At 64.5% G+C, this 57,671-nt stretch carries 54 protein-coding genes (1 of these 54 only partly in view); 18 read left to right on the forward strand and 36 right to left on the reverse strand.

The features are described 5' to 3' along the window. Positions 1–46 precede the first annotated feature (46 nt). The gene (polA, locus tag B3H65_RS00835) at positions 47–2,863 is read right to left on the reverse strand and encodes a DNA polymerase I (RefSeq protein ID WP_286683748.1); all 2,817 of its coding nucleotides are present in this window, start codon (positions 2,861–2,863) and stop codon (positions 47–49) included. 197 nt (positions 2,864–3,060) lie between these two features. Between polA and B3H65_RS00840 the strand changes: the two genes are divergently transcribed. After that, on the forward strand, positions 3,061–4,452 hold the full coding sequence (locus B3H65_RS00840) for an aminopeptidase (protein WP_286683749.1): 1,392 nt from the start codon (positions 3,061–3,063) through the stop codon (positions 4,450–4,452). 156 nt (positions 4,453–4,608) lie between these two features. On the opposite strand, the gene B3H65_RS00845 is transcribed toward B3H65_RS00840, so the two are convergent. Next, positions 4,609–5,583: a PfkB family carbohydrate kinase gene (locus B3H65_RS00845; RefSeq protein ID WP_286683799.1), complete on the reverse strand. Its 975-nt coding sequence runs from the start codon at positions 5,581–5,583 to the stop codon at positions 4,609–4,611. Positions 5,584–5,709: 126 nt separating this feature from the next. Between B3H65_RS00845 and B3H65_RS00850 the strand changes: the two genes are divergently transcribed. Further along, positions 5,710–6,579, forward strand: coding sequence for a YaaA family protein (locus B3H65_RS00850; protein WP_286683750.1), 870 nt, complete (start codon positions 5,710–5,712; stop codon positions 6,577–6,579). 113 nt (positions 6,580–6,692) lie between these two features. On the opposite strand, the gene B3H65_RS00855 is transcribed toward B3H65_RS00850, so the two are convergent. Next, entirely contained in the window at positions 6,693–7,619 is a 927-nt protein-coding gene (locus B3H65_RS00855) for a TIGR02452 family protein (RefSeq protein WP_286683751.1), read from the reverse strand. A gap of 188 nt (positions 7,620–7,807) precedes the next feature. Between B3H65_RS00855 and B3H65_RS00860 the strand changes: the two genes are divergently transcribed. Together B3H65_RS00860 and pckA are read left to right on the forward strand one after the other, a co-directional pair. Next, positions 7,808–8,617 (forward strand): biotin--[acetyl-CoA-carboxylase] ligase, encoded by an 810-nt coding sequence (locus tag B3H65_RS00860; RefSeq protein WP_286683752.1) that lies wholly within the window; start codon positions 7,808–7,810, stop codon positions 8,615–8,617. 250 nt (positions 8,618–8,867) lie between these two features. Next, positions 8,868–10,451, forward strand: coding sequence for a phosphoenolpyruvate carboxykinase (ATP) (pckA, locus tag B3H65_RS00865; RefSeq protein WP_009141659.1), 1,584 nt, complete (start codon positions 8,868–8,870; stop codon positions 10,449–10,451). 174 nt (positions 10,452–10,625) lie between these two features. Here the strand turns inward: pckA and B3H65_RS00870 are convergent, their stop codons facing one another. The 6 genes from B3H65_RS00870 to B3H65_RS00895 all read right to left on the reverse strand — a co-directional run bounded on the left by B3H65_RS00870 (position 10,626) and on the right by B3H65_RS00895 (position 15,142). Continuing rightward, a complete protein-coding gene (locus B3H65_RS00870) occupies positions 10,626–12,017 on the reverse strand; it encodes an oxaloacetate decarboxylase subunit alpha (RefSeq protein WP_286683753.1) in 1,392 nt (463 codons plus the stop codon). A 58-nt stretch (positions 12,018–12,075) separates the two neighbouring features. Continuing rightward, positions 12,076–12,219, reverse strand: coding sequence for an OadG-related small transporter subunit (locus B3H65_RS00875; protein WP_009141657.1), 144 nt, complete (start codon positions 12,217–12,219; stop codon positions 12,076–12,078). A 12-nt stretch (positions 12,220–12,231) separates the two neighbouring features. Continuing rightward, on the reverse strand, positions 12,232–13,347 hold the full coding sequence (locus tag B3H65_RS00880; protein WP_009141656.1) for a sodium ion-translocating decarboxylase subunit beta: 1,116 nt from the start codon (positions 13,345–13,347) through the stop codon (positions 12,232–12,234). Positions 13,348–13,388: 41 nt separating this feature from the next. Next, complete coding sequence (locus B3H65_RS00885) at positions 13,389–13,802, reverse strand: biotin/lipoyl-containing protein (protein WP_286683754.1); 414 nt, start codon at positions 13,800–13,802, stop codon at positions 13,389–13,391. Then, positions 13,792–14,124 (reverse strand): hypothetical protein, encoded by a 333-nt coding sequence (locus B3H65_RS00890; protein WP_286683755.1) that lies wholly within the window; start codon positions 14,122–14,124, stop codon positions 13,792–13,794. Before B3H65_RS00890 ends, B3H65_RS00885 begins: the two co-directional genes overlap by 11 nt. Before the next feature lie 325 nt (positions 14,125–14,449). Continuing rightward, positions 14,450–15,142, reverse strand: coding sequence for a TIGR00730 family Rossman fold protein (locus tag B3H65_RS00895; protein WP_414630708.1), 693 nt, complete (start codon positions 15,140–15,142; stop codon positions 14,450–14,452). 283 nt (positions 15,143–15,425) lie between these two features. On the opposite strand from B3H65_RS00895, the gene B3H65_RS00900 reads away from it, so the two are divergent. After that, entirely contained in the window at positions 15,426–15,836 is a 411-nt protein-coding gene (locus B3H65_RS00900; RefSeq protein ID WP_009141652.1) for a peptide deformylase, read from the forward strand. A gap of 45 nt (positions 15,837–15,881) precedes the next feature. Here the strand turns inward: B3H65_RS00900 and B3H65_RS00905 are convergent, their stop codons facing one another. The 3 genes from B3H65_RS00905 to B3H65_RS00915 all read right to left on the reverse strand — a co-directional run bounded on the left by B3H65_RS00905 (position 15,882) and on the right by B3H65_RS00915 (position 18,731). Continuing rightward, complete coding sequence (locus tag B3H65_RS00905) at positions 15,882–16,688, reverse strand: AIM24 family protein (RefSeq protein WP_286683757.1); 807 nt, start codon at positions 16,686–16,688, stop codon at positions 15,882–15,884. Between the two features lie 117 nt (positions 16,689–16,805). After that, the gene (locus B3H65_RS00910) at positions 16,806–17,597 is read right to left on the reverse strand and encodes an ADP-ribosylglycohydrolase family protein (RefSeq protein WP_286683758.1); all 792 of its coding nucleotides are present in this window, start codon (positions 17,595–17,597) and stop codon (positions 16,806–16,808) included. Positions 17,598–17,717: 120 nt separating this feature from the next. Continuing rightward, positions 17,718–18,731, reverse strand: a complete 1,014-nt coding sequence (locus B3H65_RS00915; protein ID WP_286683759.1) for a macro domain-containing protein — start codon at positions 18,729–18,731, stop codon at positions 17,718–17,720. A 170-nt stretch (positions 18,732–18,901) separates the two neighbouring features. Here B3H65_RS00915 and B3H65_RS00920 point away from each other — a divergent pair, with 170 nt between their 5' ends. Together B3H65_RS00920 and B3H65_RS00925 are read left to right on the forward strand one after the other, a co-directional pair. Beyond that, positions 18,902–19,726, forward strand: coding sequence for a tetratricopeptide repeat protein (locus tag B3H65_RS00920; RefSeq protein WP_286683760.1), 825 nt, complete (start codon positions 18,902–18,904; stop codon positions 19,724–19,726). Between the two features lie 265 nt (positions 19,727–19,991). Then, entirely contained in the window at positions 19,992–20,984 is a 993-nt protein-coding gene (locus B3H65_RS00925; protein WP_286683761.1) for a calcium/sodium antiporter, read from the forward strand. A 117-nt stretch (positions 20,985–21,101) separates the two neighbouring features. Here B3H65_RS00925 and tgt read toward each other — a convergent pair whose 3' ends face one another. Next, positions 21,102–22,241, reverse strand: a complete 1,140-nt coding sequence (gene tgt, locus B3H65_RS00930) for a tRNA guanosine(34) transglycosylase Tgt (protein WP_286683762.1) — start codon at positions 22,239–22,241, stop codon at positions 21,102–21,104. Positions 22,242–22,439: 198 nt separating this feature from the next. On the opposite strand from tgt, the gene B3H65_RS00935 reads away from it, so the two are divergent. Together B3H65_RS00935 and B3H65_RS00940 are read left to right on the forward strand one after the other, a co-directional pair. After that, positions 22,440–24,203, forward strand: a complete 1,764-nt coding sequence (locus B3H65_RS00935; RefSeq protein WP_286683763.1) for a hypothetical protein — start codon at positions 22,440–22,442, stop codon at positions 24,201–24,203. A 114-nt stretch (positions 24,204–24,317) separates the two neighbouring features. After that, entirely contained in the window at positions 24,318–25,643 is a 1,326-nt protein-coding gene (locus B3H65_RS00940) for a coproporphyrinogen III oxidase family protein (protein ID WP_286683764.1), read from the forward strand. Positions 25,644–25,796: 153 nt separating this feature from the next. Here B3H65_RS00940 and queA read toward each other — a convergent pair whose 3' ends face one another. The 3 genes from queA to B3H65_RS00955 form a co-directional block, all read right to left on the reverse strand. After that, positions 25,797–26,975 (reverse strand): tRNA preQ1(34) S-adenosylmethionine ribosyltransferase-isomerase QueA, encoded by a 1,179-nt coding sequence (gene queA / locus B3H65_RS00945; protein ID WP_286683765.1) that lies wholly within the window; start codon positions 26,973–26,975, stop codon positions 25,797–25,799. Positions 26,976–27,135: 160 nt separating this feature from the next. Beyond that, positions 27,136–27,723: an epoxyqueuosine reductase QueH gene (locus B3H65_RS00950; protein ID WP_181973401.1), complete on the reverse strand. Its 588-nt coding sequence runs from the start codon at positions 27,721–27,723 to the stop codon at positions 27,136–27,138. Positions 27,724–27,725: 2 nt separating this feature from the next. Continuing rightward, positions 27,726–28,403 (reverse strand): DUF3267 domain-containing protein, encoded by a 678-nt coding sequence (locus tag B3H65_RS00955; protein ID WP_286683766.1) that lies wholly within the window; start codon positions 28,401–28,403, stop codon positions 27,726–27,728. Positions 28,404–28,522: 119 nt separating this feature from the next. Here B3H65_RS00955 and B3H65_RS00960 point away from each other — a divergent pair, with 119 nt between their 5' ends. Genes B3H65_RS00960 through B3H65_RS00975 form a run of 4 tightly spaced genes read left to right on the forward strand, consistent with a single transcriptional unit; the run spans position 28,523 to position 32,739 of the window. Next, positions 28,523–30,679 (forward strand): methionine--tRNA ligase, encoded by a 2,157-nt coding sequence (locus B3H65_RS00960; RefSeq protein WP_286683767.1) that lies wholly within the window; start codon positions 28,523–28,525, stop codon positions 30,677–30,679. Positions 30,680–30,736: 57 nt separating this feature from the next. Beyond that, the gene (locus B3H65_RS00965) at positions 30,737–31,276 is read left to right on the forward strand and encodes a GNAT family N-acetyltransferase (RefSeq protein WP_286683768.1); all 540 of its coding nucleotides are present in this window, start codon (positions 30,737–30,739) and stop codon (positions 31,274–31,276) included. A gap of 2 nt (positions 31,277–31,278) precedes the next feature. Further along, positions 31,279–32,121 carry a methyltransferase domain-containing protein gene (locus tag B3H65_RS00970; RefSeq protein WP_286683769.1) on the forward strand — a complete coding sequence of 281 codons (843 nt, stop codon included), beginning with the start codon at positions 31,279–31,281 and terminating at the stop codon, positions 32,119–32,121. A 9-nt stretch (positions 32,122–32,130) separates the two neighbouring features. Beyond that, positions 32,131–32,739 carry a histidine phosphatase family protein gene (locus tag B3H65_RS00975; RefSeq protein ID WP_286683770.1) on the forward strand — a complete coding sequence of 203 codons (609 nt, stop codon included), beginning with the start codon at positions 32,131–32,133 and terminating at the stop codon, positions 32,737–32,739. Here B3H65_RS00975 and cobK read toward each other — a convergent pair. From cobK to cobM, 17 genes are all read right to left on the reverse strand, one after another. Next, complete coding sequence (gene cobK, locus B3H65_RS00980) at positions 32,708–33,505, reverse strand: precorrin-6A reductase (protein WP_286683771.1); 798 nt, start codon at positions 33,503–33,505, stop codon at positions 32,708–32,710. The genes B3H65_RS00975 and cobK overlap by 32 nt on opposite strands. Positions 33,506–33,520: 15 nt before the next feature. Continuing rightward, entirely contained in the window at positions 33,521–34,156 is a 636-nt protein-coding gene (locus B3H65_RS00985) for a precorrin-8X methylmutase (RefSeq protein WP_286683772.1), read from the reverse strand. 103 nt (positions 34,157–34,259) lie between these two features. Then, positions 34,260–35,735 (reverse strand): cobyric acid synthase, encoded by a 1,476-nt coding sequence (locus tag B3H65_RS00990; protein ID WP_286683773.1) that lies wholly within the window; start codon positions 35,733–35,735, stop codon positions 34,260–34,262. Continuing rightward, the gene (locus tag B3H65_RS00995) at positions 35,725–36,843 is read right to left on the reverse strand and encodes a pyridoxal phosphate-dependent aminotransferase (RefSeq protein WP_286683774.1); all 1,119 of its coding nucleotides are present in this window, start codon (positions 36,841–36,843) and stop codon (positions 35,725–35,727) included. Before B3H65_RS00995 ends, B3H65_RS00990 begins: the two co-directional genes overlap by 11 nt. 45 nt (positions 36,844–36,888) lie before the next feature. Then, positions 36,889–37,857, reverse strand: a complete 969-nt coding sequence (gene cbiB, locus B3H65_RS01000) for an adenosylcobinamide-phosphate synthase CbiB (protein ID WP_286683775.1) — start codon at positions 37,855–37,857, stop codon at positions 36,889–36,891. After that, the gene (locus tag B3H65_RS01005) at positions 37,842–38,447 is read right to left on the reverse strand and encodes a histidine phosphatase family protein (protein WP_286683776.1); all 606 of its coding nucleotides are present in this window, start codon (positions 38,445–38,447) and stop codon (positions 37,842–37,844) included. The genes cbiB and B3H65_RS01005 overlap by 16 nt, the downstream gene beginning before the upstream one ends. Beyond that, complete coding sequence (locus tag B3H65_RS01010) at positions 38,444–38,797, reverse strand: bifunctional adenosylcobinamide kinase/adenosylcobinamide-phosphate guanylyltransferase (RefSeq protein ID WP_286683777.1); 354 nt, start codon at positions 38,795–38,797, stop codon at positions 38,444–38,446. Before B3H65_RS01010 ends, B3H65_RS01005 begins: the two co-directional genes overlap by 4 nt. Beyond that, the gene (locus tag B3H65_RS01015) at positions 38,794–39,579 is read right to left on the reverse strand and encodes an adenosylcobinamide-GDP ribazoletransferase (protein WP_286683778.1); all 786 of its coding nucleotides are present in this window, start codon (positions 39,577–39,579) and stop codon (positions 38,794–38,796) included. The genes B3H65_RS01010 and B3H65_RS01015 overlap by 4 nt, the downstream gene beginning before the upstream one ends. Further along, a complete protein-coding gene (locus tag B3H65_RS01020) occupies positions 39,576–40,136 on the reverse strand; it encodes a bifunctional adenosylcobinamide kinase/adenosylcobinamide-phosphate guanylyltransferase (protein ID WP_286683779.1) in 561 nt (186 codons plus the stop codon). Before B3H65_RS01020 ends, B3H65_RS01015 begins: the two co-directional genes overlap by 4 nt. A gap of 3 nt (positions 40,137–40,139) precedes the next feature. After that, complete coding sequence (locus tag B3H65_RS01025) at positions 40,140–41,306, reverse strand: nicotinate-nucleotide--dimethylbenzimidazole phosphoribosyltransferase (RefSeq protein ID WP_259298282.1); 1,167 nt, start codon at positions 41,304–41,306, stop codon at positions 40,140–40,142. Further along, positions 41,303–42,700, reverse strand: coding sequence for a cobyrinate a,c-diamide synthase (locus B3H65_RS01030; RefSeq protein WP_286683780.1), 1,398 nt, complete (start codon positions 42,698–42,700; stop codon positions 41,303–41,305). Before B3H65_RS01030 ends, B3H65_RS01025 begins: the two co-directional genes overlap by 4 nt. After that, a complete protein-coding gene (gene cbiT, locus B3H65_RS01035) occupies positions 42,697–44,010 on the reverse strand; it encodes a precorrin-6Y C5,15-methyltransferase (decarboxylating) subunit CbiT (protein WP_286683781.1) in 1,314 nt (437 codons plus the stop codon). The genes B3H65_RS01030 and cbiT overlap by 4 nt, the downstream gene beginning before the upstream one ends. Then, a complete protein-coding gene (gene cobJ / locus B3H65_RS01040; RefSeq protein ID WP_270481352.1) occupies positions 44,007–44,741 on the reverse strand; it encodes a precorrin-3B C(17)-methyltransferase in 735 nt (244 codons plus the stop codon). Before cobJ ends, cbiT begins: the two co-directional genes overlap by 4 nt. A gap of 12 nt (positions 44,742–44,753) precedes the next feature. Continuing rightward, positions 44,754–45,803, reverse strand: a complete 1,050-nt coding sequence (locus B3H65_RS01045; protein ID WP_286683782.1) for a cobalt-precorrin 5A hydrolase — start codon at positions 45,801–45,803, stop codon at positions 44,754–44,756. Beyond that, the gene (gene cobI, locus B3H65_RS01050; protein WP_286683783.1) at positions 45,800–46,501 is read right to left on the reverse strand and encodes a precorrin-2 C(20)-methyltransferase; all 702 of its coding nucleotides are present in this window, start codon (positions 46,499–46,501) and stop codon (positions 45,800–45,802) included. The genes B3H65_RS01045 and cobI overlap by 4 nt, the downstream gene beginning before the upstream one ends. After that, complete coding sequence (cbiD, locus tag B3H65_RS01055) at positions 46,494–47,636, reverse strand: cobalt-precorrin-5B (C(1))-methyltransferase CbiD (protein WP_286683784.1); 1,143 nt, start codon at positions 47,634–47,636, stop codon at positions 46,494–46,496. The genes cobI and cbiD overlap by 8 nt, the downstream gene beginning before the upstream one ends. 2 nt (positions 47,637–47,638) lie before the next feature. Further along, a complete protein-coding gene (gene cobM, locus B3H65_RS01060) occupies positions 47,639–48,403 on the reverse strand; it encodes a precorrin-4 C(11)-methyltransferase (protein WP_278563583.1) in 765 nt (254 codons plus the stop codon). Between the two features lie 459 nt (positions 48,404–48,862). Between cobM and B3H65_RS01065 the strand changes: the two genes are divergently transcribed. From B3H65_RS01065 to B3H65_RS01085, 5 genes are all read left to right on the forward strand, one after another. Further along, complete coding sequence (locus B3H65_RS01065; protein WP_286683785.1) at positions 48,863–49,783, forward strand: sirohydrochlorin cobaltochelatase; 921 nt, start codon at positions 48,863–48,865, stop codon at positions 49,781–49,783. Between the two features lie 53 nt (positions 49,784–49,836). Next, complete coding sequence (locus B3H65_RS01070) at positions 49,837–50,379, forward strand: hypothetical protein (protein WP_286683786.1); 543 nt, start codon at positions 49,837–49,839, stop codon at positions 50,377–50,379. A 92-nt stretch (positions 50,380–50,471) separates the two neighbouring features. Continuing rightward, positions 50,472–52,028, forward strand: a complete 1,557-nt coding sequence (locus tag B3H65_RS01075; RefSeq protein ID WP_286683787.1) for an ABC transporter substrate-binding protein — start codon at positions 50,472–50,474, stop codon at positions 52,026–52,028. Continuing rightward, the gene (locus tag B3H65_RS01080; protein WP_286683788.1) at positions 52,028–53,062 is read left to right on the forward strand and encodes a FecCD family ABC transporter permease; all 1,035 of its coding nucleotides are present in this window, start codon (positions 52,028–52,030) and stop codon (positions 53,060–53,062) included. The genes B3H65_RS01075 and B3H65_RS01080 overlap by 1 nt, the downstream gene beginning before the upstream one ends. 1 nt (position 53,063) lies before the next feature. Then, on the forward strand, positions 53,064–54,254 hold the full coding sequence (locus B3H65_RS01085) for an ABC transporter ATP-binding protein (RefSeq protein ID WP_286683789.1): 1,191 nt from the start codon (positions 53,064–53,066) through the stop codon (positions 54,252–54,254). Here the strand turns inward: B3H65_RS01085 and B3H65_RS01090 are convergent. From B3H65_RS01090 to B3H65_RS01100, 3 genes are all read right to left on the reverse strand, one after another. Next, positions 54,244–56,019, reverse strand: a complete 1,776-nt coding sequence (locus tag B3H65_RS01090) for an ABC1 kinase family protein (protein ID WP_286683790.1) — start codon at positions 56,017–56,019, stop codon at positions 54,244–54,246. The genes B3H65_RS01085 and B3H65_RS01090 overlap by 11 nt on opposite strands. A 6-nt stretch (positions 56,020–56,025) precedes the next feature. After that, positions 56,026–56,469 carry a hypothetical protein gene (locus B3H65_RS01095; protein WP_286683791.1) on the reverse strand — a complete coding sequence of 148 codons (444 nt, stop codon included), beginning with the start codon at positions 56,467–56,469 and terminating at the stop codon, positions 56,026–56,028. Positions 56,470–56,598: 129 nt separating this feature from the next. Next, positions 56,599–57,671, reverse strand: the 3' portion of a protein-coding gene (locus B3H65_RS01100; RefSeq protein WP_286683792.1) for a C69 family dipeptidase. 577 nt of this gene lie beyond the right edge of the window; the window shows 1,073 of its 1,650 coding nt (coding positions 578–1,650); its start codon lies off the right edge, out of view — the gene reads right to left on this strand; it ends in the stop codon at positions 56,599–56,601.

Below are 57,671 nucleotides of genomic sequence, written 5' to 3' on the forward strand. Positions count from 1 at the left end.
CTCCAGGGGAAGGGGACCTCCCGCCCCACGTATTACTTACCGGGTGCTACTTGGCGTCCGCCCAGGTCTCGCCCGTAGAGGCCTCGGCAATCAGCGGCACGCGCAGCTTCACCACGTTCTCCATCTCGTCGCGAACCAAAGCGGTGAGCTTCTCGACCTCGTCCAGAGGGCATTCAAAATCAAGTTCGTCATGCACCTGCAGGACCATGCGGCTGACCATGCCCTCATCGCGCAAGCGCGCGGCCACGCGAATCATCGCGATCTTGATGATGTCCGCAGCAGATCCCTGCATAGGGTGGTTCATAGCGGTGCGCTCGCCAAAACCGCGCTGCACGGGATTCTTCATCTTGAGCTCGGGGATGGGGCGGCGACGGCCGAACATGGTCACGGCATAACCGGTCGCCTTGGCGTCGGCGATGGTCTGGTCAAGATAGGCGCGCACGCCGGGGTACGCGTCGAAGTAGCGATCGATCATCTCGCGTGCCTCGCCCATGGGAATATCGAGCGTCTGCGACAGGCCGTACGCCTGCTGGCCGTAGACGATACCGAAGTTGACCGCCTTGGCACGGCTTCGCAGCGCAGGAGTCACCTGGTCCACCGGCACGCCAAAGACGCGCGCGGCGGTCTCGGCGTGGAAGTCCTCGCCCTCGTTGAAAGCCGCCACCAGATGCTCGTCACCGGAAAGGTGCGCCAGCAGCCGCAGCTCGATCTGCGAGTAGTCAACCGCCAGCAGCACGGAGCCCTCGCCCGCGGAGAACGCCGTCTTCACCGTGCGCCCCAACTCGGAACGGGTAGGAATGTTCTGCAGGTTGGGGCTGGACGAGGACAGGCGGCCCGTCGCGGTGATGGTTTGGTTGTAGGTGGTGTGCACGCGGCCGTCTAAACGGCGCAGCGGGCCAAGGGCATCCAAGTAGGTGGACTTGATCTTGGTCTTCTCGCGGTACTCCAACACCAGGCGGACAAACTCGTTGTCGCGGGCGAACTCGTCCAAAACCTTGGCGTTGGTGGAGTAGTAACCGCGCTGCGTCTTCTTGAGGCCCTTGGTGGGCAGGCCCATCACGTCGAACAGGATGTGCGAGAGCTGCATGGGGCTGGAGATGTTGAAGGTCTCGTCGCCGGCGAGCTCGCGAATGCGCGCGACCAGAGCGTCGATCTGCCCGCCAAGCTGGTCGGACAAGGCCTTCAGGCGATCGGGATCCACCAGCATGCCGGCGCGCTCCATGCCAGCGAGCACCGGAACAAGCGGCATCTCTATCTGGGTGAAGACGTCGATGTCGCTATCGCGCTCCATCGCCGCTTGCAGCGCCTCGCGCGCCGCGACCGACACCGCCGCATCGCGCGCGGCAGCCGTAGGCGCGTCCTCGGCGGCACCGTCCTCCCCGCGCGCGGCGGGCAGGCCGGAGGAAAGGTAGGTATCCGCCAGATAGGCTGCGTCGAACTCGGAGCGGATGGAGTCGAGCAGGTAGGCGGCGACCGTGGTATCGAAGACGCGATCGGAGTCCACGTCCAGCGGATCCATCAGCTCCGGCTCCGTCGAGTCGATGGGCGACAGCTGGTGGATGAGCGCCTTGACGTCCGGCGAGCAGACAAGGGCGCGCGTGAACAGGTGGACGAGCACGCCGTTGATAAGGCCGCGCGACGCGTCAACACCATTCTTGTCGGCAGCGTCGACGCAGACAGCGCACGCACCCGCGGTCTGCGGCTCCTCGAAACAGACCATGCCGGAGGCGGTGGCCACCCACAGCGCGCGCGTCATGCCAAAGAGCGCGTCCTCATCCTTGTCATCGTCCAAGGTAACGCCGAGCCACTCGCCCGCCTCGATGGCGCGGGCGACCTCCTCCAGAGCCTCGGAAACGCCCTCGCCCGTCTCTGCGTGCGCGACCGCGACCACGCGGGGCATCTCGAACGCCGGGGCAGCGTCCGCCGCCGCGCCAGCGTCCTCGCCAAGCAGCGCCAGGAAGCGGTTCTGCATGGCCATGATGCCCAGCTCGCCCAGACCCTCGCCCACGGACTGCGCGTCGTAGGCGGGAAACGCGAGCGTATCGAAATCCATCTCGATGGGGGCGTCCGTGCGGATACGCGCCACCTCGCGCGAGAGCAGGGCGTCTTCGATGTGGGCGCGCAGGTTCTCGCCCATCTTGCCCTTGACCTCGTCCGCATGGGCGATGACCTCGTCCAAACTGCCGTACTGGGCGATCAGCGCGCTCGCCTTTTTAGGACCGATGCCCGGCACGCCGGGAATATTGTCCGAACTATCGCCCTTGAGGCCGTAGAAGTCCGGCACCAGCTGGGGCGTGATGCCATGGTAGAGGTCGTCCACGCTCTCCGGCGTCATAATCGCGATGTCAGAGAGGCCCTTACGGGTGGAGACCACGTTGATGTGATCGGTGACCAGCTGGTACATATCGCGGTCACCGGTGATGAGCAGCATGTCGCAACCGGCGGCCTCGCCGCGGCGCGCGAGCGTGCCCAAGATGTCGTCGCCTTCCCAGCCCTCGGCCTCCACAATGGGCACGCGGATGGCCTCGAGCAGCTTCTTGACCATGGGGAACTGCTGGCGCAAGTCGTTGTCCATGGGCGGGCGCTGCGCCTTGTACTGCGGCAGCATCTCCATGCGCACGGCGGGACGGCCCTTGTCGAACGCGCAGATCACGCCGTCCGGGTCAAAGGCGTCGACCATCTTGAGGAACATGTTGAGAAAGCCGAAGACGGCGTTGGTGGGGCGCCCGTCCGGAGCATTCATGGTAGGCGGCACGGCATGGAACGCGCGGTGCATCAGCGAGTTGCCGTCGATGACGGCCACCACGCGGCGGCGGGGCGCGGATGCGGTGGACGAGGAGACATCGGTCGAAACGTCGGTCATAAGACCCTCCTTTGTATCTTTCTGCTGTGCACCAGTCTACGCGAGCGGCACCCTTGGCGCCATATCCCACAGCGCCCTCCCCTACTCTTCCGCAAGCGAAGCGAATACGCCCGCCGCGATAGAAGGCACAAAGGCTCCGCGTCCACGTGATACCATGGCATGCGGTAACACAACCTGCGTAGAACGAAAGGAACGTCATGGAACGACCCAACGCATGGAAGAAATATGACGAGGCGGCGCTTGCCGAGCTCGACGATCTCTGCGAGCGCTACCGCGCCTTCATCAGCGACAACAAGACCGAGCGCGAGTGCGTGACCTCATCCATCAAGCTGGCCGAGGCCGCCGGCTACACCAACCTGGCCGATGCCGTCGAGCAGGGCCGCGAGCTCAAGGCGGGCGACAAGGTCTACGCCGTCAGCCACAACAAGACCCTTATGCTTGTCAACCTGGGCAGCCGCCCCATGGAGCAGGGCATGAACATCCTGGGCGCCCACATCGACTCCCCGCGCCTGGACCTCAAGCAGAACCCGCTCTACGAGGCCGGCGACATGGCCTACCTGGACACCCATTACTACGGCGGCGTCAAGGCCTACCACTGGGTCGCCACCCCGCTGGCGCTTCACGGCGTCATCTGCAAGAAGGACGGCACCACCGTCGACGTCGTGGTGGGCGAGGATGCGGCCGATCCCGTCTTTTGCATCTCCGACCTCCTGATCCACCTGGCGAGCGACCAGATGGAGAAGCCCGCCGGCAAGGCGGTCGAGCATGAGAACCTCGATGTCATCGTCGCCGGCCGCCCCGTGGTGATCGATGGGGACGAAGAGGCCAAGGAGCCCGTCAAGCAGATGTTCCTCAACCTCATCAAGGAGAAGTACGACGTCGAGGAGGAGGACTTCCTCTCCGCCGAGATAGAGGTCGTGCCCGCCGGCCCCGCCCGCGACATGGGCCTGGACCGTTCCATGATTCTGGGCCACGGCCAGGACGACCGCGTCTGCGCCTACACCTCCCTGCTCGCCCAGCTCGACGTGCCCCAGGTCGAGACCACCAGCGTCACCCTGCTGGTCGACAAGGAGGAGATCGGCTCCGTGGGCGCCTCCGGCATGACCAGCCGCTTCTTCGAGAACACCGTCGCCGAGATCATGGCGCTGGCCGGCGAGGACTCCCCGCTGGCGCTTCGCCGCGCGCTCGCCAACTCCCGCATGCTCAGCTCCGACGTCTCCGCCGGCTTCGACCACCTTTACGCCGACCGCTTCGAGAAGAAGAACGCCGCCATCATGGGTCACGGCCTGTGTTTCAACAAGTACACCGGCGCACGCGGCAAGAGCGGCTCCAACGATGCCGACGCCGAGTACTTCGCGCTGATCCGCGACATCATGGACGAGGCGGGCGTCGACTACCAGACCTGCGAGCTCGGTCGCATCGGTGCGGGCGGCGGCGGCACCATCGCCTATATCCTGGCCGAGTACGGCATGGACGTCATCGACTCCGGCGTGGCGGTCATCTCCATGCACGCGCTTTGGGAGGCCACCAACAAGGCGGACATCTTCGAGGCCTACAAGGGCTATAAGGCCTTTATCGCCCGCGCCTAGCGCCGCGCAAGCACCGCGGGGACGGCCCCGCCCGGAGTCGCCCGCCGCAACGAATACGGCCCGACCCCTGCACCGGCAACGCATCCGGTCAGCGGGTCGGGCCGTTTTATCTTTGAACGAGTTCTTCTGGAAAAATAGCCGCCAAGTGCGGCGCGCTTAATACCCGGCAGCCTCCACCACGCGCTCGCGCGGCAGATGCGCGCCGGACGCGCCCACCACCGCAGATGCCACGCGGTTCGCGCGCATCAGGGCGCCCTCGATCGACTCGCCGCGGTGCCGCGCGCTCATCAGCGCGCCAATATGAGAATCGCCCGCGCCGATGGTGTCCACCACCGTCGCCGCCACGCCCGGCACCACGCCGCGGCGCTCACCGGTATCGAAATAGCAGCCGTCCGGCCCCATGGTAGCGAAAACGGTGTTGCCCACGCGCTTCTGCAGTACGGCGACCGCCCGCACCACCGCCTGGTCGACGCCGGGCGCGTCCCCGTCCGCCGCGCCGCCGTGCGCCGCGCCGCCACGCGCGAACGCATCCGCCTCACCCGTAAGGCGCGCGGCAGCTACGCACGCCTCGTCCGCATTCATATGCAACTGGGGGTGCAAATCGTAGATGCACTCCACCAGGTCCATGGGCAGCGATTCGGGACGAGGCCCCGGAGTAAAGTACAGCTGCTTGCCCGCGCATGCTCGCTCCAAGAACTCGACCACCACCGGACCGGTGGGGTCCTCGATCTCAAGGCCGCACGAATACACCGCGTCGACCTCGTCCATATCAAGCGCATCGAACCACGCGGACTCATAGTGATAATCCGCCCCGTGGTACGCGATGAACGTGCGCTCGCCGCCGGGCTCCACAAAGCAATAGCAGCAGCCGTTTTCCATCTGCGGGTTCTCTACCAGCACGGGCACGCCCTCCGCGGCAAGGCCCTTGCGTACAAAGTCGCCAAACGCGCCCGTGCCAACGGGGCTAAACAGCAGCGCGGGCTCGCCCAGGGCGTGCGCCACAGAAAACGCGTTGAACGCGCATCCGCCCAGCATGGTCTTCTGCCCGTAGACAATAACATCTTGCGCGGTCCGCGGCAGACGGTCCACGTTGATCACCACGTCCGCGCAGGTGACCCCTACAAACAGCATCTTTCCCACGGTGCCTCCTCGCACGTGCCGCCCGCCGACGGCGAAATCCAATCACGGTCTGCATGGTACCATCCAAAGGCACTGCCCAGCCATTACGCAAATCTCGTGCGAAACGGATACAAGCCCATGCTGCAAGTCATCATCTCCCCTGCCAAGCAGATGCGCGTCTGCGCAAGCGCCTTCGCCGCGCAAGGCATCCCGCCCTACCCCCAGCGCACCGCCACGCTGCACCAGCGCCTTTTGCAAATCGAGCATCAAGACGGCAAGGACGCGCTCCAGGCGCTTTGGTCGGTCAGCGACAGGCTGCTGCAGCAAAACCTCGACCGCCTGCACGCATTCGAACCCCTTATGGACGCCGGCGACCTCAACAACCCCGAACTCGCCCGCCTGGTCTCGCCCGCCGCATTCTCCTACGTGGGCATTCAATACCAAAGCATGGCGCCAGAGGTCCTGGACCAAGAGTCGCTCGCATGGCTGCAAAGCCACCTGTGGATTCTCTCCGGCCTGTACGGGTGCGTGCGACCCTTTGACGCCGTGCAGCCCTATCGCCTTGAAATGGGCGCCAAGCTGGCCGCAGACGGCGCCAAGAACCTCTACGCCTTCTGGGGAGATGCGCTGGCCCGGGCCGTCTGCGGTTATATGGACGATGAAACCCCGCCGCAAACCGGCGCGGCGGCGCACGCGGGCACATGCGTGATCAACCTTGCCAGCGTGGAGTACGCAAAGGCGGTGCTTCCCCATCTGAACCAGAGCTCGCGCTGCATCACCTGCATCTTTGGCGAGGACCTGCGGGCAGGCAAGCCCGTGCAGCGCTCCACCGCCAGCAAGACCGCCCGCGGCTCCATGGTCCGCTGGATGGCGGAGAACCGCATAGAGAACCCGGCGGATCTAACCCGTTTCAACGTGGGCTATGCCTTCTCGCCCCAGCTCTCGTCCAACTACTCGCCCACAGCAAACGCGGGCGGCAACCAAACGCTGGTATTCATGAAGAGCTAAGCCAACGAACCCATGAGTCCGCGCCCGCCATGAATATAAAGGGCCCCGCCTTCCCCATCTACATCTCTGGGAAGGCGGGGGCCCATGCTTGGCATCTTTGTCTCTAGGGCTCCTTACAGATACTTGCGCCAGTCGTCCTCGTCCTCTTCCACCACGGGCTTTACCTCCACCACGGGCGTTGCGTACGCCTGGGGGTTCTTGTCCGGGAACATTGCGAACGCATGGGCGAACTTGGGCAGGTTCTCGTCAAAACGGCCCTTGGGCACGGCAAAGACCACCTGCTTTGCCACGTGCGCGCCAAGGCTGAGCTCTTCGCGGAACATCTCCGCCACCACGCTTGCATCCCAGCCAAACACGCCGCAACCAAAGGCGCCCAAAACCAGCTTCTCATGGCCCAGCTCGTCGGCAAGGGAAAGGGCGAAGCGGATGCGCTCGCGCATGGCGCGCTCCAAGGTCTCCTTGTCCACGTTATACTCCTCGCGGGCGCGGCGGGCGTTGGGAGCCGCCACCACCAGCACGTCGGCATATGCGTGCACGCGGTCGCGGCCAAAGCGCACGGCGGGCACCACCAGGGCACGGTTCTTGTACAGGTTGCAGTTGATGTTGCGGCGACGGTTCTCAACGTACCAATCCTCTTTGCGCTTAAGCACGTTGTAGAGATAAGACTCCATGCACAGCGACTCCTCCTGCGCCACGGAACCGCGGATATAGCCGCCGCCCGGCGACGTAAAGGATGCAAAGTCCAGCACCGCCATATCGCAGAACTGGGCGCGGCCGCGGCCGTTCTCCAAAATTGCGGTCACGGCGTCTTGGTCTATAACGGCGACGGACGGCACGCAGCCCTCCACCTCCACCTTGGGCGAGCCGTCTACCGTGCGCAGCCCGGCGAATGACCGCTCGATATCCTTGGCGTACGCGTCCTCCATATCCTTGGTGTGCAGCTCGTTCTTGCGGGCGCGCTCCGCCTTGCGATTGTCGCGCTCACCGGAACGGCCCGCGCGCGGGCGGCCCGTATCAGAACGATTGTTACCAAATGCCATGGGATAGCCTCCTTCATGCCTTTACTCGCGCGGACCTACGCCGTAAGCGCGCATATCCGCCACTGCAGTCCATGGTACCCGTGAACGCCGTGCGGGATGCCAACGTTTTAACCAGATGCATGCATGCGCGCCCCGGGCGTACAATGCCAAAAAGAGGCACTCGCCACCCCAACACGTTAGGAGCGCATATGGATCGAACCCGCGAGCACGCGGACAAGGATCTTGTTGTCCTAGAAAGCGTTGGCTCGACCAATGAGGAGCTCATGTCCCGGGCGCGCGCAGGGGCCCCGCACGGCATGGCTATCAGGGCGCGCACGCAAACCGCGGGTCGCGGGCGGCGATCGCACAACTGGGCGTCCCCAGACGGCGGGCTATACCTCTCCATCCTCTTGAGGCCCGCCCTTGCGCCGACGCAGCTTCCCGGCATTCCCGTAGCGTGCGGCCTGGGCGTGGTCCGCGCGCTTGAATCTTTGGGCTGCGCCGACCTCGCCCTTAAATGGCCCAACGACGTCATCACGCCCGCGGGCAAGCTGGGCGGCATCCTGGTCGAGGCCGTGCAGACGACCCAGGGTATTGCCGCCGTATGCGGTTGCGGCATCAACTTCTCCCTACCAGACGCCGGCGCCCGGACCAAGGGAGCCCTACCCATCACGTGCCTGGCTGACGCGCTGTCACCCTGCTGCACCATGCCGGACATCGACCACGCCGCCAAGACCATCCGCTTGCACGTGCTTGAAACCTATGAGTCTTGGGCACGCGTCGTTGCACGCGAAGGCAAGGGAGCCCCTCCCCTTTTTGGCATTGTCGAGGATTACAACCGTCTAGTCGCATACAGCAACGAGAAGGTCAAGATCCTTTCCCCCCAGCACGAACTTCTTGGCACGGGAACGCTTAACGGCATCGACCCCTGGGGCCGCGCGATAGTGGTGGACCAAGACGGCAAGACGCTCGCGCTTGACTCCACCCATGTGTCGCTTAGGCCTCTGGCCTGCGATTAAGCACATCATTTGCCCCGCACGACCCAGGATCGCGCCAAAGGATCGGACTGCGAAGCGAGCCAAAAAATCAGCAATCGACTGGTCTGCACGTTTGCAGGCCAGTCGATTTTTTTACAGATGTCTCGTAAACCGTTGCCCGTTTCAGCCCATCACTTTGACCGATTTTTTCGTCCCGCGTATCTGCGAAGAGGGCATAGTGGTAGCCATGCGTTTGAGTATCACTGGACAAGACAACCAAGGAGTGAGTGAAATGATCAGGACGATACTTAAAGATCTTGGAATCAACTCTGAGAAGGTCAACGTCGATTGGTCCCCGGCAAAGCTTACCGAGTACGCAGTCAAGGCAGGCGAGGGCGTTCTCACCAACACCGGCTCTTTGATGTGCGAGACCGGCAAGTACACCGGCCGCAGCCCCCAGAACCGCTACATCGTCGACGCCCCCAAGGCGCACGAGAACGTGAACTGGAACAGCCCCCAGAACCGCCCCATCGACGTCGAGACCTACGAGCGCCTCTATAACAACGTCGCCGCCTACCTCTCTGATCGCGAGGTCTTTGTTGTCCGCGCCTTTGCCGGCGCCGACCGCGCCTACGCCCGAAAAGTCCTTGTTGTTTGCGAGCGCGCCAGCCAGGCGCTTTTTATTAGCCAGCTGTTAGTTCGTCCCACCAAGGACGAGCTGAGCAACTTCGGCCGTCCGGACATCACGGTCTTCGCGGCCCCCGGCTACTCCACCAGCAAGGAAGTCGACGGCGTGGACGGCGACGCTGCGGTCATGCTCAACTTCGACACCAAGGGCATCATCGTCGCCGGCACCGGGTATTCCGGCGAGATCAAGAAGGGCGTCTTCACGACCATGAGCTATCTGCTCCCCGTCGAGGACGGCGTTCTCTCCATGCATTGCTCGGCCAACGTCGACCCCGCCACTGGCAAGACCGCCGTGCTCTTCGGCCTGTCCGGCACCGGCAAAACCACCCTGTCCGCCGACCCCAACCGTCGCCTGATCGGTGACGACGAGCACGGATGGAGCCCCCGCGGCATCTTCAACATCGAGGGCGGCTGCTACGCCAAGTGCATCGACCTCACCCGTGAGCGCGAGCCCGAGATCTTCGATGCCATCAAGTTTGGGTGCGTTACCGAGAACCTGGTTCTCGATCCGGAGACCAGCGAGCCCGATTACTCCGACGGCTCCATCACCGAGAACACCCGCGCCGGCTACCCGCTGACCCATATCCCCAGCGCCGTCGAGCCCAGCGTGGGCGAGACCCCCAGCGTCATCTTGTTCCTCACCGCAGACGCCTACGGCGTGCTGCCCCCCATCTCGCGCCTGGACCGCACCGAGGCCATGTTCCACTTCCTGACCGGCTACACCTCCAAGGTCGCCGGCACCGAGGTCGGCATCGTCGAGCCCCAACCCACGTTCTCCGCGCTGTTCGGCGAGCCCTTCATGCCGCTGGACCACATGGTTTACGCCTATCTGCTGGGCGAGAAGATCGCCAAGCACAACACCCGCGTCTACCTGGTCAACACCGGCTGGACCGGCGGCCCCTACGGTGTGGGCCACCGCATCGCCCTCTCCCACACCCGCGCCCTGGTGCGCGCTGCCATGGACGGCTCGCTTGATTACGCCGGCTATCGCCATGACGACGTCTTCGATGTCGACGTTCCGCGCGAGTGCCTGGGCGTACCGTCCGACCTGCTGGAGCCCCGCAAGACCTGGGAGGATCCCGAGGCCTACGACGAGGCTGCCGCCAAGCTCGCCAAGCTCTTCAAGGAGAACTTCGAGAAGCGCTACCCCGGCACCTCGCTCGAGGACCTTACCACGCTGAAGCGCTAGCGCTATCAAGCACGCCCCACAAGCCCCCCTTCAGCCCGCTTGCCGTCCGTGCAGGCGGGCTCTTTTCATGGCCCGGCGTTAGCTCCGGCGGCACAAAGACGCCCGCCCACCGCACGGGCATGCGATGGACGGGCGTTTACAAGAAAACCAATATAACTGCCGGCTGCCAAGATCCTAGCAGTCGATGGAGACGCTTACCTCCTGGACGGGGACGTCGTAGAACGGGTCCTCGCGGCGGCCGAGGAAGTCGCGCGCCTGCTCGGGGAACAGGGCGTAGGAAAGCACGTCCTCCTCGCTGCGGGCGTACTGCGAGATCTCCTCGCGCAGCTTGGGCATCTGAGGCTCGATCAAGTCGGCGGGACGGCAGGCGATAACCTCGTCGTCGCCGATGATCTTCTCGCGGATCTCCTTGGAGATGCTCACCGGCGGGCGTCCGTACATACCGTGGACGTAGTCGCGGATCTCTGACGGCACGATCTTATAGCGCTCGCCGGAAATGACGTTCATCATCGCCTGGGTACCCACCATCTGCGACAGCGGGGTGACCAGCGGCGGATATCCCATATCGGCGCGCACGCGGGGGACCTCCGCCAAAACCTCGCCGTAACGGTCCTCGATATGCATCTCCTTCAGCTGGTTGAGCAGGTTGGAGAGCATGCCGCCGGGAACCTTGTAGAGCAGGGCCTTGGGGTCGACGCCCAGCACCTTGGGATTAAGGACGCCGGATGCCAGGAAGCCGTCGCGCACGGGCAGCAGCGCCTTGGCGACCTCCTCCATGGGGCCCAAGTCAAGGCCCGTGTCATAGCCCAGGCCCTCAAGCGCGATTGCCATGGACTCGGAGCACGGCTGGCTGGTGCCTTCGGCAAGCGGGGACATACAGGTGTCGATGATGTCGGCGCCCGCTTCGACGGCCTTGAGGAGCGTCATCTGGGCGATGCCGGCCGTACCGTGCGTATGCAGCTCGAGCGGCAGGCTGGTAGCGTTCTTAATCTCTGAAACAAGCTCGTAGGCGACGTCCGGCGTGAGGACGCCCGCCATGTCCTTGATGCAGATGGAGTCCGCACCGGCGCGCTCCATCTCGTTCACCAGGGATACGAAATAGCGGATGGTGTGGACCTCGCTGGTGGTGTAGCAAATCGCAGCCTGCACCTCGCCGCCGGCCTCCTTGGCAGCGCGAATCGAGGTGGTAAGGTTTCGCGTGTCGTTGAGCGCGTCGAAGATGCGCAGGACATCGATGCCGTTCTCAACAGACTTCTTCACAAAGGACTCGACGATATCGTCCGCATAATTGTGATAGCCCAGAAGGTTCTGGCCGCGCAGCAGCATCTGCAACTTGGTGTTCTTCACATGGGAGCGAATGGTGCGCAGGCGCTCCCAGGGATCCTCGTTCAAAAAGCGCAGGCACGAATCGAACGTCGCGCCGCCCCAAACCTCAAGCGACTCGTAACCGCAGCTATCGAGGGTTTCCAAAATGGGAACCATATCCTCGATGGGCATGCGCGTCGCGATCTGGCTCTGCTGGCCGTCGCGCAGGATGGTCTCCATAAAGCGAATCTTATGTGCCATGGGATGAGTCGCACCTCCTATCTATATAGAGTATCGAACGTAAACGAACGGAATAGCCTTAAGCGTCCTTTTTGGGCGGGAACATCTTGGAAAGAGCCATGGACACCAGGTAGATGATGAGCATGACAACAAAGATGCCGCCCCAGCCAAGAACCAGAATCTGGAAAGCTGTTGCGAGGTCGCCGGAAAACAGTTCAGCCATCTCAAACCTCCCTTAAAGCAAAAGGCCAAGGACCAGGCCGCCGGCAACAACCGATGCGATCTGGCCGGCAACGTTGGCGCCGGCAGCCTGCATGAGGATGAAGTTCTGGGGATCTTCCTCGGTAGCGAGCTTCTGGATGACACGGGAGCTCATGGGGAAGGCGGAGATGCCCGAGGCGCCGATCATGGGGTTGATCTTCTCCTTGCGGAACAGGTTGAGCAGCTTGGCGAACATGACGCCGCCCACGGAGTCCATGACAAAGCCCAGAAGACCCAGGCCCATTACCAGCAGGGTGTCGAACTGGAGGAAGTCGGTATAGACCATCTTCACCGAGACGCACAGGCCCAGCAGGATGGAAACCAGGTTGACCAGCTCGTTTTGGGCGGAGACGGACAGGCGGTCGAGCACGCCGCACTCGCGCAGCAGGTTACCGAACATAAGGAAACCGACCAGCGGCAAGGATACCGGGGCGATGAGGCCGGCGACCACGCAGATGATGATCGGGAAGAGGATCTTCGCCGTCTGCGATACCTCGCCCGGCTTGTACTTCATGCGGATCCGGCGCTCTTTTTTAGTGGTAACGGCCTTGATGGCGATAGGCTGGATGATGGGGACCAGCGCCATGTAGGAGTAGGCCGCGACCATGATGGCGCCCATATATTTTGATCCCAGCGAATTCGCTACAAAGATAGATGTAGGTCCGTCCGCCGCGGCGATGATGCCGATCGAGGCGGCGTCGGCGATATCGAAGCCGGCGAGCACCGCCACGATGATGACAAAGAAGATGCCGAACTGGGCGGCTGCGCCAAAGAGCAGCAGGAACGGGTTAGACAACAGCGGACCGAAGTCGATCATGGCACCGATACCGATGAAGAGCAGAAGCGGAAACAGCTCGGTCTCGATACCGGCCTCGAACAGGACCTGAAACGGACCGGCCTCGCCGCCGGTCATGAGAACGCCCGTGTTGGGAATGTTCACAAGGATGGTGCCCAGGCCCATGGGGACGAGCAGCGTGGGCTCGTACTCCTTCTTGATGCCCAGATACATAAGGATGGCGCCGATAAGCATCATGACGATGCGGCCCGGCTCGGCGCCGAGGCCGATAACCCCTTCAATCAACGTTTCCAATGGTCACGCCTCTTTTCAAGTAGAAGATGGACGGAACGGCGCTAGGCGATGCTGAACAGCTCGTCGCCAGGGTTGACCATATCGCCCTTGGATACGCCGATGGAAGCGATGACGCCGTCGACCTCGGCGACGATCTCGGACTCCATCTTCATCGCCTCGAGAACCATGACGGGCTGGTTGGCCTTGACCGGGTCGCCGACGTTGAGATGGATATCCAAGATGGTGCCGGGCATGGGAGCACCCTGCACGTGAGCGCCGGCGGGAGCCGGAGTTGCGGCGGCAGGCGCGGCCTCGGGCTCCGGGGCGGCAGCGGGAGCCGGGGCGGGAGCCGCTGCGGGCGCGGGCGCCGGGGCGGGGGCGGCCAGATCAGCAGGGGTGGGCACCGGGGCGCCGACCTCCTCCATCTCGACCAGATACTGGGTTCCATCGATGGAAATCTTGAACTTACGCAGCATGATCTTTCTCCATATCCTTCTTCTTGTAGATTCGACGTACCTTAAACGAGCTTTCTTCCAGCGCACCGGCACCCATCGCGGTGGCTATGCACGCAACGCGGCGATACTCGGGGTTCGCCATGCTCACGCGACGGATCTTCATCTCGCTTTCCGGACGATCCCCCGCGGCGATGGCGGCGGCGATCACGCAGGCGACCCTATGCTCTTCAGGGTCGACGGGAATATAGGCCGGAAGCTCTTGCCACTCATCTTCCGCAAAACCCGGAGCGATCTCTCGCGGGCGCGGCGCCTCCTTTGCCTTTACCTCCCGGGCTTCAGCCACCTGGTGCCGCTCGCTCGAGCGCCGTGCTCGCTCACGCAACCAAGAGCGTAATCCCATACAACTGTCCTCTCTCGCGCACCGCTTCCCCGTCGGCACCATATCCGCGAGGCATAACGGCACTAGTCCAATATGTTGATTGTATAAAGGAATAACGGTTATTCTGCGTAGAACGCAACCTTCTCGGTCAGCGGTTCTCGCTTGACATACATAAACGAAGGGACTAGCACCTCGAAGAGCCTCCTCGATGCCAATCCCTTTTACCTTGCATTATGTTAGTTAGGCCAACAGTGCGCCGCGACACCGTCCACGGGCGCGCCCCCGCGCGCTACCGCCGCATGCCGGAAAGCGCCACCGCCACCGCCTCGTCCACATCGTCGGTTATCTTGACCATGCGGTGATCGAGCTCGCCGATCATGCCGGCGTCACGGACCGTGCCCTCGATCCAATCGAACAGGCCGCGCCAATAATCCTCGCCCACCAGGGCCACCGGCGTCTCTTTCACCTTGTGCGTCTGGACCAAGGTGAGAAGCTCGAACATCTCGTCCAGGGTTCCAAATCCTCCGGGAAACACCATGGCGCCGCTTGAGTATTTGACGAACATGGTCTTGCGGACAAAGAAGTACCTAAAGCTCATGCCCAAGTTGACCCACGGGTTGAGGCCCTCCTCAAAGGGAAGCTCGATCCCTAAGCCAACCGACACGCCGCCCGCCTCCGCCGCACCGCGGTTCGCAGCCTCCATGATGCCGGGGCCTCCGCCGGTGATGACCGCGCAGCCGGCGCGGACCACCTGGGTCGCGGCATCGCGCGCGGCCGCATACATCTTGTCATCGACCGAGGTCCTCGCGGATCCAAAAACTGCCACAGCGGGACCGAGCCCCGCAAGGGCGCCAAAACCGTCCACGAACTCCGCCTGGATGCGCATAACGCGCCATGGATCCATGTGGAGCCAATCAGTCGAGGCCTCGGGTGCGAGCAGGTTTCCATACGTGGTGTCCTTGGGTACCATGCGCCCGCGCATAATGACCGGCCCGCGACGATAGGTCTCGTCAAACGGCTGAACCTGCACGGCATCCCCGTGCTGAGGCGCCGGGCTTTCATTGTCGATATCCATATCCCATCCACTTCCACTCTTGACGCGGCGGCCCATGGCTGCTCGGCGCGCGTCCCTGTCCCCCACCACCATACCCTCAAGGCACGCCGCCATGCGCAAGCGGCGCGTAACGGCTGACGCATAAAACGGTAAGGAGCCGCGCGCCCTTGCGGTACCATTGCCCCGTACAGCACGCGTCTAGGAGGAACCCATGATCCGCCCCATTATGAAATCAACGCTCATCCTCTCGCGCCCCAGCGCGCCCGCCACCGCGCAAGACGCAAGCGTCGCGCAAGATCTGCTCGATACCTTTGCCGCCAACCGCCGAGGATGCGCAGGGATGGCCGCCAACATGATCGGCATCTTGAAGCGCATCATCGTAGTCGACTGCGAAGGGGAGGCGCTGCTGATGTACAACCCCGTCATCGAGTCCTCGTCCAATCCCTATGAGACCGAAGAAGGATGTCTGTCGCTCGAGGGGCTGAGGCCGGCGACGCGCTACCGCAATATCACCGTTTTGTATGAGGACGAGAACTTCTCGCCCAGAAAGCGCTCGTTTTCCGGCTACACAGCCCAAATCATCCAGCACGAGATCGACCACTGCGACGGAGTCGTCATTTAACGCGCGCGGAATCGCCACGCGGCCCGATCAAGCTCGACCGGGAATCTACGATGTGGCATCGGGGGCGTAGACATTGCAATACGTTGCAGCCTGCATGGGCGCCATCATGATGCGACCGGTGCCGCGGTAGACGTTAACCAGGCCCTCGCCGGAAGCCGCGGACCCTATAAGGCTCTTGCCGGATCGTTCGGCGGAGAACTCGAGGCCGGACGTCCAGACCAGCGCGTAGTTGCCATCGACGCGCAGCTCGTCGTTCTGCAAATCGACGTAGAGCACCTCCGCCTCCGGACAAGGGGATTCGAGCGCCAAGATACCCGATCCGTCCAACCTTAGGTTGAACAGGCCCTCGTTGCCCGCCACCGCGCTAGAAAGGTTTGAGCGGCGCTGCAGGGAGTGCTGGACGGTGCTGTCGCACGCGAGGAAAAGCCCGTCGTTGAGCACCACGGAGCCGCCCCACTTGGATAGGTCGACCAACAGGAGATGGCGCCATGTGGGCTCGCACACCAGCCTGCCGGTACCCGAATACTCCGGCTTGATGACGGAATCCTGGCTCACGGCGCCGCGGAACATCTTGCCCATGAAGTCCCCGGCGCTCTTGACGCCGGTGTTCGCGTGCACGGAGCCAACGGTCCACTGCATGGCGCCCGCCTGCAGCGTAACGCCCGTCTTTCCGTCCAACTCCGCCACAAGCTGGCGGCGACGCACATCCATCTGGGCGGAGAACCAGGCGGTCGCCGCACTATCCGGGGACACCGACAGGTCACGGTCCCACTGGATAACCTTGAATTGCCCAGCCTGAGCCAAGACGCTGACGTCGTTGTTATCCTCGAAATTGTAGATGGTGAAGGACATGGTCGGTACCTCCGTGTAGATATCAAGGGCTCGTTGCCGTCCAGCACATGGTACCCAAGACACCGTGGATCGCCTTGCCGTCGCGGCGGATGGAGACGCAGGCTTCGGCGGACGGTGCTAGAAGAGGCACCGCTCGATCACGTCTTTCCCGCGAAGCGCGTTCATCCACGAACGAGGAATGGACGATGCCCCGTAGACTATCCCGGCAAGCGCGCCCGCGACCGCCGCCGTGGTATCCGTGTCCTCGCCCAGGTTGACGGCAGCAAGCACGCACTCTTCATAGGAACTCGTCCGCACCAGGCACCACAGCGCCGCCGCCCACGTATCGAGCACGTAGCCACCTGAACGGATAGCGCCGCGCGGGGCCGTGGCGACCCATCCCATACCCACCGCGAGCGCAGCCCGCTCCGCGCTCGCGCCGGACGCCAGCATGCGCGCCGCCCTCACGCAGTCGACGCAGGCATCGCAGGCGATCGCGTGGGCATGGGTGATGGCAGATACCGCCCGTACCTCGTCGTCGGTCGCATCGGTGAACGCGAGTGGAACGGTGCGCATCAGCGAGCCGTTGCCGTTATCGCGCTCCCCCGCGCCGCCGCGCCCGCTATCGAGCGCGATCGACGTGGTTATCCCTATATCGAACAGGCCGTCGACGGAATAGGCGCCCTCGTCTCGCCAGGCCCTGAAACGCGCCAGGATATCGTCCGCTTCCACGCACCCCAGCTCGCGGTAGGAATCGCAGAGCGCCAGCGCCATGCTGGTATCGTCCGACCACGTTCCCGCGGGCATGCCGTGGGTTCCGTGCCCCGTCATGTCCGTGCACACAAAGCTATCACGCGCCCTGAACTCGTAGGGAACCCCCAAGGCATCGCCCACCGCCTGGCCGAATACCGCATCTCTCAACGTCGTCATAATCCCACCTCGCCAAAAAAGTGCTCGCAGGCAACCCCAGCCCGCCTTTCGCGATAAACGCTACGCGCCAAGGGCGAGGCAGAGGTAAACCGCCAGGCGACATCTACGGGGCGCGAGACGCTAAGACGAGCCGAGCAGGGGCTGGTCGAATGCGAAGAGCATCTGGTTGATCGCCACGATGTCGTAGGAGCGCCGCTCGATGTAGTAGCGCACGATCGCATCGAACGTGCTCGCCGTCGACAGGGCGTAGCCGGCGCGCTGCAAAAGCTCGCGGGTTTGGCCCATATCCAGCTCGAGCGCTATCGCGAGCGCCACCGCGGTGGGCTTGGCGGGCCTGTAGCCGTCATCTTTGCGCAGCTTTGAAAACACCTGGCGCGACAGGTTCGCCTTCTTATATACGGCGGCGTCGGTCAGACCCCGCTCGTCTATCAGGGAGAGGACCGCCTGCGAAAACGACGCATCGAGGTGGACCAGTAAATCCTTCAGCTCGCGCTCGTCCACCACGGGCCGCACGGACCCCAGGCGGGGGCCTGCGGGCGGCGCGCCGCAAACGGGCATAGAGGACCGCAAGTCTCCCATCCTATCGCGCGCGCGGCGTGACACCACGTAGTCCTCGTCCACATACGCAGCGACCGTGCCGTAATCAGCCAGGCACGCAGCGAAGGCAGCCCGATCGAACACCGCAAGCCGCACCTCGACGTCTTGAGCGCTATCCAAAAACGCTGAGATCTCACTGGTCGCGATCGCCAACGCGCGGTCGATTGGAAACCCAAAGATGCCGGCAGAGATCAGCGGAAGGGCGACAGAGCGAACCTCCAGCTCGCGAGCGCGCTCCAAGGCGCTGCGATATGCAGAGCGAAGCAGGTCGTCTTCACCCCACGACCCGCCACGCCATATGGGTCCCACGGCATGTATGATCCAGCGGGCCTTCAACCCAAAGCCCGGCGTCACCACGGCGGAGCCGGTGGGACAGCCGCCCAGCCGCTTGCACGCGGACTCCAGCTCACGACGGCCCGCAGCCTCGAAGATGGCCCCGCACACGCCGCCACCGGCAGAAAGATGCTCGTTGGCCGCGTTCACCACGGCCTCCGCATCGACTCGCGAGACGTCGTCGCGTGTAAGGACCAGGGGCATGGCGCATCTCCATTCACTGCAGGGAACCGTTGCCGCCCATCTTACTCTTCCGCAGGGACAGCGCGGGGACGCTCGTGAACGATGGGGCGCGCATGACCTGATCTGCAAGGTACATTTTATGTCCGCACGAACTTGTACGCTTCCACTACATTCAACCTGAGGAGGCTACCATGGCAAACGCTGAGAACCGCACATTCAACCTACCCGCAGAAGCGCTCGCCGCCTTGTCCCGCCTGGTCGAACCCGCAACCAAGGACGCCTTGGACGCGATCGCCGAGGACATCGCCACGTGCGAGAACCTCTATCGCGCGATCATGGACCGGGGAGGGCAGCTTTCCGAGGACGAGGCCGTCTTTGTGAAGGCGTTCCTGGAGGAAGTCATCTCGCTGGAGGGAGAACATGCTGGCGACGCGGCCTGCACGCTAGGGGCCCTGCATTACTCCGGATCCATTACGCCGGACGGCGAACCCGATTACGAGCGGGCGTTCGAGCTCTACAGCACGGGCGCCGCGTTGGGAAACACGCAGGCCCTGGTCAACCTTGGCTATTGCCACCAATACGGCCGATCGGTCCCCGTCTCGCCAAAGGACGCCTTCGAGTGCTTCCAGCGCGCCGCGTTCACAACCAACATGCCCGAGGCCATCTACAAGTTGGGTGACATGTATGAGCGCGGCTGCTACGTGGAGCGAGATAGCAAGCTGGCGTTCGGCCTCTATCGCAAGGCATTCCTGCTCATCCAGGACAATCCCGATGAGGCGCCGGAGATCAAGGCGAGCGTTTGCCACCGCGTCGCGGACCATATCGCAGCAGACGATACGGAAGACGAACCCGTAGCGGAACGCAGGGAGCGGCTGCTCACGGCACTCGAGCTCTACCAGTCCGCCGAGCGCGACTACTACCGGGCGATCGGGGCGGGCGCGTACTATTACGACCGCCGCCTCGATGAGGTCATCGCCGCCGAGGAGCGAATGCGCACGGAATTCCTGCGTCGCTAGAAATACGCTAAGGTCTTGTGGTTCGGTTGTGGTTCAGCATGCAGGCAAGGCGATTTTTCTTGCCAAGGCTTTCTTTTTCAGGGTAAGCTGTTTACATCTTGCCTGTTAATCAATGGTGTAGGGTCCATTATTTCACCCGCTGCGACGCAGGATAAACACCCCTGGGACCAGCCGGCGCGCTGACGCGGAGGCACCGCTGAGACGCGCATTGGCATCACGCATTGAAACCGGCGGCTGTATAGGCACTTGATCAAGAAAGACCAACATGCTCCTACAACTTATCCTTATCCTATTCGGCTTCGTGCTACTCATCGGCGGAGCAAATATGCTGGTGGACGGATCCAGCCAGATCGCCGCGCGCATAGGCCTGCCCGACCGCGTCATCGGCCTCACCGTCGTCGCCGTGGGCACCGCCATGCCAGAGCTCGTGGTAAGCGTGGTCTCCGCCGTGGACGGCCATGCAGACATGGCGTTTGGCAACGTCGCGGGCAGCTGCATGGCAAATCTGCTGCTCATCCTCGGTATGAGCGCCATTATCACGCCGCTTGGCCTATCGCGCCGAACGCAGCGCTTCGAGATTCCGCTCAGCGTCGCCGCGGTCGGGCTGCTGATGCTTTTCTCCAATATGGGGGGATCGCTTAACGCCATCGAGGGCGCGGTGCTGCTCGCCTGCTTTGTCGCCTTTATCGCCCATGCGGTCATCACCGGCCTTCGCGAAGGCGATTCGGGGCGCGAGGACCTCGACCCCGAACAGCAGCTCGACCCCCACGAGCTTGAAGACGAGGATGCCGATGCGGACGAACCGCGGGGCCCCTTGGTCTCGCTCGCCCTCATCCTGGTGGGCATCGCCTTCCTCAAGATCGGCGCCGACTACGTGGTCAACAACTCCGTCGACCTCGCAACCGGCCTGGGTATCAGCGAGCGCATCATCGGCATCACCGTCATCGCCCTGGGCACCTGCCTGCCCGAGCTTGTCACCAGCGTGGTCGCGGCGTTCCGCGGCAACACGGACATCGCGGTGGGCAACGTGGTGGGCTCCAATATCACCAACGTCCTCATGGTCATGGGAGTTCCAGCACTGTTCTCCCCCATCGCCTACGACGCGAGCTACAACTTTGACTTCGCCTTGCTCGCCATCTTCTCCATCGTGCTGGTGGGCTTCGCGTTCGTGGGGACCAAGCACACCATGACGCGCCGCGAGGGCGTCGCCTTCGTCTTCCTCTACGTGGTCTACATCGTCCTCACCATGATGATGTAGCCACCGTAGCGCATCTCCATACTTTAGGTCGCGCCAGAAAAGGCAGGGGTCCCGCGGAATTTCCGCAAGGCCCCTGCCTTTCTCGTTCTATAGAGGACCCGTCGCCCAGCTTGCCGACTAGTAGTCCTTTGCGCCGGCGCTCTGCATCCACTCGTCGCGGAACTCCGCATAGCGGCCGTCAATGATTGCCTGGCGGGCGCGGCACATAAGGTCGAGCAGGAAATAGATGTTATGCTGGGACAACAAGATGCCGCCGAGCATCTCCTTTTGCGTCACCATGTGGCGAATGAGAGCGCGGCTGTAACCACCGGTGCAGACCGGGCAGGTGCACTTCTCGTCGATGGGACCGGCATCGTGGGCGAACTTGGCGTTGCGGAAGTTAAGGCGCCCCTGGCTGGAGAACGCCGTGCCCATGCGTCCGGTTCGCGTAGGCAGCACGCAGTCGAACATGTCGACGCCCATGCCCACGGCGCGCACCAGCGTGGTGGGGTTGCCCACGCCCATGAGGTAGCGGGGCTTTTGACGAGGCATATGCTCGGAGACCAGCGGCTCGAGCGTCTCGAACATGGTCTCGTGGTCCTCGCCCACCGAATATCCGCCGATGCCGTAACCGGGGAAGTCGCCGCACTCCTCAAGGTGCTTCAGCGAACGCAGGCGAAGATCCAGGTGCATACCGCCCTGGACAATGCCGAATAGCGCCTGGTCGGGACGAGTATGGGCCTTATAGCAGCGCTCGGCCCACATGCTTGAGAGCTCTACCGCCCGCTCTACGTACTTGCGCGTCGCCGGGTACCCGGGGCACTGGTCGAGCTGCATGCAGATATCGCTGCCAAGCTTCTGGGCGATCGCCATGTTGTCCTCGGGCGTCCAGAAAACGTGGCTGCCATCGTAATCGGTCGCGATAAAGCGCACGCCCTCGTCCGTCAACTTGACGGCATCGTTATGGCTAAATACCTGGAATCCACCGGAATCCGTCAGAATTGGGCCGTGCCAGTTCATGAAGTTATGAAGACCGCCCAGCTCATCGATCAGGTCGGCGCCGGGACGCATGGCCAGATGATACGTGTTGGCCAAAACGATCTGCGCGCCCAAACCCTTCACGGTCTCGGTAGGGATGCCCTTGACGTTGGCCTTAGTGCCCACCGGCATGAAAATAGGGGTCTCGATATCCCCGTGCGGCGTGTGGAGGATTCCCGCACGCGCATGGGTCTTGGGATCCTCGGCTACGATATCGTAGGTAAAGAGGGACTGGTCCACCTGTTCCACCTTTCCGCGATGCTCAATCCGCCGTGCTCGAACGCAGGCGCCGCATCGAATGACAGTTGTCTCGAATTCAATATTGTACGGGGATTGCCCATTGCTGACACACGGTGTCCCCTTCGACAGGTAACATACTGACATGAAAAACACGCGCGCGGGCGATCGCCGCTCCGCACGCCAGACGGGAGCAAGCTCATGGACGAAACGCAGAAGGGTAACGAAACGACCGAGCAGACCTCTTTTGATGTGGAGGCCGCGCCGGTCGAGGCCGCCGAGGCGCCCTATACAAACGATACCGACTTCGAATCCGCGCCCCTGGGCGCCTTGGACGACAACCAAGAGACAGCCGAAGACGCCGATACCAACGCGCGGGAAACCTACGCCGCAGACCACGATGCGGACGAGGGGCAGGCGGAGGGCGGCATCGGCGCCGTTCCCGCAGGCGCCGCCGACCCGCAGGACGCTGATGCTGAACCGACAAGCGCGCAGGCACCCCTTATGCCCGCTTTCCTCACCCGCGAGGAATACGAGCAGGTGGGCGATGACCCCGACCCCCTTCCCGAGGGATTCGAGGTTATCGACGGCGGCATGAGCGACGACCCCCTTATCGAGATCGCCAGCTATGCCCCCCAGCAGCATGCGCACGCGCCCGTCGCCATGCCCGGTGCCGCGCCCGCGCCGCAGGCAGCACCCTATGGCGCCCCCGCGCAGGCGCACCTTGCGCTTTCGCCCGACGCGCCGAACGCGCAAGGTGCGCCGGAGCAGACGCAGAAGGGCCCTCAGGCGCCCGAGGCCAACGGCCCCGGCGCGGCGCAGGCGGTAGGCGCCTTCATCACCGAGGGCGTTGGCGCCGTACGCCAGGTCAGCGCCGCCAAGCGCGCCCACGCCAGCGCACGCGAGGAACTCGAGCAACTTGAGCAAACCATTCTGGAGCAGCAAGACGAGCTCGCCCATCGCCGCGATATCGAAGAGCGCTACAGCCAGATCATCGAGGAAGAGTCCGCTCGCCAGGACCAGGCAATCCTCAACATCGCGCAAGCCAAGGCCGCACAGGATTCCATTCGCGCAGCCGTCGACGCGCTCAAAGAGAAACTCGCCGCCGTCCGCGAAGCAGACGCCCAGACCGAAAAGCGCCTCAAGGCCGCCGTCGATGCAGCCGAGGGAAAAGAGGCCTCGTCCCGCGAATCCGGAACGCGCTTGCAGCGGCGCCTCGACGATGCCAAGAAATCACTTGAGAAGGCCGAGACCGAACGAGAGGTGGCGATCGACACCGCCCAGCGAGCGATCGATACCGCGGCAGCGCGACTCGCCACGTTGAGGGAGGAGTTTGCCGAGGTACAGCGCAACCCGTCGGCGAACTCGGCTGCCTACTCCGTCCGCTCCAACGAGCTGCAACTTGAGATTTCCGACGCCGCCGAGGAACTGCGCCAGGCGCAGCACGCCCTACCCGTTATCACCGAGGAAGTTGAGCGCAGCCTGACAACCGCTCGCGCGATGGTGGAGGAGGCTAAAAAGCCCATCGATGCGGCCAAGCGAGCCCACCGCGAAGTCACCAACGAAGCGGACGAGGCGCGCGACGCCCTCGACACCGCCAAAAATGCCGCCGCCGAACGCCAACGCGAAATTCGCGACCAGATCGCCGCGCAAGAAAAGGCGATCAAGGAGCAGGACCGCCTAATCGCCGGAGAGCAGGCGGAAGCAGATGATGCGCAGGCGGTCATGGACGAAGCGAACGACATCCACGCCCATCCCGAGATCACCGAAGCGCTCGAAGCGGACCTGGAACGCAACCGTGCCGAGCGCGCGGAACAGGCAAGCGAGGTGCAGCAGCTCGCGGATGCCGAGCGCGACGTGCGTCAGCGCACCCATGATTCGCGCGTCCGCTTCATGGGCGCCATCGGCATCGGCGCGGCCATCGTGCTCGCCCTCATCGTCCTAGCCTGGTTCATATTCGGTTAGCCCATATCCGACTTGCGCCTTTGCGCTACCATGCAGTTATCGCCCGACGCGCTTTGCGGCTTCCGTCATTCGCGCGTCGGGCCCTTTTGTTCTCGATATATAAGGAGCCACTCCGTGCTTTCAGAAAGAATGCTCACCGGCGTCATCAAGACCATGACCAAGCACGAGCTCGCCATGGAACCCACCACAGAGACCCACCTACCCGGGCCCAAGCCCAACATGAAGTACATGCTTTACATGCATATCCCCTTCTGCCAGCGTCTCTGCCCGTACTGCAGCTTCAACCGCTACCCCTTCCGCGAGGAAATCGCACGGCCGTACTTCGCCAACCTGCGCCGCGAGATGCTTATGCTCAAGGACCTTGGCTACGATTTCGAGAGCATCTACTGCGGAGGCGGCACGCCCACCATCATGATCGACGAGCTGTGCGAGACGCTCGATTTAGCTCGCGACCTGTTCTCGATCAAAGAGGTCAGCAGCGAGACCAACCCCAACCACCTCACTCTGCCCTATCTGGAAAAACTCAAGGGACGCGTGCAGCGCCTGTCCGTTGGAGTCCAGAGCTTTGACGATGACCTGCTGCGCCAGATGGACCGCTACGAGAAATACGGCAGCGGAGCGGAGATATTCGAGCGCATAGGCAGCGCCGCCCCCTACTTCGACATCCTGAACGTCGACATGATCTTCAACTTTCCCTCGCAAACCGAGGAGGTCCTGCGTCGCGACATCGAGCTCATCAAGGAGTGCGGTTGCCAGCAGACCACGTTCTCGCCCCTCTACTTCTCGCGCGCGACCACGCGCAAGATGCTGGACACGCTGGGCGACCCCAACTACACGCGCGAGTACGAGTACTACAAGCTGCTGGACCATGAGCTCGCAGGAGGAAGCGACCCCGCCTTCGAGCGCCGCACCGTATGGACCTTCAACCGCAAGGGGATGGACCTCCACGCGTGCGGCGAGGTTCCGGTGGACGAGTTCGGCGTTTCCTACGAGGAATACCCCGCCATTGGATCGGGATCCGTCACGCACCTTGACGGCACCATTTACGTCAACACGTTCAGCATCCGCGAATACAACGAGGCGATCGAGAGCGGACGCATGTCCTTGATGGGCAAGACCAAGATGAGCAAGCGCGACCTTATGCGCTACCGCTTTATGCAAGAGCTCTACGCTCTCAGGCTGGATAAGAACCGCTTCAAGCGAGACTTTGGCGTGAGCGTGGAACGCGGGCTTCCCGTCGAGATGGCGTTCATGCGCGCAAACGGCGCCTTTGCCACCGACGATGCCGACGAGCTCACCCTCACCACCAAGGGCCGCTACTACACCTTGGTCATGCAGCGTCAGTTCCTCAGCGGCCTCAACGAGCTGCGCGACCAGGCGCGCGCCGCCCTCACCGGTCCCGAGCGCGACCTGCTCTTTGGCGACGGCACCCAGAAGTAGGATGGCCGGAGGCGCGACAACGCCCATTTGAAATCGCAAAAAGGACGCCTTTCCACGGGCCTCGACCCTGGAAAGGCGTCCTTTTAGTACGTCTTGTCAAATTGGATGACCACCGGCTTAAGACGCCCGCGCCTTGCGCAAGGGGCCGTGCGGCTACTCGATGAACATCGCGTCGCCGAAGCTGAAGAAGCGATACCGTTCCCCGACGGCGGCCTGGTAGGCGGCCATGATCTGGTCGCGAGTGGCAAACGCGGAGACCAGCATCATCAGCGTGGAACGTGGGACGTGGAAGTTGGTGATCATGGCGTCGACCACATGGAAGGTGGAGCCGGGCATGAGGTAGAGGTTGGTGGTGGCGTTCTCGCGCGCGACGATATCCCCGCGACCGCTCACAGCAGCGGAATCGGGGGCGTCCTCAAAGCGGCGGGCGACGACCGCCGGGTTCGCCGCGGGAGCATCCGCCTCCCAGGCGCTTTCGAGCGAGCGAACGGCGGTGGTGCCCACGGCGATCACGCGGCGGCCGGCGGCCTTAGCGGCTCGCACCGCATCGACCGCCTCTGCCGGCACATGATATCGCTCGGTATGCATGACATGCTGGGTGGGGTCGTCCTCCTCGACCAAACGGAAGGTGTCGATGCCCACCTCCAGCTCCACGGTCACGAACTTCACGCCCTTTTCCTCGATGCGCTCGATCAGCTCTGGGGTAAAGTGCAGGCCGGCGGTGGGAGCTGCGGCGGAATGCTCCTCCTTCATGGCGTAGACCGTCTGATACTTCTCGGGATCGCCCTCGTATTGGGTGATATAGGGAGGCAGGGGCACATGGCCGGCAGCGTGAATCGCCTCGTCCAGGGTGCGCGGGTCGCCAACGGCGTTCTCGCCGCACGGCTCGAAGCGAACCAGGCGGCCGCCTCGGCTATCGTCCACAAAATCCTCGACCGTGGCGCGGAGCACCACCGGTGAATTCTGCGGAGCGTGGGCGCCGCCCGCACGATATTCAACCACGGCGCCGGGCTTTAGGCGCTTGCCCGGGTTCACCAGGCATTCCCACACATGCCCCATGGGATCGACGTCCTCGCGACGACGCAGCAGCAGCGTCTCGGCAACGCCGCCCGTGGGCTTGCGGCCTATCAGGCGGGCGGGCATGACGCGAGTCTGGTTTGCCACCAGCACGTCGCCGGGCTCAAGATAATCGATGATGTCGCGAAAAACCCTATGCTCCACGGAGCCGTCCTCGCGATGAAGCACCAGCATGCGACACATGTCGCGGGGTTCTGCCGGAGCCTGGGCGATCAGCTCGTCGGGAAGGTCGTAATCAAAGTCATCGGTGCGCATGCGCGCCCTCCATCTCTCAATCGCTTTGGCGGCGCTTGGGCACCGCCGACGGCGTCTTATGATAGCGCCCTCAAACACGCAGGTACAGACCTGCGAAAACGCTTACAGCAATCAATCATCGTCCGAGCGGCGCCGCGCGGGCGCAAGGCAAGCGGGAATGCTATCCCTTACGGGCGCGGCGCTCGTCTCGCAAACGCGCGCGGTCCAGCGCCGCCTCAGCAGCGGAGAACCGGCAGCCGCAGTAGTTCTGCCTATACATCCCCAGCTCGCGGGAGCGGCGCGTAGCTTCTGGATACCAAGGACGAAAATCCCTGATAACAGGCGTTAAGCCGTGTGATAGGCATAGCTGCTCGAGCACGCTGTTGCACGTGTCGAACAGCTGGTAGGGCGAGACCGCCAGCGTGGTGCCCACATGCTGAAAACCCCGCTCGACGGCGACGTCGCACGCGCGAGCCAGGCGCATGGCGTAGCAGGCACGGCAGCGGCGCTCGCGATCCCGCGCGCCTATGGGGGCGACGCCGCGCTCCCACCGCTCGAAATCCTCGTCCGCCTCTATAAGCTCGATACCCGTGGCGGCGCACCAGCGGCGCAGCTCGCCCAAGCGGCGATCGTGCTCGTCCATAGGCTGGATGTTGGGGTTGGTCCAGCAGATATGGGGATCGAAGCCCTCCTCCATAAGCAGGCGCACCGGCTCGAGCGAGCATGGGGCGCAGCAAGCATGCAGCAGCAATGGAATATTCTTCGCCACGTCTACTCCCTGTCATCCAGATCGTCGCCGCCCGAGCACGCGCGGCGCGCGCCCTCGTCATCCCGGCCCCCGCCGTAGAAGCTCACGCCAAAGGAGGTGTCCTCGCAATGGGTGATAAGAGGGTTGCGGCGAATGATGTCGACGTACGCGATATCGCCCGCGCAACCGCATAGATGCACCGTCGCCACAACGATGGTCCACAGCGGCCAGCGCAGCGCGACGCCCAAAACGATGAGCGCCGCCGTGACCGCAATCGCCGGCGCCAGTGCGATGACCAGGTACTGGCGGCGCGTATAGACCACGCCCTCGGCACATGCATAGATCATGCCCGCCCGCCAATTGGCCCCAAACGTCACATGCGAGCCCGCGGGGGCGAACAGCTTGAACAGCACCCCGTGGACCAGCTCGTGCACCGGCAGCGGCAGCAGGCAACCCGCGACAAGCGCCAGCAGCCATGCGGAGCAGCGCGCGAGCGAGCCGCCCTCGCCCAACCCGGGAATCATCCACTCGAACTCGAACGCAGGGGAATGACGGATGAAGATGAGCGAGTACGCAAGCCAGGCGAGCGCCGCCAAGACCCCGGCGACCAGCGCGATAAACGAGATGCGAAGCATTTTCTCGTGGAACGCGCCGTCTTCAAAGGTGTATATGTCATCAATCTTCTTCATACGACCAAGCATACCAACTTGCCCCCGCGCATATGAGATAATGTTGGGTTACGTACAACAAACCAACCAATCGCCCACAGCCCCGCGCAGGCGGGACGCGGGCGATGAGCGTTCTTGCAAAGGAGCCGTTCATGGCACATGAACTTAGCCGCGACCAGCGACCCAGCTGGCCGCGCCGCGCCATCGTCACCGCCGGCATGCCCTACGGCAACAAGGGCCTTCACTTTGGCCACGTGGGCGGCGTCTTTGTCCCCGCGGATTTCTATGCCCGCTTCCTGCGCGACCGCCTGGGCCGAGAGAACGTGATCTTCGTCTCCGGCACGGACTGCTACGGCTCCCCCATCATGGAGGGCTTCCGCAAGCGTCGCGAGGCAGACGGCTACAAGAAGCATATCTCGGACTACGTGCGCGAGAACCACGATAGCCAGGAGACCGACCTGGCCAGCTTTGGCGTGTCCTGCGACCTGTACGCCGGCAGCGCCCTTGAACCCGCCGTGCACATCCACGAGCGCGTGACCAGCGAGATCATTCGCCGCCTTCATGAAAAGGGCGCCCTTGAGAAGCGCTCCACCAAACAGTTCTACGATCCAAAGGCGGGCCAGTTCCTCAACGGCCGCCAAGTACTGGGCCACTGCCCCATCCAGGGCTGCAAGTCCGAGAAGGCATATGCGGACGAATGCGACCTGGGCCATCAGTTTGAGCCGGAAGAGCTCATCGCCCCCAAGAGCGCCCTTACCGGCGAGACGCCCGAGCTGGTGCCCGTCGACAACCTCTACTTCGATCTGCCGGCGTACCTCGGCTACCTGAAGGACTACACCAAGCAGATCGAGGCCGACCCCACCGTGCGCTCCGTGGTCTCCAAGACCATGGAGGAGTGGCTCAACCCCGCTCAGCTCTATATTCAAAACAAGTTCCGCGAAGCGTTCGACGCCATCGAAGGCGAGCTCCCCGCGCACACCGTCATCGAGCCGGAGGGCAACAAGAGCTCCTTTACCGTGGCGTTCCCCAGCTGGCGAGAGCGCGACGAGGCTCACGAGGTGCTGAACCGCGGCGGCGTGCGCTTCCGCTCCGGCAAGGCGCTGGTGCCCTTCCGTATCACCGGCAACGTCGAGTGGGGCGTTCCCGTTCCCAACGATTGCGGCTGCACCGACCTCACCTGCTGGGTATGGCCGGAAAGCCTGTGGGCGCCCATCAGCTTTAGCCGCACCGTCCTGGCGCGCGATGCCGCCAAGCTCGAGGCCGCGGGCGTCGACCCCGCCACGCTGCCCGCGTCCGCGCTGTCCGACGCCCAGCTTATGGACGAGGCCCCTCCCATGATTATGGACGAGCCCGCCTATACGCACTCCACCCTTGACTGGCGCGACTGGTGGGCAAGCGAGGACGCCCGCGTCTACCAGTTCATCGGCCAGGACAACATCTACTTCTACTGCGTGGCGCAGTCCGGCATGTGGAAGGCGCTTGATTGGAACATGCAGCAATCCTGCGTGGCAGCCAACTACCACATCCTGTACATGGGCAAAAAAGCGAGTTCCAGTTCCCAGACTCCCCCGCCGCTGGCACACGAGATGCTTGAGCATTACACGCCCGAACAGTTGCGCTCCCACTGGTTGTCCCTTGGTCTGGGCGAAAAGCCCGTCAGCTTTTCTCCAAAGGCCTTCGACACCCGCGAGACCGGCAAGGACAAAGATGGCAACCCCGTTCTCGCTCGCGATGACAAGCGCGTGATCGATCCGGCCTTGAAGGAAGGCGCCCTGCTCACCGGCGTTTTCAACCGCCTGGCCCGTTCCTGCTTCTACGGCGTGGCGAAGAAGGATGGCGACGAAGCCGCCTATCGCACCGGATGCATTCCGGCCGGCGCCCCCAGCGCAGAGGTACTCGCGGAAACCGAGCAGGCGATCCTGGCGTTTGAGCAGGCCATGTATACATTCGAGTTCCACCACGCCCAGCTTGTCTGCGACGAGCTGCTGCGCGCAGCCAACAAGCGCTGGAGCGACGCGAGCAAGGCGGCTAAGAACCAAGGCGACGACGACGCGATGGCCCAGGCGCTCATCGACGCCTTCCACCAGCTACGCGCCGTTACCGTCCTTATGCACGGTATCGTGCCGGCGGGTTGCGACCTTATCTGCGAGCACTTCGCCATCGACCCCAAGGTCTTCTTCTCCTGGGACAACATCTTTATGACCTGCGACGAGCTCTGCGCGCTTTTGGACGAGGAACCCGGTAGCCACCGCATCAAGGAGCTGCCGCCCCGCTTCGACTTCTTCCAGAAGCACGAGAGCCAGTACTAGAACGCTTCACCCTTACGCCTGCAAGCTGAGGAAGCCATCTTGAAAGGATCGAATCGCATGGAGATCATCGTCCGCAAAACCACGAACGACGACGTGCTCGCCGCCGAGGCCGTGCTGGACGACGGGCGGCGAGCGCTCGCCCAGATGGACATTCCCCAGTGGCAGGGCGAATATCCCAACCGCATCGACGTTGAGGACGATATCGAGCACGGCCGCGGCTACGTGGCGGTGGACGATGAGGGAACCGTGCTGGGCACCCTCGCCTTCACCATGGACGGCGAGCCCACCTACGACGTTATCGACGGCGCCTGGCTCACCCAATCGACAAGCGACGCAGCGACGTACGCCACCATCCACCGCTGCGCCGTCTCCGCCGCGGCAGCGCGCAAGGGCGTTATGAGCGCCCTGTTCGACGCCGTCGAAACCATGGCGCGCGAGCAGGGCGCCGCGAGCGTGCGCATCGACACGCACCGCGCAAACGTCCGCATGCGCGGCCTCGCGTGCAAACGGGGCTATACCGAATGCGGCGTCATCACCTTGCCCTACGAGCACGAAGCCGACCCCACGCGCATCGCCTACGAGAAAGCGCTGTCCTAACCATGGCGCGGCCCGGCATCCAGAAGCACCTCGATATCGCCCATCTCTTGCGCTGCCCGCATTGCGGCGAGCCCATGCACGCCCGCCAGACTGACGTTGCATGCGACCAGGGGCACTCCTACCCCGTGGCGGCAAAGGGGTACCTTACCTTGCTGGACCGCGTACCCGCCCTTAAGGGATATGACCGCGCGTTCTTTGAAGCCAGGCAGCGCATATTCCGGGCCGGGCACTACCGCGATCTTATGGACCAGGTTTGCCTGCAGGTCCGCCGCGCGCTCGGCAACGTTGACGGCGTGGGCACGGTGGTTGACGCAGGCTGCGGCGAGGGCGCCTACACCAAGGCCGTCCAAGCAGCCTGCCACCCGCTCGCCATAGGCCTTGACCTGGCAAAAGACGGCATACAATGCGCAGCTCGAGGCGGAGGCGAAGAGCGTTGGATCGTAGCGGACCTGGCCTCCATCCCCTTGGCAGACCACGCGGCAGACGTCATAGTCAACGTCTTCACGCCCGCCAACTACGCCGAATTCTCGCGCGTGCTCAAACCGGGCGGCTGGCTGATCAAGGTGGTTCCCGCCGCCAATCACATGCGCGAGCTGCGAGAGCTCGTCCAAGAACACCTTGCCCGCAAAACGTTTGACGACCACGGCGTGGCAGAGCATATGGAGCGATCGTTTGGACTGGCCGAGCGCATCCGCGTGACGCAAACCACCCCGGTGGCGCCCCTTGAAGCGACCGACCTTATCAAGATGAGTCCCGTCGCCTTCAATATGGACGAGGACAGTCTGGACGCAAGCGCCCTTGACAGCATCACCGTCGATGCCGAGATACTTATCGCGCGGACATAGACAAAACCCATGGTATCGACGAAGCAACGGCTCTTATACCTGGTCCGCCACGGCGAGACCCAATCGAACGCTCGCGGCGTTTTGCAGGGCGCGCTCGACTCACCGCTCACGCGGCGCGGGCGCCAGCAGGCACTCGATGTCGCGGCGGCCCTGCGCGCACGCAACGTGCTGCCCGCGCTGATGCTCGCCTCGCCGCAGGGTCGCGCCCAAACCACGCTGGAAATCATCCGTGAAGCGCTCCCCGCGCTCAAGGGCGTGCCCGCGCACATAGAGCCCTGCCTGGCAGAGATGAACTATGGAACATGCCAGGGCGTCCCGCTGGCATCGCTTCCCTTCGACCCCTGGATGCCAAAAGACGGCGCGGCTCGCTTTGGTGGCGAGACGGGGCGGGAAGTGCAGCGGCGCGCGTTGGGAGGGCTCCTTGGCGTTATGGACAAGGCGCCGGGAAGCGTGCTCGCCGTGTCGCACGGCACCGTCATGAGCCACCTGCTCGAAGCGCTCGAGCCGGGCGGCGAGGCGCCCCTCACCATCGAGAACGGGTGCATCCTCGTTCTCTCCTACAACCAAACCGCCCGCAGCCTCGCCCTTATTGAGTCGATTGCGGTACCGTGCCGGTAAGCTGTAAGCACACCTGCTCAAAGTCGCAAGCATCCTCGGGTTCTAGCGGACGCTCAATCACCACGGGAACCGCGCCCGCCTCAAGCGCCGCCTCGATCTTATCGTCCTGGCCCCCGACGGCGCCGGATTCTTTGGTGACAAGCCACGCCGCCCCAATCTGGCGCAGCATGGCTATGTTCAATTCACGCGAAAACGGACCCTGCATCGCGATGATGTGGGAACGCGGCACCCCTAGGGCGCGCACCTGGGCAATCACCTCTTCATCGGGCAGAACGCGCGGATACAGGCGCTCCACCAACCCATCGCGGCCCGCAAACGCCGCGAGTTCCTTGCTGCCGGTCGCCAACAGCACGGCCCCCTCGCCGGACGCCACAACGTCCGCCGCTGCGGCCACATCGGCGATGTAGCGCGCCCCCTTATGCTTGAGGGCCGCCGGACGCGCCAAGCGAACATACCCCACGCCGGCCCTCTCCGCAGCCTCGCGAACAGACGCATGCGCCTGCCGGGCAAACGGATGCGTCGCATCCACCGCATACGAGCAGCCCGCAAGGACATGGGCCATCTGGCCCGCATCAAGACGACCCTCGCGAACGCTCACGTGCGGAAGACCGGAGATAAGCGAGGCGCCGTACGAGGTGGCGACAAACGCGATGGTGCCAACACCGCACGCTGAAAGATGCTCCACCAAACGGCGGCCCTCCGTGGTTCCCGCAAACACCGCCACGCGCTCCGGATAGGGCGCGCCGCCTTCCGATATATCGTCCACGTTCCCCTCCCGTCGCTACGATTCGTCTCGCGTAAGTTGGTAGAGCAGCGCGTTCACAATGGCTGCGGCCACGGTGGAACCGCCCTTGCGACCACGCGCCACGATCGCCGGCACGCTGCGGGCAAGGACCTCCTCCTTCGCCTCGACCACGTTTACAAAACCCACCGGAACGCCGATCACCAAGTCGGGCGCGATGCGGCCCTCATCCATAAGCTCGCAAAGTCTCAGCAGAGCCGTGGGGGCGTTGCCGACCGCGATGATAAGCGGACCGGTGATGCCGCACGCCTTGTCCATGCTTGCGAAAGCGCGCGTGGTCCCCTGTTCGCGCGCCCGCTCCGCTACATCCTCGTCCGCCATATAGCAGGCGCACGTGCACCCCAAAGCCGCCAACGCGGGGCGGCTAATGCCGGAGCGCGCCATGTTGGTATCCGTAAGAATAGTGGCGCCGCGGCGCAGGGCGTCCCACGCGCGCTCGACAGCGCCCTTGGTAAAGACCAGGCTGTCGGCAAAAGAGAAATCCGCCGTGGTATGGATCACCCGCTTGATGATGGGCGCCTGGAGGGGATCGAGCTCTCGATCGCCAAGCTCGCGCGCTATGATCTCAAAACTCGTCCGCTCGATATCATGCGGTTGCGTGTGGAGCTGTGCCATCTTTATGTGTCTCCTTGCCTATTTGGCGCGGCGCGCACGGGCGCCAAGCCTTCAAACCTTCTATACCTCTATGAACGAGGACCGGCTGTTTCTAGTTCTCGCATTACGCCCCGCGTTCGATGACGTCCATCACGGCATCCATATCCAACGCGGCGCGAACCACATCCGCCAGCTTGTCAAACTGAGCGTCGCGGTAGGCCTCGCCGCCAACGATGTCGAAACCGGACGGATCGAGCGCGCGGGCGCGCAGCAGGGCGTCTGCCACAGCGCGCACCGCATCGGGAGAATCGAACAGCCCGTGCAGATAGGTGCCCATCACGTCACCCCGCGACGCGCCGCTCACGCGCTCGCCGCCGCCCGCAAGCTCCGTCGCGCCCGCATGGATCTCATATCCGTGAACGGTCAAGCCGTCCATGCAAGAAAAGAAACCGTCGGGAACACTCATCACCGTATGCGCGCGCTCCAGCGTCTTGGCGGGCTCGAACACGGTGCGGACCGGCAGCAGCCCCAAACCCCGCACGGAAGCGGGGGTTCCCTCGATGCCGTCCGGATCGCGCAGCTCCTCGCCCAGCATCTGGAATCCACCGCATATACCCAAAACGGGCGTAGAGGCTCGGGCAAGCTGCAACAGGCAGTCAGCGATACCGCTTCGCCGCAGCCAGGCAAGGTCGGCCAGCGTGCTTTTGGTTCCGGGCAGCACCACCAGATCGGGGCGGCCCAAATCGCGGGCGCGCTCCACGTAGCGAACGCCCACGGCCCCATGACGGGCGAGCGGATCGAAGTCCGTGAAGTTCGACAGGTGCGGCAAGCGGATGACCGCCACATCGATGGGGCGCGAGGCGCTTCTCGCCAAGAGCCGTGGGGACAAGGAGTCCTCATCGTCGATATCGAGCCGCGCGTAGGGAACGACGCCCAGCACGGGCGCGCCGCACAGCTCTTCAAGCGGGGCCAAGCCGGGCCGCAAAATAGAGACGTCACCGCGGAACTTGTTGATGATCAGGCCGCGGATGCGCCGGCGATCCTCTTGGGGGACAAGAGCGACCGTACCCGCCAGCTGGGCGAAGACGCCGCCTGGATCGATATCGCCCACCAAAAGCACCGGGGCATCGACCATCCTGGCCATGCCCATGTTGACGATGTCGTCGCTCTGCAGGTTGATCTCTGCCGGAGAGCCCGCCCCTTCGATCAGGACGATGTCGTGCGTCCGGGCGAGACGACGGTAGGCCGCCTCGACCTGCGGGGCGAGCCCGCGGCGGTACGCGAAGTAATCGCGAGCGGGCATGGTTCCCCGAGAAAGCCCGTCCACGATCACCTGGCTCCCCCGCGGCCCCTCGGGCTTGAGCAGGATGGGGTTCATGTCGCTCACGGGGTCGAGCCCCGCCGCCTGCGCCTGCATCGCCTGCGCCCGGCCCATCTCGCGACCGTCCGCCGTGACAAAGCTGTTGAGCGCCATGTTCTGGCTTTTAAAGGGCGCGACGGAGTATCCGTCTTGAACAAGGACCCGGGCCAGGCCCGCTACCAGCAGGCTCTTGCCCACGTTGGACATGGTCCCTTGAATCATCAATGGTTTAGCCGTCATCGCGGCCCCCTTCTTCCACAGCCAAGCCGGTCGCGCGATAAACGGCGTCAAGAAGGGCGTCCGACTCCGCCCGCCCGCGAACGCACGCGCGCACCCACGACGAGTCGAGCCCGGTGTAGTTGGAGCAGTCTCGCACGATCACGCCCGCGCGGGCCAGGACGTCGGCCGCGTCCGCCATGGGCGCGGCGTCGCGCATCAAGCGAAAGAGCACGTAGTTCGCCTCGCCCGAGACCACGCGGCAACCAGCGGCAGCCAACAGGGCCATCATGCGGGGGCGCTCGATATCGATGAGCTCGCGCGTGCGCGCGACAAATTCATGGTCCGACAAAGCCGCGACGCCCGCCGCTTGGGCAGGCGTGGAGACCGGCCACGGGGGACCCGCCAGATACACCCTGCGCACCAGGTCCTCATCAGATGAAAGCAGGTAGCCCAGGCGCAGCCCGGCCATGCCGTGCAGCTTGGTAAACGCATGCAGCACCACCACGTGCGGGCTCGAGGCGACCCGCGCGTCGAGCGTGTCGCCGCAAGACGCGGTGAATCCCAGGAAGCACTCGTCCACCACCAGGCGCGCACCCACCGCAGCGCAGCGGTCGATCAGCTTGTCGAGGACCTGCGGGGCCACCGTGCGACCGGTGGGATTATTGGGGTTGCAGACAAACACCATGTCGATGCCGGGGGCAACCGCGTCCACAAACGAGCAGTCCAAATCGAAATCGCGCTTCTGGCTCAGGGCAACCTCCTCCACGCTAGCGCCGGCGGCGCGGGCGGCGGCGGCATATTCGGAAAACGTGGGGGCGGCAACCAAGACGCGTCGCGGGGCCTCGGCCAGACAGAGACGCCAGATTAGGTCCGCGGCGCCGTTGCCGCACAAGACCCAACCAGGGTCGGTGCCCGCTTGCTTGGCGATCGCGAACGCGAGGCGGCGGCAGCGCGGGTCGGGATAGCGATCGGACGTCTCGACGGCATCGCGCGCGGCCCTTGCCGCCGCGGGCGACATGCCCAGCGGATTGGTGTTCGCGGATAAGTCGAGCACCGCCTCGCCCCAACGCTCCCGCTGGGTCCAGATGTCGCCGCCGTGACCATACGGCAGCCCAGCAGCATCGGACATGTCTCCTCCCATCGTTTACGAAAAACCTCGCCCAAACCTCATGGCCTAGCGATCAGCCAAGCAGATCGCTAGGCGGATGACGGCGGCCGCCGCCAACGCCAGCATCGACGCCGCATACATAAGGCGGCAGGTGCGAGCGACGTCCTCTGGCTCAATTTGCCTGGTGGCGTCACCCACGTAGGGTTTTTGGACGAGAACCCCGCCATAGACGCCCGGACCGTTAAGGCGAACCCCCAGCGCGCCGGCGACGGCGGACTCGGGGTGCCCGGCATTAGGGCTTAGGTGCGAGGCGTGGTCGCGGCGCCACGCCCTGGCGGCACCGGGGGCGCTAAGGCCCGCCAACGGAGCGGCGGCGACCATGCACAGCGCCGTGACGCGCGCCGGAATCCAGTTGGCGGCATCGTCCAACCGCGCGGACGCGCGGCCAAAATCGATATAGCGAGGGTTCTTATACCCCACCATGCTATCCAGCGTATTCACGGCCTTGTAGGCGGCGGCGAGCGGGGCGCCCCCTATCATCATGTAGAGAAGCGGCGCGACCACGCCGTCGCTCGCGTTTTCCGCCACGGTCTCAACCGATGCGCGAATACACCCGGCGGCATCGAGCGAGGAGGTGTCGCGCCCCACGATCATCCCCACGGCGCGTCTGGCGGCGCCAACGCCCTCCGTGGCGAGCGCACGGGCCACGGCCAAGGACTGGCGCCGCAACTCGCAGGCGGCGAGCAGCTGATAGCACAGATACACCTCCGCCGCAAAGCGCACGACGGGCGAGATGGCGCCGAGCAAGGCGAGGACCGCCCACACGAGGCAGTAGGACGCCGCGGGCAGGCAGGCTGCGAGCACGCGGCCCGCACGGCGGCGCCCGGCGAGACTATCGGGAAACGCGGCGCGCAGGCGCGGTTCCGCCCATGAGATCGCCCTGCCCATAGCGACCACGGGATGCGGTAGCCAGCGCGGGTCACCGAAGACGGCGTCCAGCGCAAAGGCGAGCGCTGTAACTACAACCAGGTACACGGAGCCTCCTCACCGGGCGCGGCGAGCACGAGAAAACGGCCTTCATCCCACTTGAGCAGCCATCTGCCCGCGGGAGGAACCTCGACGGAGAAATACGGGATCCGGGGGCGCGCAAGTTCGCTCAGGACGGCGCGGGCGCATCCACCGTGGGCGACGATCGCCACGCAGGCAGATCCGCGCGCGGCCTCTTCTTCCAGAATTGAGAGCACCTCCGCGACCACGCGGCGCGTGAACCCCGCTTTGTCCTCACCGCCGGGACACGGCCCCTCGCAACCGGAATCAACCCAACGGCGATAGGCTCCGTCATGCTCCATATCCGCAAAGCCGCGCCCCTCGAACGCGCCGAAGTGCATCTCCCGCAGATTGCGGCGCAGGACCAAGGGAGCGTCGGGATAGATGAGGCGGGCGGTCTCGATGCAGCGGCGCATATCGCTGGCGAATACGCGTTGAGGAGCAAGCCTAGCCCGCGGGGACAAAGACAACGCGGAGCGAGTCGCCGCGATATCGAGCGGGCAATCAGTTCCGGCGCCCTCGTAGCGATGCGCGGCCGTTCCCTCGGTGGGGCCGTGGCGCCACAGCTCGACGATCATAGCTCTCCCTTGATCACCTGAGGGCACCCGCAAACCAAGCGGACCACCGTATCGGCCCTGAGCGCAAGCTCGCACGAGAGCCTGCCGGCGCGCTCCCGCCACGCCCTCTCATCCGGATCGATTGGAACCACGCCGCACCCCACCTGGTCCACCATGACCACGGATCGCCCGGCGAGGGCATCGGCTAGACGGGTCAGGTCGATCGCGGGATCGCGCACAAGCTCCTGGGCGCGCGCGACCGCCGAGCCCTGTCCCAAAACCGCATCGTCGACCGAATCCGCCAAAACGCCCAGACGCCCCCCCGCGAAGGTCCTCTTTCCGGAGCCAACCGCTCCCACCAGCAAGATCACCGCATTCCCCCCAATATCAAAACGGCGAGCATCGCAAGCTCGCACCATTGCAAAAACCATCCAGCCGTATCCCCGGTCACCCCGCCAAACTCGCGCAACGCGAAGCGGTGGTACCAGGCCAGCACCGCGGCCGCCGCGGCGATGGCGAAAGGACCGCTTGCAGCCGGAGCCAGCGCCACCAGCGAGACCCCGGACAGCACCGCCTGGCCCGCCAGCGCGCGAACCGCCGGACGAGGAGGATTATCGTCCTCCCCCGCCATCGCGCGCGCCATGCCGTCCGGACGCGCCTTGGGCCAGCGCAGCACCGCCAAGCCGGAGAGGCAGCGCGAAAACGCGAGGGCCGCGGGCAGGGATATCGACATGCGCACCAGCTGCATCGGGCCCGCGGCGACCGCAAGCGAATAGAACAGCAACAGGTAGCACGCCAACGCCATGACGCCAAACGCGCCGGCGCGCGGGTCCTTGAGAATCTGCAGCTTGCGGTCGCGGTCGGCGTGCGAGCACACCGCATCGGCCACATCGCACAGACCGTCCAGGTGGATGCCGCCGTTCACCAAAACGGGCAGGCACGTGAAGACGGCGGCGGCTATGGGCGTGGGCAGGCAAAGCCAGCTCGAGGCCAAGGCCCAGGCGAGCATGGCGAGGCCTTCCACCACGCCCACCAGGGGAAACCCCGCAAGCGCCACGCCGTCACGCCAGTCAACAGCATCTAGGAGCCGGGCGGGTACGCGAATGCGCGAGAACGTCGCGAACGAGGCGACAACAGCGTCCTTAGCGTTCACGAGCACGCCCCTTTCCAGATATCCTCGTCCCCTTTAACCCAAACGGGAATTCCGCACACAACTTCGACCACGCAATCCGCATCGCCGGCAAGACGGGCGTTGATGCAGCCGAGCGCCCTTTGCCAGGCACGCGTCTCCTCATCGTAGGCGACGCCGTCCGACGAGACGTCGCACGTAACCGCCACCACGCGCCCGCAGGCAGAGCGCACGCGCTCAACCCCCGCGGCAACACGGTCGCAAACGGCGTCCACGCGCTCCGCGCGAGCATCCGGGCTCGAGGGCGCGAACAGCTCGTTGGCGACCAAGTTGCCGATATCGTCGATGAGCGCCGCTGCATATCTCCCCACATCGGCGCGGGCAAGGTCGCGCGGGCATTCGAGCGTAACGAACCCGGAGCCTCTGCGCTGCGCGCGATGGCGCTCGATGCGCGCGGCGGCCTCCTCGCCAAAGGGCTCCATGGTGGCGACGTAGAGCGCGGGCGCGCCGCACGCGGCGGAGCACGCCTCCGCAAACGCGCTCTTACCGCTAGCCGCGCCACCTATTACCAGCATGAACATTCGCTACTCCAGCACCTTGTACGCATCCATCCCGCTCTGCTCGAACGTGATGCACCCCCGATAGACCTCGACGGCGGCATCCAGCAACGGAAGCACCGCCATCGCCCCCGTGCCCTCGCCCAGATGCATGCCCGCGGCTATGGGAGCGCGCAACCCCAGTTGGTCGAGCAAGACCCGGGCGGCCGGCTCTTGCGACACATGGCTCGCCAGCATGTAGCCGGCCGCCTGTGGGCAAAGCCTCCGCGCGCACAGGGCGGCAACGCAGCTGATGACGCCATCGAGCACCACGGGAACCCCGCATGAAGCCGCGCCCAGGTAGAACCCGCACATCGCGGCGATGTCGCAACCACCCACCGCGGCGATGGCGCCCACCACGTCGCGCGCGCAGGGATCGTTGACCTCCAGCGAGCGCGCGACCGCGAGGCGCTTGCGCTCGAGGCCGGCGGCGTCGAGGCCGGCGCCTCGGCCCACCGCCTCATCAGGCGCGATCCCGGCAAGAACACAGGCGAGCGCCGCCGTGGTGGTGGTGTTGCCGATGCCCATCTCGCCCGCCGCAAGCAGGCGCGCGCCCGCCGCCGCGCACGAGGACGCCGCGATATAGCCCTCGCGCACCGCGAACAGCGCCTGGGCGCGCGTGAGCGCGGGGCCCCGGGTGATGTCGCGCGTGCCCCTTACCGCGGCGCGCCCGCGCAGGCGCTCGTCGCGCACACGGGTCGCCATTCCCACATCGACGGGTACGACCGGGGCATGGGCGCAGGCTGCCATGCGGCAAGAGCTGGTCGAGAGCGCGAGCAGGTTGTTTGCGACGATCGCCGTCACCTCTTGGCCGCTCTGGGAGACCCCTTGCGCCACCACGCCGTTGTCGGCCAGAAAAACCACCAGGCAGCGCGCCGAGATATCGACGTCCCGAGTCCCCAGGGCCGCGGCGAGACGCTGCACGTCCTCCTGCAGCAGCCCCAGCCCGCCCAAGGGCATTGCGGCGGCATCGAAGCGGGCGCGGGCGGCGCGGGCGCACTCCTCGTCCGGCGCGGCTACGCCGGCAACCAGGCCCTGCAACCAGGCATCATCAGCGGCCGTGCGCGCAAGGCGCGCGCGAAGCTCGTCCTCGGCACGCGCGTAATCCGCCTCGAAGCGGCGCTGGTCAAGGTGTTCTCGCAAGACAACAGTCACGCGGCATCGCCCCCGCTCTCTTTAAATCGGCGCATCGCGCGGACCAGCGAGCGGGCCGCATCGATGTTGGAAGGATAATACACGTGCGGAAAGCCCGCGGCCAGGGTCGCCCCGTAGCTCATACAGGACCAGGAGCGGTCGCGCCCCGGTTTGGACGCACGGCAATCGCCCGCCTCGGCATCCGCCTGCCACCGGTGAAACTCATGCCCCCGCAGCGTCAAGGCTTTATCGCCGTACAGGCCGCCCGGCGGGCACTCCAGCTCTATGTAGCCGAATCTGCCGCGAGACGGCTGCCGGGACGACCCTCCGGGCAGGGCGCCCACCATGGGCCGGCACGCGCCCTCTTTGTCCGCGATCCGCTCGTTCAGATACAGATATCCGCCGCACTCGGCCACCACGGGCATGCCCGAGAGCACCGCGCGCGCCACCGCATCGCGCATGGGGGCGTTGGCGGACAGGCGCTCCGCGTGGAGCTCGGGGTAGCCGCCGCCCAACATGAGGCCGCATGCGCCCGCCGGCAGCGCCCGGTCGCGCAGGGGGCTGAACTCAACCACCTCGACGCCCAGGTCGCGCAGCACGCGGAGGTTCTCCTCGTAATAGAAGCAAAAGGCTTCATCGAAGGCGACGGCCATACGAAGGGGAACGTCCAGCATGCGCTCGACGACAAAGGGCGCGACGTCCGGGCGCGGGGCGGAGCGGGCGATGTCCAGCAACGCGTCCACGTCGACGGCGTCCTGCACGATGTCCGCCATGGCATCCAGGCGATCCTGCAGGCCTTCCACCTCATCGGCACCCACCAGACCAAGATGGCGGCTTTCAAGCGAGAACGCGTCGTGTTGTGGCACAAAGCCAACCACGGGCACGCCGCATTCGCGCTCGATGGCGCCCTTAGCGTAGCGGTACGCGCCCTCGCCCACGCGGGAAAGCACCACCGCGGCGACGCCCGCATCGTCGCGAAAGCGGCAGATGCCCTGGATGGTCGCCGCCAGCGTTAAAGACGCCCCGCGGGCCGGAACAACCAAAACGACGGGGGTCTGGGTGGCGCGTGCCACATGGTAGGCGCTCGCCGCGTCGCTGCCCGGGGCCATGCCGTCGTAGAAGCCCATGGCCCCCTCCAGCACGGCAACGTCCCGCCGCTCGGCACCGCGGGCCAGCAGCGCGCGAATCTGGGCGTCGGACGAGTAGAAACCGTCGAGATTGCCCGCCGCCGCACGCGACGTGCGCGCATGAAACAGCTGGTCGATGTAGTCCGGCCCGCATTTAAACGCCGCGACCGAGAGAGACCGCCGCTGCAGGGCGCGAATGAGCGCGCACGTAAAGACGGTCTTACCCGAGCCCGAAGCGGGGGCCGACACCATCAAACGGGGCGGCAGGGAGCATACGGAGTCCGTCATGAGCACCGCCCATGCTCGTCCGCGGCCGCGCCATAGCCCCCAAAGGCTCCCCCATCCGCGTCCACGCGGCCGTCCTCATCGGTCATCTGCGCGGCGATCAGGAACACCGGGTTGTTCGCGCGCATGAGATGATGCGACCCGGCGACCTGAGCACGAGCGACCGATACCTCGCACACCTCGAGGCCGCTGAAGCCGGGACCCCCCAGCAGCGCGACCGCGGACGAGAGGGTCTCCAGCGACACGCAGGGCACGCAGAGCCGCGGGCGGACGCCGGATGCGCGCAAGGTTTGGACGATATCCCCCAGCATCCCCGCGCTACCGCCGACAAAGACGGCGTCCGGCGCCGGGCACCCCTCAAGAACCTGCGGTGCCGCGCCCTCGACAACCCGCACGTTGCGCAAGCGGAAAGCGCGGATGTTGCGGCGGGTGAGTTCGACGGCCTCGGGGTTGCGCTCGAACGCGAACACGCGGCCCGCGGGACCAGCGACGCGGGCGAGCTCGACGGTGACCGAGCCCGTGCCCGAGCCGATGTCGTACACCACGTCGCCGCGCGCCACGCGCAGCTTGGAGAGGGCGACGGCGCGCACCTCGCGCTTGGTCATGGGAACGCGACCGCGCTCGAACGCCTCGTCGGGAATGCCCGGGGTGTCGAAAGGCCATGGGATGCCGACCTCGCGGGGAAACTCTACGAGCATCGAGGTGAGCGGGGCGAAGCTGCGATCGAGCAGGTCCGTTGCCAGGCCGGTCTCAATCGATTCGTCCTCATACGATAGGTTTTGCGCCACGGTAACGCGCGCATCGCCCCACCCGGCGTCGTCCAGGGCGCGGCAGATGTCGGACGGGCCTTGTCCGCCGGCAGTCACCACGTAGGCGGGACGCGTGGACGAGAAAAACTCGCGGTAATCGAGCTCGACGCCGTGGGCGGATAGGAAGCGCCAGTCCTGCCAGGGGCGGCCCAGGCGGGCGGCGAGCAGCGCGGCGGATCCGGGCGCGGGGTGCACCCGCACGCGGCAGCCCGCAAGCGACGACGCGCGGCGGATATGCTCGAGCAGCGACGTGGTACCGCTGAACATGCCCGTGTCCCCGCTCATGACCACGCATGCCCGCTGCCATGTCGCGCCTTCAAGCTCTCGCACTATATCCGCGGCCCTCACGGCGGAAACGCGCGGGGAGCTCGACAGGCTCGCGCAAGCGTCAAGCAGGCGCGGGGCACCTATAAGCAGGTCGCATTCCCCAACCAAGGCGCGGTTGGCAACCGGCATGAGGTCCAAGGCGCCCGGACCGGCGCCCACGATATCGATGCGCCTCATGAAAGCCCCCTGTATCCGCGCGGGGTCACCATGCGCCCGTCCGCCACGCGAGTGGCGGCGTTGCCGACAAAGACCGTCGTGAACATATCCGCCTCAAGCGACCCAATCTCATCCAACGTGCATATGCCGCTCTGCTGCCCCTCGCGACCAATCATGCGCACCCAACCGCACACCGTATCGGGTCCTTTGTGCCGCAGTAAAACCTGCACGGCGCGAGCCAGGTGGCCCGAGCGCTTTTTACTGCGCGGGTTGTACAGGGCGATGCAGAAGTCGCCCCAGGCGGCCGCCTCGATGCGGCGCTCGATATCCTCCCATGGCGTCAGCAGGTCGGAAAGGGAGATGACGGCGAAATCCTGGGCAAGCGGGGCCCCCAGCACGGCCGAGCCGCTCTGCGCCGCGGTGACTCCGCACACCACCTCGATATCCACATCCGGAAAGTCGGCGCCCAGCTCGAGCGCGGGCGAGGCCATGCCGTAGACGCCGGCGTCGCCGCTGCACACCAGGGCGACCTCGTCCCCGTCCCGAGCCAATTCGAGCGCGGCGCGGCAGCGCTCGACTTCGCGCATCATGCCGGTGCTCACGCGGCGCGCATCCGGATATAGGCCCTCGAGCAGGTCGATGTAGGCGGAATAGCCCACGATGGCGCCGCAGCGAGACAGCGCCCGATGTGCGGCGAGCGTCATGCCCTCGCCCGCGCCCGGCCCCAGCCCTACGATATACAACATGCCCATGACCTCAGGCCCCTATCCGCGGCGATTCGCCGCATCGTTGTTGAACGTGCAGGTAAACGCGCTGGCGGCTAGCGCCACCGTCACCCCGTCGAGCACCCGCTTGCGGCAGATGAGCCGACCCGAGCCGGAAGCGCAGACAGCCGCGCGCTCGCACACGCAGTCGACGCCGGTGACCGACTCGACAAACGAAGAGGACGAGAACGAGCCTCTCGCCTTTGCCAGGCGCTCCGCGGTGAAGAACTCGATGGCGAGTCCCGCCGAGCGCGCCCAGGAAAGCAGCCCCTCCTCATCCGCTTTCAAATCGATGGACGTCGCCCCGGCAAGGGCGCGCGAAGGCACCCCCGCCAGTTCGCAAGCGCTCTCGACCGCGCGGGCGATCGCCGCCTGGGACGTGCCGCGGCGGCAGCCGACCCCTACGTAGACGCAGCGCGGGACTATATGGAGGGCGGGCTCGCAAGCCAGCTCGCCGTCTTGCGGCAGCGCGCGCGGGCTCACCACCACCTGCGCGCGGGCGCGATCCTCCGTCAGGCTCACCCCGGCGGGGACGGCCCCCTCGACCGCTCCATCCGTAAACAGGGTCGCCCCCGCCCCCGACAGAAGGCTGGACGAGACCGAGCGGATGCGCTCTGGCTCGAGCACGTAGAACCCCCGCGAAGCCGCCCAGGAATCCGGCGCCCACACCCCGCGAATATCGGTCGCGGTGGTGACCACGGGCTGCGCGCCCAGACCGCGCGCCAATCGAATCGCCAGCGCGTTGGCCCCGCCAAGATGCCCCGAGAGGACCGGGATGCACCACGTCCCCGCCTCGTCGATTACAACCACCGCCGGATCGCTCGCCTTGGAGCGCACGTGCGGCGCGATCGCGCGGACGGCGATACCCGTCGCGCCGACGAACACAAGGGCATCCGCTCGATCAAAGCCCTCGCGCGCGAAGGCATCGAGCCCGCGGCGAGCCTCGCCGAACCCGCGCTCGTACGCGCAGTCCTCTCCCTCCAGGACATCGCGGGCGCGTAGCGCGACGCACTCGCCCGCGGCGGTGAACGCGATCAGGCGCACTCTCATGGGAGCACCACCGCCGTGGAGAAATACCCCAGCTTGTCGGGGACGTCGGGCGCATCCAGCCTTCGCAGCACCAGCTCATCCGGGCGCCCGCAATTACTCACCAGCCGCGTGCGCTCCAGCACGCCCGCCTCGCGCAGGGCGCATGCGAGCCCCTCGGCCTCGCCGCCCGCCTTCATCAACACCACGGTGCCGGATAGATCCGCCACCTCGCCCAGCGAATCGCGGCAGAGGGCCGGGACAATGTGGACGGGCAGCGCGGGATCGGGCGTGAGGTCGGCATCGAGCGCCGCCGCGACCGCGCAGAAGCTTGGGACGCCGGGTACCTGGCGCACGGTGAAGCCCTCGCCGCGAACGGCCGCGGCGATACGCTGGAACGTCGAGTAGATCGCCGGGTCGCCTAGCGTGGGCATGGCGACGTCGAGGCCCTGCTCCAGCCGCGAGACCACCAGCGCCGCCGCATCGGTTCGACGGGCATCCCTGGCGTCGTCCTCGCCGGCCATCGCGAAGGGAACCTCGACCACCTCATGGCAGGTCAAATCGACATTCGCGCGCACGATGCTCAACGCGAGCGAGGAGCCTGTGCGAGCGCGGGGGGCCACAACCACCCGGCACGCCTCGATGGTTCTAATCGCCTTGAGCGTGACGAGCTCCGGATCCCCCGGGCCCACGCCCACGCCGTATAGCGTCCCTTTACCCATGAGCGACCTCCCATGCGGCGAGCATCGCATCCGCGCCGGGAGTGCGAAACAGCTCGCCGTAAACGTTGCTGAATACTATGGCGGCTACTGACATCGCCCTGCCCGCGCGGCGGCCCAGTCGAATGGAGAGCGCCCGGGAAAGCGATTCGCACGTCGGCACGACCAGGCCCTCGCGCTGCAAGATCTCAAGGCCGGCGTCGGCGGTAGCGGCATCCATGATCTGCCGAACCCGTTCCGCGGGGGCACCGGACGCCGCCGCGTGGGCCGCCAGGATCTCCATGCGGGCGTCCGCCACGCGCGAATGGGTATCCATGATGCCGCCGCACACCTTGACCATCTTCCCGATATGCCCCACCACCAGCACGCGCTCAAACCCCTCGCGCGCCGCGCAATCGATGGCGGAGCCCATGAAGTTGGAGCAGGCGACAACGGGCACGGCGCCGATCCGCAGATTGCCGGACACGTAGTCCGACCCGTAGTTCCCCGGGACCACGACCAGGTCGCGCGCACCCAGGGCGGCGGCCTGGCGAATCTCGAGCTCGATGCTGTCGCGCAACGCCGACAGGCTACGGGGCTCGACGATCCCCGTGGTCCCCAGAATGGAAATACCGCCCACGATGCCCAGGTTGGGGTTGAACGTCTTGGCGGCGATCTCCTCGCCCATGGGGACGATGATGGTGACCTTGGCGCCCCGGTCCTGGTGCGCCTCTGCCAGCGCGTCCTCAACCGCTTCCGCGATCATCCGACGAGGCACGCTGTTGATCGCCGCGGCGCCCACGGGCTGATCGAGGCCCGGCTTGGTAACCCTGCCCACGCCGGCGCCGCCGTCGATCTCGATGCCCTCCGCGCCGGTCAGCTCGACGCGTGCACAGATCAGCGCGCCGTCCGTGGCATCGATGTCGTCGCCGCCGTCCTTTCGCACCGCGCACGTCACGCCGCTCGCATCGCGACGAGTCTCAACGACCTCGACCTCGATGCCCTCGCCGGCGGGCACCCGCACCGTCACGCTCGCGGGGGGCTCGCCGAATAGCAGGGCGCGAGCGGCGGCCCCGGCAGCGGCGGCGGCGCAGGTACCGGTGGTGTATCCCAGGCGCAGCCTCCTGTTCCCCGACCATATGTATCGCTCAAAGGCCACGGTCAGCCCCTACCCTGGTGAGCGGGGCGAAAAGCCGTCTCGAACGAAGGGTCGTACAGGCAGCTGCGCGGAACGTCGCCGGCGAGCACGCGGCCAACGACAACCAGGGCGGTCGAGCGAACCGCGTTATCCGCGCCGGTTTGGGCGAGCGTACCCACGGTGCAGCGCATGACCTTCTCGTCCGGCCACGTCGCCTTATAGACAATCGCCGCGGGCTCGTCCGCATCGCGTCCGGCGGCAAGCAGCTCCTGCTGCAAGCGGTCAAGATGGCCGGCGCTCAAAAAGATGACCATGGTTCCCCCGCGAGAGGCGAGCGCGGCCATGTCCTCGCCCTCGGGCATGGGCGTGCGGCCGGCGAGGCGCGTCAGCGTGACCGTTTGGCTGATGCCGGGGGCCGTAAGCTCGGTACGCAGCGCCGCCGCGGCGCCGCAGAAGCTCGAGACGCCCGGCACCACGTCGTAGGCGATGCCCATCTTATCCAGCGCGTCCATCTGCTCTTGAATCGCGCCGTACATGCAGGGGTCGCCCGTGTGCAGGCGCACCACCTCAAGGCCCCGCTCCTCGGCAGCCCGCATCCGGTCAAGCACCTCCTCCAACGTCATGGTGGCGCTGTCAAAGATCTCGCAATCGTCGCGGCACACCTCGAGCAAACGTGGATTGACCAGGCTGCCGGCCCATATGACCACGTCTGCCCGACGCAAGAGCGCGTCTCCACGCAACGTAATCAAATCGGGCGCGCCGCTCCCCGCCCCCACAAAGTGCACCATGCCGGCCTCCCATCGTCCCAATACAAGCCAATCGCATTGTAGTTCCACCACAGGGCGCGCACGCGCCCGGGCAAAGCCTCAACATAAGGCTTGAGCATATCTCAGTTAGGGCATAAACGAAACCTGCTATGATGGGCAACGTAAAGCCGCGTTTGCGGCAGCAGCCACATTAGGAGAGGGTCGGCGTGTCGCGGCGCCGGTTCAATCAGAGGGAATCAGGTGCGAATCCTGAGCAAGGGCCATTACTGTGTGAAAGCGCCGGCGCGCTTTCGAGCCAGGGCGCTCTGCCTTCTCCTCGCGGACTCGCTCCGCGGCGTCGCAGCCTCTGTGAACCCCGGAGGAGCGCACGGACAGACGGCCATGCAGACCCGCCGTCTCATCTTGTTATCGCGTTCCGCCCGGTCACACAATCGCTGCATGCGCTTCTGCCTCAGCGCATCGTGAATGAAGGGAACGCACATGACCCCCACCATCTCCCGCAGGTCCCTGCTCTCCGGCGGCGCCGCCGCCCTCGCCCTCGGCGCCCTTTCGGGCTGCTCGCAAAACAACGACGGAGCGGGATCATCCGGCGCGAGCGCGGCCGACGCCGCCAAGCCCGTCATCCTTGTAACCAGCTTCGGCACCAGCTATAACTCCACGCGCCACGTTACCATCGGTGCCATCGAGGACGCCATCCGCGAAAAATACGGCCGCGATTACGATGTCAGGCGCGCATTCACCTCGCAGATCATCATCGATAAGCTCAAAGAGCGCGACGGCATCGAAATCGACAACGTGGAGGAAGCGCTGGACCGCGCCAAGGCGGACGGCGTCGAGACCGTCATCGTCCAACCCACCCATCTCATGGCGGGCCTGGAGTACACGGATATCAAAGACGAGCTGGACAAGCGTTCGGACGATTTCAAGCAGGTTGCCCTGGGCGAGCCCCTGTTGGCAAGCGATGCCGACTACCAGGCGGTCGCGGAAGCGATTGCGGAGCAGCGCGCGAACCTGGACGATGGCACCTGCGCCTTTGTCCTGATGGGCCACGGCACCACCGCCGACTCCAACGCTGACTACGCCACCATGCAGCGGACCTTTGACGCCCTGGGCAAAAAGCAGTTCTTCGTTGGCACCGTCGAGGCAGAGCCCACCTGCGAGGACGTTATCGCAGGCGTGCAGGCGGCGGGCTATGCCAAGGCCGTCCTCTCGCCGTTCATGGTGGTCGCGGGCGACCATGCCACCAACGACATGGCAGACACCTCCGACCCCGATTCCTGGGCATCCAAGTTTACCGCAGCCGGCATCGAGACCACATGCCTGCTCGAGGGCCTGGGCCAGTACAGCGGCATCGATGACATCTACGTCGACCACGTCGCCGCGGCGATCGAATCCCTCTAATCGGCCCCGGCCCTCGCGTTTAAAGCCCCACCCTTAAAGAAAGGACGTCGAACTTGATTCGCTCCAACCTCCTCATTGTTCTTACCGCCTGCGCCGTCGCGGGCGCCTCCGGCCTTGCCGGCTGCGCGGGCGCCGCCTCCGATACCGCCGGCAGCGCCGCCCCCGTCGAGCAGGGTTACTCGTCCGCATCGACCAAGGACGGCGCCAAGGACGATGCAGCCTCAACGCCGCTGAGCGCCGCGGACCTTAATGATGGCGACTACGACATCACGGTGACCTCCAGCTCCAGGATGTTCAACGTCAAAAAGGCGGTTCTGCACGTCGCCGACGGATCCATGACCTGCACTATGACGCTAGGCGGTACCGGCTACGGCAAGCTGTTCATGGGCACCGGCGATGAGGCCGCAAGCGCCGCCGAGGACCAGTTCATCCCCTTCGTGGAAAACGCAGAAGGCGCCTATGAGTACACGGTCCCGGTGCAGGCGCTCGACGAAGAGACCGACTGCGCCGCCTGGAGCATCCGCAAGGAATCCTGGTACGACCGAACCCTGGTCTTCGAATCCGCGGACCTTCCCTCCTCCGCCTATAAGGCATAGCCTGACCCGACGCGCCGTGTGCACCGCCTCGCACCCGGCGCGTCCCTTTTTATCCTTTCGCCTCTAACCGCCATCGATGAGAACGGATGCCCATGAGCCGCTCTATCCGCACAGCTATCAGCCGCTTTTCTGCCGCGCTCGCGTTTCTGCTCGCCCTCTTGGCGGCAGGCCTCTCGCTCGCCGGCTGCTCGCGGGGTTCAAGCGAGCTGGACGGCACCTATCGAATAGGCGTGCGGCTGGAGGGCGGTACGGGGCGCGTCTCAATCGCATCGCCCGCCAAGTTGGTCGCCGCAAACGGGCAGTTGACGTTGGAGGTTGTCTGGTCCAGCGATTCTTACGACCTCATGGTGGTGGATGGGCAGGAGTACTCACCCGCATCAACCAAGGGCGGCTCCGTGTTCGACATCCCCGTCGACTCCGTGGACGCCACGGTCGAGGTCCAGGCGCGCACCACGCGCATGAGCACCCCGCACCTCATCGACTACACCATCGCGCTCGATAGCTCCAGCCTTGAGCAGGGCTCCCCCGACCAAGACGCGCCAAGCGCCGATAACGATGCGACCGATTCCGCCGACGCGGGCGAGGACTCCTCCCCGTACCGCGATATCGACCTGGGATGCGACCTAGTCCACACGGGCACCATCGAGCTCGCATATGCAACGCGTTTCACCGTGGACGAGTTCGAAGGGGGCTACCGGCTTATCTGCCTTGCCAACAAGGACCGCTTCCTCATAGTCCCGCAAGGCGCCAGCGCGCCACAGGGCCTGGATAAGGATATCGCCGTCATCACCGCCCCGCTCGAGCGCGCCTACCACGCGGCGTCGAACAGCGTCTGCCTCATCGACCAGCTCGGGGTCATCGATGCGATCGCAGCGACCTCCGTCAACCCCCAAACCTGCTCCATAGAGAGCCTGGTCGGCGCCGTCGAATCCGGGTCGTGCGCCTATGTGGGCTCATACAGCTCCCCGGACTACGAGCGCCTCGCGCAGCTTGGATGCACGGTCGCCCTGGAGAACACCATGATCGACCATAGGCCGGACACCCGTAAGAAGCTCCAGGACCTGGGTCTCATCGTGCTTACCGACCTCTCCAGCAACGAGCCCACTGCGCTGGGGCGCCTGGAATGGATACGCCTCTACGGCATGCTTTTTGGACGAGAAGCCCAGGCGGACGAGTTTTTCTCGAGCGCCTGCGAGAGCGTGGAGCGGGCTTCCCAGGGCAAGGGAACCGACAAGACCGTTGCCTTCTTCTATATCAACGAGGACGGGGCCGCCGTGGTTCGCCGCTCGGGCGATTACGTGTCGCAGATGATCTCCATGGCGGGCGGACAGACCGCCTTTAGCGACCTGGGCGATTCAGAAGACTCGTCCTCCGTCACCATGGAGATGGAGTCCTTCTACGCCCAGGTGCGCGATGCGGACTTCATCATCTACAACGCCACCGTCGATAACTCCGTCTCTACCATGTCCGACTTCCTAGCTAAAAACCAGCTGCTCGCCAACACCAAAGCCGCTCGAGAGGGCAATGTATGGCGTTGCACGAGTAATATGTATCAACAGATGACCAAGACGCCCCAGATTGTCTCGGACCTGCGTGCGATGCTGGAAGGCGCTGACAGCTCCCTCACCTACCTGGAGAAACTCTCTTGATGAATCTCACCCAGCCGTCCATGCACAAGCACTCCGGGCGGCGAACGGCAATCGTTCTCGCCGTGCTCGGCGTCGCCCTTATCGCCGCGATCGCCACGAGCGTCGCCATCGGCTCGACCGGCTACTCGCCCATCCAAATCATCCGCATCCTCGCCGCCGGTCCGTCCCCGGATGCCGCAAGCCAGATCATATGGGAGATTCGCCTGCCCCGCGCGATCGCCTCCACCCTGCTGGGCGGCTCCCTCGCGCTTTCCGGACTGCTTCTCCAGGTGTTCTTCGACAACCCCATCGCCGATCCGTTTGTGCTGGGCATCTCGTCGGGCGCAAAGCTCTGCGTCGCGCTGCTCATGATCGTGGTCATGGGCGCCGGCTCCGTCATGACAACCTGGATGTCCGTGGCGGCGGCCGTGACGGGATCGCTTCTCGCCATGGTGCTGGTGCTCGCGGTCTCCAGGCGCGTCCGCTCGCGGGGCACGCTCATCGTTGCCGGCGTCATGATCGGCTACATCTGCTCGGCAGCGACCAATTTCCTCATCGCGTTCGCGGACGATCAAAGCATCGTCAACCTGCACAACTGGTCGCTCGGCAGCTTTTCGGGCACGTCGTGGACGGATATCGTCGCGATCGCCCCCACGGTCGCAATCACCGCCGTCGCCACCTTCGTCCTCTCCAAACCTCTTGGAGCCTATCAACTTGGCGAGGATTACGCGCATAGCGTCGGCGTGAGCATTCGCGCGTTTCGCAGCGCAATCGTCATGCTCTCCAGCATCATGTCCGCCTGCACGGTCGCCTTCGCGGGCCCCATTTCCTTTGTGGGCATCGCCGCCCCCCATCTCGCCAAGCAGGCGCTAGGAACCTCGAAGCCCGTCGCCGTGGTCCCCGCCTCCTTCCTTATGGGCGCCCTGCTCTGCAGCGTTTGCGACCTTATCGCGCGCATGCTCTTCTCCCCAGTCGAGCTCAGCGTGAGCGCTGTCACCGCCGTACTGGGCGCCCCGCTTGTCATCTGGCTCATGATTAAGAAGCGGGGGCTGTAGCATGAATGCGCAAATCAACGGTTCCACCCGTCACCGTCAAGAACCGGCGGCCCCCCTTGCCGCCCGCAACCTATCCGCAGGCTACACCGCCCCTATCGTACAGGGTGTCGAGATCGACCTTACCGCAGGCACCCTCACCGCACTTATAGGCCCCAACGGATCCGGCAAATCAACCATACTCAAATCGCTCTGCGGCCGCCTGCGCCCCCTTGCGGGCACCGTCATCGTCGAGGGGGCAAAGCTCGCCTCCCTACGCGAACGCGACCTCGCCCGCACGCTCGCCGTCCATGACACCTCTCGCCCCTCTCCGGAATTGCTCACATGCCGTGATGTGGTGGAGGCGGGGCGCTTCCCCCACACCGGGCGCTTTGGCTCCCTCACGCACGCCGACCGCGATGCGGTCCAAGAGGCGCTTGCGCTCTGCCATATTGAAGATATCTCCGAACGGGATTTCGCAACCCTTAGCGACGGGCAGCGGCAGCGCGCGTTGATCGCACGCGCCATCTGCCAAGAGCCCCGCGTTCTCATTTTGGACGAGCCGACGTCTTATCTCGACGTCTCATCGCAGCTGGAAATCCTGCAGATGCTGCGCAGGCTCGCACGCACGCGCGGCATCTGCATCATCGCATCGCTGCACGAGCTCGCTCTCGCCCAAAAAGCCGCGGACCACATCATCGCCGTCGCCCGCGGAGGCATCGCCTTTCAAGGCTCCGCGCGCGAAGCCTTCACCCAAGAACATATGGCAAACCTCTACGGCATCGACCCTTCGTCGTTCAATCCAGCATTTGGCAGCTTCGAAATGGAGCGCCCCCGCGGCAATGCTCGGGTGTTCATCGTCGCGGGCGGGGGCTCCGGAGTCGAGGACATGCGAGAGCTTCAGCGCCGCGACGTGCCATTTGCCGCAGGGGTCCTGCATCGGGGAGATATAGATTGGTCGCTCGCAAGGGCCCTTGCAGCGCAAGTTATCGACACGCCGGCATTCGAGCCCATTGAAGAGCGCGCCATCATAGATGCGAAGGCGGTGCTCGAGGGCTGCCGCGCGCTCATATGGAGCCTCGAAGATACGGGAACCATCAACAGGCGCAACCGAGATCTGCTAGAGCACGCGAAAGCCCGCAACCTGCCCGTATATGCATCCACGACGGAGTTTTTCAACAGTCAGGAGCCCTATGGGCACGCCCCTACTTTCTAGCGTGGCCGTTGCGCCAGATCTCTCGTCCCAACCCCAGCGCAAGAATCAAAGCACTCGCATATCCCAGAAAGCCGATAACCGGAATGCCAAAGATAACCGGCTCGATTTTGGCGTAGTACACCACCGAGGAGCCAATGAACAATCCGGCGATGACAATCGACATGGACATGCGGTCGACAATGCCGCCAACATGGCGAAGCACCTCTTCGGACCCCATAATCTGGGTGTTGACCTTTAGCTGGCCGCGGGTCAGCATGCGCGTCGCCAGGCCTATGTGCTCAGCCGCCTCAAGCGTCCCCTTTGCAGCCCGCAAGCTCTCTGTGGAAAGCTCGCGGGCACCATCTTCGAGCCGTTTATAGGTGCTCTTCTCGTTCGCAATGTGGCTGCGAATGATTTGGATCATGTTCACATGCGGCATGTACTCGCTAAGAAGCCCCTCTAGCGTCACCATGCCCCTGGCGAACATGGTCACCACGCTGGGCAGCTCGACGTCGTTCTTGCGCGCTAGATTAACCAGGGATGTTAGAAACTCACCGATATCCAGATCCTTCAAATCAAGACCGGCGAAATCGGCGACGATGTAATCGAGATCATTCAGAAACGCGGCGTGGTCAAGCGCCCCCGAATCTCCGCGGGACACCGCAAAGCGCAGCAGCGAGTCCTTAAGCTTGGGAACATCGCCCTCGGCGACCGAGTAGATAATGTCCTTTACAATCAGACGATCGTGATTGGACATGCGACCGACCATGCCGAGGTCGATGAAGTACACCACGCCGTCCTTCACGATGATATTGCCGGCGTGAGGGTCAGCATGAAAGAATCCATCGTCCAAAACCTGCGTCGAATAGTCCTCCACAATACGAGAACCCAGCTGCTTAAGGCTATAGCCGGCATCGGTCAAAGCGTCTGGGTCGCTAATGGAGACGCCATCCACGTAATCCATAACCACAACGTGCTCGGTGCATAGCTTCATATAGGGACGAGGGCAGGAGATGCCCTTGGTTCCCAAGTGAAACTCGTAAAAGTCATCGAGGTTGCGAGCCTCCATGATGAAATTGGTCTCTTCGCGGAACGACTCCCAAAGCTCCTCGACCACATCATGCAAGTCGACGAATTGGTCCGTTTGAACAAAATGAGACGCGAGCCGCACAATGGAGCGCATGATGTCGATGTCTTGCGCCATAACCTGCTGCGCGCCGGGGCGCTGGACCTTGACGGCGACGTCTTCGCCCGTCACCAGCCGCGCGCGGTGCACCTGCGCCAGAGAAGCGCTTCCCAAAGGCTCCTCGTCAATCCAAGAGAAAACCTCGGACAGGGGCCTGCGATATTCGGCATGCAGGCAATCACGAACGATTGTATAGGGCACCGGGTCCACATCGGTGCGAAGCTTGCGCAACTCATCGCAAAAACGCTGGGGCAATATCTCGGAGCGATTCGCCAGAATCTGCCCCATCTTGACAAACATGGGGCCCAGCTCTTCAAGCAGGCAGCGCAAGCGGACCGGCGTAATGTCGTTCCACACCTCATATTTTCGGAGAAGCTTGAATATCTCGCCGATTCGCCAGCGCCTGCCGGCGGACGACAACTGGTACTTCTCGCCCGGAGCGATGACGGCCGGCTGGTCGGGAACCTCGTCCACCGCACGCTCATGACGATGAAAGACTGAGTCGCTGACGGACCGCTCCGCAGTGGATGCCTGACCGGCAGGCTGCCGGTCGCGGCCTTCGCCCTGCGGCGCCTCGTATTTGGTCTCTCTCTCGGTCAACGGTCCCTACTCGCCCTCCCCCTGCTCGACGGTCTCGGTTTCCGCGCCGGCATCACCTTCGGCGTCCTTATCCACGGACTCAACCGGAATATGAACGGTCTCGCTCTCGACCGCACGAACCAGATCTTGCACGTGCGCTAAGAACGCCGAGCGCTCGACCTCGTTAAGGTAGCGGACGCGTGCGAGGATCAGCTCATCCAAAACGCGCTCCGCCGCCGTCTCGCCCTTGGCACCCAAACGCTCCGTTGCATCGGTGAACATACCGCCCGCGCTCTCGAAAACGTCAGACATGGAACGGGCGAAATCCGGAGTCGAGGGGTCATGACGAACCTCCTCGCCCTTGGCGTTTAAATCCTCGAGAACCTCACGGCCCTTCTCTGCGGCGGTTGCGGCAACGCCGAAACCGATGTTGACCATACCGTTGACAAGCTCTTCGAATGTAGTTGCCATGATGTCCTCCTTGACCCTCGCCCAGCCGCGGTGCGGCCGGGGCGTACCATGCTGTGTCTTGTACCCCTCGCCGCTTCGATGCAAACAAAAATGCACGCGGCGCCCCATGGGAACCGCGTGCCGTTTGCGTTAATTGTCAGACATGGCAAAGCCGTTTCTCATCGACAGGCTCGTCGTGTGAAGCACTTTACCCAGCAGCGCGTCCGTCTGCTCGCGCAGGAAGCGCGCCATCCGATCGTTCGCCTGCTCCAGCGCGCGCACAAGCTCCTCGCCCGACGCGTCCGCAACCGCGCGGTCCGTTTCGCGAAGCATCTGATGCCCGCGAGCTCCCACCTTTTCCTGATAGCGCTCGATATGAGCCGCGTTATCGCGGAACCTCGCGTCTGCGAGCGCCGCAATCAGGCGATTCGACCAGTAGAAACTATCCGTCGTGACCGTCGCCGCGGTGTTGCACAGATACTCCGGAAGGGTGTCGACGTTCGCATAGAAGGGAACAAGGGCGTTGAACGGATTCGACCCAAACGCCATCCACTGAATAGCGCGATGGTCCTCGTCCATATACGGGCGCACCTGCAGAACCGCAAGCTGGCCGTTTCTGTTGATGCCAATGGGCCGGTACAGCGAGCGCGTCTCGGGAGTGCCGTGCTTTCCATATGGATCGTAAGGGGTCCCTTGGTAATGGGCGGAAAGGACGTACTTCACGTCCTCGATGGTCACCTTGCGCTCGGGAACGCGCGCCCACGGGATGTCATCGGACTCGGGCGTGTAGTCCGCAAAGGGACCCTCCCACACGTCATGTGGATTCAAGAAGCGCTGCATGTACCATGCGCGAGGCGTATTGTAGACATGGTCGCTATCTGAACGGGATCCAAACGCCTCACGAGGGTTGAAGATATCCTCGAAGCGGCCGGCGTCCAGAACAAAGACATCCTCTAGATCGTCCCCGTCCACGCCATCATCATCCAGGTCCTCGTCCAAATCCTCGATGTAGTCATCGTCCTCATCCTCGATCAACTCGTACTCGTCCTCAGAGAAGAACGCGTACTCGCCGCGGAGCGTGAGGTCGAGGTGGTTATCGGCCATCCATGCGCGCAAATCAGGGCTCGCCATATGCTCAAGCTGCTCGCCCTCCGCGTCGCCAAGATCGAACCAGTCGATACCCAGCTGGTTGGGCATGGTGACGTACATGTCGTCGGGCACGC

It is taken from the genome of Collinsella sp. UBA1693 (genome assembly GCF_002320115.1).
In the GTDB taxonomy this organism is placed as follows: domain Bacteria; phylum Actinomycetota; class Coriobacteriia; order Coriobacteriales; family Coriobacteriaceae; genus Collinsella; species Collinsella tanakaei.

Coding starts and splice junctions, on each gene's coding strand:
- B3H65_RS00985 (WP_286683772.1), bottom strand. CDS start 34,156: ATGGCACAGCTCCACACGCAACCGCATGATATCGAGCGGACGAGTTTT.
- B3H65_RS01065 (WP_286683785.1), top strand. CDS start 48,863: ATGACCCCCACCATCTCCCGCAGGTCCCTGCTCTCCGGCGGCGCCGCC.
- B3H65_RS01085 (WP_286683789.1), top strand. CDS start 53,064: ATGAATGCGCAAATCAACGGTTCCACCCGTCACCGTCAAGAACCGGCG.
- B3H65_RS00990 (WP_286683773.1), bottom strand. CDS start 35,735: ATGACGGCTAAACCATTGATGATTCAAGGGACCATGTCCAACGTGGGC.
- B3H65_RS01075 (WP_286683787.1), top strand. CDS start 50,472: ATGAGCCGCTCTATCCGCACAGCTATCAGCCGCTTTTCTGCCGCGCTC.
- B3H65_RS00995 (WP_286683774.1), bottom strand. CDS start 36,843: ATGTCCGATGCTGCTGGGCTGCCGTATGGTCACGGCGGCGACATCTGG.
- B3H65_RS01080 (WP_286683788.1), top strand. CDS start 52,028: ATGAATCTCACCCAGCCGTCCATGCACAAGCACTCCGGGCGGCGAACG.
- B3H65_RS00905 (WP_286683757.1), bottom strand. CDS start 16,688: ATGTCCTTCACCATCTACAATTTCGAGGATAACAACGACGTCAGCGTC.
- B3H65_RS00915 (WP_286683759.1), bottom strand. CDS start 18,731: ATGCCCCTGGTCCTTACACGCGACGACGTCTCGCGAGTCGATGCGGAG.
- B3H65_RS00860 (WP_286683752.1), top strand. CDS start 7,808: ATGGATCGAACCCGCGAGCACGCGGACAAGGATCTTGTTGTCCTAGAA.
- B3H65_RS01030 (WP_286683780.1), bottom strand. CDS start 42,700: ATGACGGACTCCGTATGCTCCCTGCCGCCCCGTTTGATGGTGTCGGCC.
- B3H65_RS00965 (WP_286683768.1), top strand. CDS start 30,737: ATGGAGATCATCGTCCGCAAAACCACGAACGACGACGTGCTCGCCGCC.
- pckA (WP_009141659.1), top strand. CDS start 8,868: ATGATCAGGACGATACTTAAAGATCTTGGAATCAACTCTGAGAAGGTC.
- B3H65_RS01020 (WP_286683779.1), bottom strand. CDS start 40,136: ATGTTCATGCTGGTAATAGGTGGCGCGGCTAGCGGTAAGAGCGCGTTT.
- B3H65_RS01045 (WP_286683782.1), bottom strand. CDS start 45,803: ATGAGAGTGCGCCTGATCGCGTTCACCGCCGCGGGCGAGTGCGTCGCG.
- B3H65_RS00875 (WP_009141657.1), bottom strand. CDS start 12,219: ATGGCTGAACTGTTTTCCGGCGACCTCGCAACAGCTTTCCAGATTCTG.
- B3H65_RS00920 (WP_286683760.1), top strand. CDS start 18,902: ATGGCAAACGCTGAGAACCGCACATTCAACCTACCCGCAGAAGCGCTC.
- B3H65_RS00895 (WP_414630708.1), bottom strand. CDS start 15,142: ATGCGCGGGCGCATGGTACCCAAGGACACCACGTATGGAAACCTGCTC.
- B3H65_RS00885 (WP_286683754.1), bottom strand. CDS start 13,802: ATGCTGCGTAAGTTCAAGATTTCCATCGATGGAACCCAGTATCTGGTC.
- queA (WP_286683765.1), bottom strand. CDS start 26,975: ATGCGCACCGATGACTTTGATTACGACCTTCCCGACGAGCTGATCGCC.
- B3H65_RS00870 (WP_286683753.1), bottom strand. CDS start 12,017: ATGGCACATAAGATTCGCTTTATGGAGACCATCCTGCGCGACGGCCAG.
- cobM (WP_278563583.1), bottom strand. CDS start 48,403: ATGGTGCACTTTGTGGGGGCGGGGAGCGGCGCGCCCGATTTGATTACG.
- B3H65_RS00935 (WP_286683763.1), top strand. CDS start 22,440: ATGGACGAAACGCAGAAGGGTAACGAAACGACCGAGCAGACCTCTTTT.
- B3H65_RS00855 (WP_286683751.1), bottom strand. CDS start 7,619: ATGGCATTTGGTAACAATCGTTCTGATACGGGCCGCCCGCGCGCGGGC.
- B3H65_RS00925 (WP_286683761.1), top strand. CDS start 19,992: ATGCTCCTACAACTTATCCTTATCCTATTCGGCTTCGTGCTACTCATC.
- cbiT (WP_286683781.1), bottom strand. CDS start 44,010: ATGAGGCGCATCGATATCGTGGGCGCCGGTCCGGGCGCCTTGGACCTC.
- B3H65_RS00850 (WP_286683750.1), top strand. CDS start 5,710: ATGCTGCAAGTCATCATCTCCCCTGCCAAGCAGATGCGCGTCTGCGCA.
- polA (WP_286683748.1), bottom strand. CDS start 2,863: ATGACCGACGTTTCGACCGATGTCTCCTCGTCCACCGCATCCGCGCCC.
- B3H65_RS01095 (WP_286683791.1), bottom strand. CDS start 56,469: ATGGCAACTACATTCGAAGAGCTTGTCAACGGTATGGTCAACATCGGT.
- B3H65_RS01005 (WP_286683776.1), bottom strand. CDS start 38,447: ATGATCGTCGAGCTGTGGCGCCACGGCCCCACCGAGGGAACGGCCGCG.
- B3H65_RS00840 (WP_286683749.1), top strand. CDS start 3,061: ATGGAACGACCCAACGCATGGAAGAAATATGACGAGGCGGCGCTTGCC.
- B3H65_RS00845 (WP_286683799.1), bottom strand. CDS start 5,583: ATGCTGTTTGTAGGGGTCACCTGCGCGGACGTGGTGATCAACGTGGAC.
- B3H65_RS00970 (WP_286683769.1), top strand. CDS start 31,279: ATGGCGCGGCCCGGCATCCAGAAGCACCTCGATATCGCCCATCTCTTG.
- B3H65_RS00955 (WP_286683766.1), bottom strand. CDS start 28,403: ATGCTTGGTCGTATGAAGAAGATTGATGACATATACACCTTTGAAGAC.
- B3H65_RS00960 (WP_286683767.1), top strand. CDS start 28,523: ATGGCACATGAACTTAGCCGCGACCAGCGACCCAGCTGGCCGCGCCGC.
- B3H65_RS00975 (WP_286683770.1), top strand. CDS start 32,131: ATGGTATCGACGAAGCAACGGCTCTTATACCTGGTCCGCCACGGCGAG.
- B3H65_RS00900 (WP_009141652.1), top strand. CDS start 15,426: ATGATCCGCCCCATTATGAAATCAACGCTCATCCTCTCGCGCCCCAGC.
- cobI (WP_286683783.1), bottom strand. CDS start 46,501: ATGGGTAAAGGGACGCTATACGGCGTGGGCGTGGGCCCGGGGGATCCG.
- cobJ (WP_270481352.1), bottom strand. CDS start 44,741: ATGGGCATGTTGTATATCGTAGGGCTGGGGCCGGGCGCGGGCGAGGGC.
- B3H65_RS00910 (WP_286683758.1), bottom strand. CDS start 17,597: ATGACGACGTTGAGAGATGCGGTATTCGGCCAGGCGGTGGGCGATGCC.